At 36.9% G+C, this 57,671-nt stretch carries 50 protein-coding genes, 1 tRNA gene and 1 pseudogene (1 of these 52 running past the window's edge); 24 read left to right on the forward strand and 28 right to left on the reverse strand.

Going from position 1 to position 57,671, the window contains the following annotated elements:
• From A0F92_RS08035 to A0F92_RS08045, 3 genes are all read left to right on the forward strand, one after another.
• On the forward strand, positions 1-554 hold a 554-nt coding region (locus A0F92_RS08035; RefSeq protein ID WP_167516929.1), incomplete at its 5' end, for an SPL family radical SAM protein.
• 132 nt (positions 555-686) lie between these two features.
• Complete coding sequence (locus A0F92_RS08040; protein WP_068244030.1) at positions 687-1,685, forward strand: 2-hydroxyacid dehydrogenase; 999 nt, start codon at positions 687-689, stop codon at positions 1,683-1,685.
• A gap of 40 nt (positions 1,686-1,725) precedes the next feature.
• The gene (locus A0F92_RS08045; RefSeq protein ID WP_068244033.1) at positions 1,726-2,718 is read left to right on the forward strand and encodes a hypothetical protein; all 993 of its coding nucleotides are present in this window, start codon (positions 1,726-1,728) and stop codon (positions 2,716-2,718) included.
• Between the two features lie 146 nt (positions 2,719-2,864).
• On the opposite strand, the gene A0F92_RS08050 is transcribed toward A0F92_RS08045, so the two are convergent.
• From A0F92_RS08050 to arfB, 5 genes and pseudogenes are all read right to left on the reverse strand, one after another.
• Entirely contained in the window at positions 2,865-3,524 is a 660-nt protein-coding gene (locus tag A0F92_RS08050) for a lipoprotein signal peptidase (RefSeq protein ID WP_253810280.1), read from the reverse strand.
• Between the two features lie 64 nt (positions 3,525-3,588).
• Complete coding sequence (locus A0F92_RS08055; RefSeq protein ID WP_068244037.1) at positions 3,589-5,091, reverse strand: lipopolysaccharide biosynthesis protein; 1,503 nt, start codon at positions 5,089-5,091, stop codon at positions 3,589-3,591.
• An 85-nt stretch (positions 5,092-5,176) separates the two neighbouring features.
• Entirely contained in the window at positions 5,177-6,214 is a 1,038-nt protein-coding gene (locus A0F92_RS08060; RefSeq protein WP_167516931.1) for a cytochrome-c peroxidase, read from the reverse strand.
• A gap of 49 nt (positions 6,215-6,263) precedes the next feature.
• The gene (locus A0F92_RS08065) at positions 6,264-6,971 is read right to left on the reverse strand and encodes an MbnP family protein (RefSeq protein WP_167516932.1); all 708 of its coding nucleotides are present in this window, start codon (positions 6,969-6,971) and stop codon (positions 6,264-6,266) included.
• Between the two features lie 7 nt (positions 6,972-6,978).
• Positions 6,979-7,368 (reverse strand): annotated as a pseudogene (gene arfB / locus A0F92_RS08070) (alternative ribosome rescue aminoacyl-tRNA hydrolase ArfB); the annotation flags it as partial.
• 59 nt (positions 7,369-7,427) lie between these two features.
• Here arfB and dtd point away from each other — a divergent pair.
• The 4 genes from dtd to A0F92_RS08090 all read left to right on the forward strand — a co-directional run bounded on the left by dtd (position 7,428) and on the right by A0F92_RS08090 (position 10,154).
• Positions 7,428-7,880, forward strand: coding sequence for a D-aminoacyl-tRNA deacylase (dtd, locus tag A0F92_RS08075; RefSeq protein ID WP_068244048.1), 453 nt, complete (start codon positions 7,428-7,430; stop codon positions 7,878-7,880).
• Complete coding sequence (locus A0F92_RS08080) at positions 7,858-8,277, forward strand: group III truncated hemoglobin (RefSeq protein WP_253810282.1); 420 nt, start codon at positions 7,858-7,860, stop codon at positions 8,275-8,277. The genes dtd and A0F92_RS08080 overlap by 23 nt, the downstream gene beginning before the upstream one ends.
• A 7-nt stretch (positions 8,278-8,284) precedes the next feature.
• A complete protein-coding gene (locus A0F92_RS08085) occupies positions 8,285-8,611 on the forward strand; it encodes a nucleotide pyrophosphohydrolase (protein WP_068244052.1) in 327 nt (108 codons plus the stop codon).
• Positions 8,612-8,687: 76 nt separating this feature from the next.
• Positions 8,688-10,154, forward strand: a complete 1,467-nt coding sequence (locus A0F92_RS08090; protein ID WP_068244055.1) for a glycine--tRNA ligase — start codon at positions 8,688-8,690, stop codon at positions 10,152-10,154.
• A gap of 76 nt (positions 10,155-10,230) precedes the next feature.
• Here A0F92_RS08090 and A0F92_RS08095 read toward each other — a convergent pair whose 3' ends face one another.
• The 3 genes from A0F92_RS08095 to A0F92_RS08105 all read right to left on the reverse strand — a co-directional run bounded on the left by A0F92_RS08095 (position 10,231) and on the right by A0F92_RS08105 (position 12,414).
• Positions 10,231-11,058 (reverse strand): segregation and condensation protein A, encoded by an 828-nt coding sequence (locus A0F92_RS08095; RefSeq protein WP_253810284.1) that lies wholly within the window; start codon positions 11,056-11,058, stop codon positions 10,231-10,233.
• A gap of 126 nt (positions 11,059-11,184) precedes the next feature.
• Positions 11,185-11,604: a large conductance mechanosensitive channel protein MscL gene (gene mscL, locus A0F92_RS08100; protein ID WP_068244061.1), complete on the reverse strand. Its 420-nt coding sequence runs from the start codon at positions 11,602-11,604 to the stop codon at positions 11,185-11,187.
• Positions 11,605-11,667: 63 nt separating this feature from the next.
• On the reverse strand, positions 11,668-12,414 hold the full coding sequence (locus A0F92_RS08105; protein ID WP_068244187.1) for a PPK2 family polyphosphate kinase: 747 nt from the start codon (positions 12,412-12,414) through the stop codon (positions 11,668-11,670).
• 65 nt (positions 12,415-12,479) lie between these two features.
• On the opposite strand from A0F92_RS08105, the gene A0F92_RS08110 reads away from it, so the two are divergent.
• Positions 12,480-13,349: a DMT family transporter gene (locus tag A0F92_RS08110; RefSeq protein ID WP_068244063.1), complete on the forward strand. Its 870-nt coding sequence runs from the start codon at positions 12,480-12,482 to the stop codon at positions 13,347-13,349.
• A gap of 57 nt (positions 13,350-13,406) precedes the next feature.
• Here A0F92_RS08110 and frr read toward each other — a convergent pair whose 3' ends face one another.
• Positions 13,407-13,970 carry a ribosome recycling factor gene (gene frr / locus A0F92_RS08115; protein WP_068244190.1) on the reverse strand — a complete coding sequence of 188 codons (564 nt, stop codon included), beginning with the start codon at positions 13,968-13,970 and terminating at the stop codon, positions 13,407-13,409.
• 120 nt (positions 13,971-14,090) lie between these two features.
• A complete protein-coding gene (locus tag A0F92_RS08120) occupies positions 14,091-15,224 on the reverse strand; it encodes a glycosyltransferase family 4 protein (protein WP_068244064.1) in 1,134 nt (377 codons plus the stop codon).
• Positions 15,225-15,408: 184 nt separating this feature from the next.
• Here A0F92_RS08120 and A0F92_RS08125 point away from each other — a divergent pair, with 184 nt between their 5' ends.
• Positions 15,409-16,251 carry a transketolase gene (locus A0F92_RS08125; protein ID WP_068244193.1) on the forward strand — a complete coding sequence of 281 codons (843 nt, stop codon included), beginning with the start codon at positions 15,409-15,411 and terminating at the stop codon, positions 16,249-16,251.
• Positions 16,252-16,327: 76 nt separating this feature from the next.
• Here A0F92_RS08125 and A0F92_RS08130 read toward each other — a convergent pair whose 3' ends face one another.
• Both A0F92_RS08130 and A0F92_RS08135 read right to left on the reverse strand, forming a co-directional pair.
• Positions 16,328-17,545 carry an FtsX-like permease family protein gene (locus A0F92_RS08130; RefSeq protein ID WP_068244065.1) on the reverse strand — a complete coding sequence of 406 codons (1,218 nt, stop codon included), beginning with the start codon at positions 17,543-17,545 and terminating at the stop codon, positions 16,328-16,330.
• A 37-nt stretch (positions 17,546-17,582) separates the two neighbouring features.
• The gene (locus A0F92_RS08135; protein WP_068244068.1) at positions 17,583-17,957 is read right to left on the reverse strand and encodes a ribosome-binding factor A; all 375 of its coding nucleotides are present in this window, start codon (positions 17,955-17,957) and stop codon (positions 17,583-17,585) included.
• Positions 17,958-18,021: 64 nt separating this feature from the next.
• Between A0F92_RS08135 and A0F92_RS08140 the strand changes: the two genes are divergently transcribed.
• On the forward strand, positions 18,022-19,842 hold the full coding sequence (locus A0F92_RS08140; RefSeq protein WP_068244071.1) for an ABC transporter ATP-binding protein: 1,821 nt from the start codon (positions 18,022-18,024) through the stop codon (positions 19,840-19,842).
• Between the two features lie 117 nt (positions 19,843-19,959).
• On the opposite strand, the gene A0F92_RS15795 is transcribed toward A0F92_RS08140, so the two are convergent.
• The 3 genes from A0F92_RS15795 to A0F92_RS08155 all read right to left on the reverse strand — a co-directional run bounded on the left by A0F92_RS15795 (position 19,960) and on the right by A0F92_RS08155 (position 26,026).
• Positions 19,960-20,865 (reverse strand): TraR/DksA family transcriptional regulator, encoded by a 906-nt coding sequence (locus A0F92_RS15795; protein ID WP_253810286.1) that lies wholly within the window; start codon positions 20,863-20,865, stop codon positions 19,960-19,962.
• A 5-nt stretch (positions 20,866-20,870) separates the two neighbouring features.
• Positions 20,871-24,263 carry an isoleucine--tRNA ligase gene (gene ileS / locus A0F92_RS08150; RefSeq protein ID WP_068244075.1) on the reverse strand — a complete coding sequence of 1,131 codons (3,393 nt, stop codon included), beginning with the start codon at positions 24,261-24,263 and terminating at the stop codon, positions 20,871-20,873.
• 128 nt (positions 24,264-24,391) lie between these two features.
• Positions 24,392-26,026: an amidohydrolase gene (locus A0F92_RS08155; protein WP_068244077.1), complete on the reverse strand. Its 1,635-nt coding sequence runs from the start codon at positions 26,024-26,026 to the stop codon at positions 24,392-24,394.
• Positions 26,027-26,175: 149 nt separating this feature from the next.
• Here A0F92_RS08155 and hemN point away from each other — a divergent pair, with 149 nt between their 5' ends.
• Positions 26,176-27,543: an oxygen-independent coproporphyrinogen III oxidase gene (gene hemN, locus A0F92_RS08160; RefSeq protein WP_068244078.1), complete on the forward strand. Its 1,368-nt coding sequence runs from the start codon at positions 26,176-26,178 to the stop codon at positions 27,541-27,543.
• Here the strand turns inward: hemN and A0F92_RS08165 are convergent, their stop codons facing one another.
• The 3 genes from A0F92_RS08165 to hemH are packed head-to-tail and all read right to left on the reverse strand — an operon-like array spanning position 27,544 to position 30,043.
• Positions 27,544-28,425, reverse strand: coding sequence for a ChaN family lipoprotein (locus tag A0F92_RS08165; protein WP_068244080.1), 882 nt, complete (start codon positions 28,423-28,425; stop codon positions 27,544-27,546).
• Positions 28,426-28,431: 6 nt separating this feature from the next.
• A complete protein-coding gene (locus A0F92_RS08170) occupies positions 28,432-28,980 on the reverse strand; it encodes a CopD family protein (protein ID WP_068244082.1) in 549 nt (182 codons plus the stop codon).
• 13 nt (positions 28,981-28,993) lie between these two features.
• The gene (hemH, locus tag A0F92_RS08175; protein WP_068244084.1) at positions 28,994-30,043 is read right to left on the reverse strand and encodes a ferrochelatase; all 1,050 of its coding nucleotides are present in this window, start codon (positions 30,041-30,043) and stop codon (positions 28,994-28,996) included.
• 254 nt (positions 30,044-30,297) lie between these two features.
• On the opposite strand from hemH, the gene hemA reads away from it, so the two are divergent.
• The 8 genes from hemA to hemL are packed head-to-tail and all read left to right on the forward strand — an operon-like array spanning position 30,298 to position 37,877.
• Positions 30,298-31,518: a glutamyl-tRNA reductase gene (gene hemA, locus A0F92_RS08180; RefSeq protein ID WP_068244088.1), complete on the forward strand. Its 1,221-nt coding sequence runs from the start codon at positions 30,298-30,300 to the stop codon at positions 31,516-31,518.
• Between the two features lie 13 nt (positions 31,519-31,531).
• Complete coding sequence (gene hemC, locus A0F92_RS08185) at positions 31,532-32,452, forward strand: hydroxymethylbilane synthase (protein WP_068244091.1); 921 nt, start codon at positions 31,532-31,534, stop codon at positions 32,450-32,452.
• Positions 32,439-33,158 (forward strand): uroporphyrinogen-III synthase, encoded by a 720-nt coding sequence (locus tag A0F92_RS08190; protein ID WP_068244093.1) that lies wholly within the window; start codon positions 32,439-32,441, stop codon positions 33,156-33,158. Before hemC ends, A0F92_RS08190 begins: the two co-directional genes overlap by 14 nt.
• The gene (gene hemE / locus A0F92_RS08195) at positions 33,155-34,192 is read left to right on the forward strand and encodes a uroporphyrinogen decarboxylase (RefSeq protein ID WP_068244094.1); all 1,038 of its coding nucleotides are present in this window, start codon (positions 33,155-33,157) and stop codon (positions 34,190-34,192) included. Before A0F92_RS08190 ends, hemE begins: the two co-directional genes overlap by 4 nt.
• Before the next feature lie 15 nt (positions 34,193-34,207).
• On the forward strand, positions 34,208-35,212 hold the full coding sequence (hemF, locus tag A0F92_RS08200; protein WP_068244097.1) for an oxygen-dependent coproporphyrinogen oxidase: 1,005 nt from the start codon (positions 34,208-34,210) through the stop codon (positions 35,210-35,212).
• An 18-nt stretch (positions 35,213-35,230) separates the two neighbouring features.
• The gene (hemB, locus tag A0F92_RS08205; RefSeq protein ID WP_068244099.1) at positions 35,231-36,205 is read left to right on the forward strand and encodes a porphobilinogen synthase; all 975 of its coding nucleotides are present in this window, start codon (positions 35,231-35,233) and stop codon (positions 36,203-36,205) included.
• A gap of 44 nt (positions 36,206-36,249) precedes the next feature.
• Entirely contained in the window at positions 36,250-36,546 is a 297-nt protein-coding gene (locus A0F92_RS08210; protein ID WP_068244100.1) for a YciI family protein, read from the forward strand.
• 38 nt (positions 36,547-36,584) lie between these two features.
• Complete coding sequence (gene hemL, locus A0F92_RS08215; protein ID WP_068244103.1) at positions 36,585-37,877, forward strand: glutamate-1-semialdehyde 2,1-aminomutase; 1,293 nt, start codon at positions 36,585-36,587, stop codon at positions 37,875-37,877.
• 54 nt (positions 37,878-37,931) lie between these two features.
• On the opposite strand, the gene A0F92_RS08220 is transcribed toward hemL, so the two are convergent.
• A complete protein-coding gene (locus tag A0F92_RS08220; protein WP_068244105.1) occupies positions 37,932-38,855 on the reverse strand; it encodes a helix-turn-helix domain-containing protein in 924 nt (307 codons plus the stop codon).
• 241 nt (positions 38,856-39,096) lie between these two features.
• On the opposite strand from A0F92_RS08220, the gene gyrB reads away from it, so the two are divergent.
• Together gyrB and A0F92_RS08230 are read left to right on the forward strand one after the other, a co-directional pair.
• Positions 39,097-41,076: a DNA topoisomerase (ATP-hydrolyzing) subunit B gene (gene gyrB / locus A0F92_RS08225; protein WP_068244107.1), complete on the forward strand. Its 1,980-nt coding sequence runs from the start codon at positions 39,097-39,099 to the stop codon at positions 41,074-41,076.
• Between the two features lie 143 nt (positions 41,077-41,219).
• Positions 41,220-41,426 (forward strand): hypothetical protein, encoded by a 207-nt coding sequence (locus A0F92_RS08230; RefSeq protein ID WP_081298659.1) that lies wholly within the window; start codon positions 41,220-41,222, stop codon positions 41,424-41,426.
• A gap of 76 nt (positions 41,427-41,502) precedes the next feature.
• Here the strand turns inward: A0F92_RS08230 and A0F92_RS08235 are convergent, their stop codons facing one another.
• From A0F92_RS08235 to A0F92_RS08250, 4 genes are all read right to left on the reverse strand, one after another.
• Positions 41,503-41,754 carry a hypothetical protein gene (locus A0F92_RS08235; RefSeq protein WP_167516933.1) on the reverse strand — a complete coding sequence of 84 codons (252 nt, stop codon included), beginning with the start codon at positions 41,752-41,754 and terminating at the stop codon, positions 41,503-41,505.
• The gene (locus A0F92_RS08240) at positions 41,751-42,050 is read right to left on the reverse strand and encodes a hypothetical protein (protein ID WP_068244113.1); all 300 of its coding nucleotides are present in this window, start codon (positions 42,048-42,050) and stop codon (positions 41,751-41,753) included. The genes A0F92_RS08235 and A0F92_RS08240 overlap by 4 nt, the downstream gene beginning before the upstream one ends.
• Positions 42,051-42,289: 239 nt before the next feature.
• Positions 42,290-45,697 carry a transcription-repair coupling factor gene (gene mfd, locus A0F92_RS08245; protein WP_068244116.1) on the reverse strand — a complete coding sequence of 1,136 codons (3,408 nt, stop codon included), beginning with the start codon at positions 45,695-45,697 and terminating at the stop codon, positions 42,290-42,292.
• Positions 45,698-45,774: 77 nt separating this feature from the next.
• On the reverse strand, positions 45,775-46,242 hold the full coding sequence (locus tag A0F92_RS08250; RefSeq protein ID WP_167516934.1) for a hypothetical protein: 468 nt from the start codon (positions 46,240-46,242) through the stop codon (positions 45,775-45,777).
• A gap of 67 nt (positions 46,243-46,309) precedes the next feature.
• Between A0F92_RS08250 and A0F92_RS08255 the strand changes: the two genes are divergently transcribed.
• Together A0F92_RS08255 and A0F92_RS08260 are read left to right on the forward strand one after the other, a co-directional pair.
• On the forward strand, positions 46,310-50,062 hold the full coding sequence (locus tag A0F92_RS08255) for a S8 family serine peptidase (protein ID WP_068244122.1): 3,753 nt from the start codon (positions 46,310-46,312) through the stop codon (positions 50,060-50,062).
• A 105-nt stretch (positions 50,063-50,167) separates the two neighbouring features.
• Positions 50,168-50,896 (forward strand): ferredoxin--NADP reductase, encoded by a 729-nt coding sequence (locus A0F92_RS08260; RefSeq protein WP_068244125.1) that lies wholly within the window; start codon positions 50,168-50,170, stop codon positions 50,894-50,896.
• A 52-nt stretch (positions 50,897-50,948) separates the two neighbouring features.
• Here the strand turns inward: A0F92_RS08260 and tig are convergent, their stop codons facing one another.
• Positions 50,949-52,316, reverse strand: a complete 1,368-nt coding sequence (gene tig, locus A0F92_RS08265; protein ID WP_068244128.1) for a trigger factor — start codon at positions 52,314-52,316, stop codon at positions 50,949-50,951.
• A 67-nt stretch (positions 52,317-52,383) separates the two neighbouring features.
• Positions 52,384-52,468 (reverse strand) — tRNA-Leu (locus A0F92_RS08270).
• A 214-nt stretch (positions 52,469-52,682) separates the two neighbouring features.
• On the opposite strand from A0F92_RS08270, the gene A0F92_RS08275 reads away from it, so the two are divergent.
• Positions 52,683-53,180, forward strand: coding sequence for a hypothetical protein (locus A0F92_RS08275; RefSeq protein WP_068244131.1), 498 nt, complete (start codon positions 52,683-52,685; stop codon positions 53,178-53,180).
• A gap of 119 nt (positions 53,181-53,299) precedes the next feature.
• Here A0F92_RS08275 and A0F92_RS08280 read toward each other — a convergent pair whose 3' ends face one another.
• The 3 genes in view from A0F92_RS08280 to gldG are tightly spaced (at most 4 nt apart) and all read right to left on the reverse strand, a layout consistent with a single transcriptional unit that may run on beyond the window.
• Positions 53,300-55,762 carry a bifunctional UDP-N-acetylmuramoyl-tripeptide:D-alanyl-D-alanine ligase/alanine racemase gene (locus tag A0F92_RS08280; protein ID WP_068244133.1) on the reverse strand — a complete coding sequence of 821 codons (2,463 nt, stop codon included), beginning with the start codon at positions 55,760-55,762 and terminating at the stop codon, positions 53,300-53,302.
• A complete protein-coding gene (locus tag A0F92_RS08285) occupies positions 55,759-56,715 on the reverse strand; it encodes a TerC/Alx family metal homeostasis membrane protein (protein WP_068244136.1) in 957 nt (318 codons plus the stop codon). Before A0F92_RS08285 ends, A0F92_RS08280 begins: the two co-directional genes overlap by 4 nt.
• 4 nt (positions 56,716-56,719) lie before the next feature.
• Positions 56,720-57,671, reverse strand: the 3' portion of a protein-coding gene (gldG, locus tag A0F92_RS08290) for a gliding motility-associated ABC transporter substrate-binding protein GldG (protein WP_068244139.1). Its footprint extends 758 nt past the window's final position; the window shows 952 of its 1,710 coding nt (coding positions 759-1,710); its start codon lies off the right edge, out of view; the stop codon is at positions 56,720-56,722.

Here is a 57,671-nt window from a genome sequence, read left to right on the forward strand (position 1 = left end):
TGCGCGATGTAGATATTATACAGGCCATGGCGGCTAAAAATTTAGTGAGTGTTTTGGTAAGCATTACATCGCTCAACGAACAGCTGAGAAGTGTAATGGAACCCCGCACCACTACTGCTGCCCGCCGGCTGCAAATTATTGAAACATTAAGTAAAGCCGGCATTCGTGCCGGTGTAATGCTGGGGCCCATGATACCCGGATTAAATGAACACGAAATACAACCCATTATGGAGCGTGCGGCCCATGCCGGGGCCAGTTTTTCGGCCTATACTTTTATACGCCTCAATGGTGCTATATCCACCATGTTTCATGACTGGTTGTTTAAAAACTTCCCCGACAGGGTCAATAAAGTATGGCATTTAATAGAGCAGGCACATGGCGGCCAGGTAAACGATAGCCGATGGGGCATCAGAATGCAGGGCGAAGGCCCTATTGCCGCTTTGGTGCAACAACAATTTAAAACCTACAATAAAAAATATGGATTGAATGCAGAAAAATGGCATTTATCCACCCAACATTTCAACAGGCCCGGTACACAGGGTACTTTGTTTTAAGATTGGGCAGGAAATTATCAAAAAGATATATCCGTTTTTCCACATTGGGCCATTGCCTGAATAGCTACCGTTATCTTTATACTGAAAATAAATAGCATCATTTTTGCATCCATTCTATAAAAACAAAGCCGAATGAAAATTACTTTTTTCTCTACACAACCTTACGATAAAGAATTTTTCATAAAAGGAAATACCCATTATGGTTTTGAATATACTTTTTTTGAAACGCATTTAGGTCCACACATTGTGCAGGCTTTAGAACCTACCGATGCCATTTGTGTGTTTGTAAATGATAAGGTAAATGCAGCAGTAATAGCAGTGCTGGCACAAAAAGGCGTAAAAGTAATTGCACTGCGCTGTGCCGGATTTAATAACGTTGATTTAGAAGCAGCAAAAGCACACCAAATACGCGTATGCAGGGTACCGGCCTATTCGCCCGAAGCAGTGGCAGAACATGCATTGGCCATGATTCTTACCTTAAACAGAAAAACACATAAAGCCTATAACAGGGTACGTGAACAAAATTTTTCGATTAACGGATTGCTTGGCTTTACCATGAAAGAAAAAACAGTAGGGGTAATTGGAACAGGACATATTGGAGCTGCTTTTTGCACCATTATGACGGGCATGGGTTGCCGGGTACTGGCTTATGATATACAAACCAACCCATCACTCGCCACAACGGGCATAGTGTACCTGCCATTGGCTCAGGTGTTTGAACAGTCAGATATTATTTCACTACACTGCCCGCTTACGCCACAAACACATCACCTCATTAACACGACAACTTTGCAAAACATGAAAAAAGGTGCCATGCTGATTAATACCAGTCGTGGCGGATTAATTGATACAGATGCTGTAATTGAAGCCCTAAAACAACAACACCTGGGTTATTTAGGCATTGATGTATATGAACAGGAAGAAAATATATTTTTTCGTGATCTCTCAGAAAACATCATTACCGATGATACATTGCAACGTTTAATGGCATTTCCGAATGTATTGGTTACGGCGCATCAGGCATTTTTTACCAAGGAAGCACTGGAAGAAATAACGCATGCAACTTTAAATAATGTGTATGAACTGTTACATCATAAAAATTTTACCCATCAAACAGCATTATTAGTGTAAAACCTATCATAACATTAACATTTACCATTAATTTTACCACATGAAGGCAATGTTTAAATATGGTTTCGTTTTTCTTACGGTTCTATTCCTTTTTCAGGCATGTACAAAAGAGTATAGTTTTGAAACAGGAAAAGGTTATAGTGGAACCGCCATTGGTTCTTTACAAGATACTGCCGGCAATTGCCAAAATGTATATGTAAATGGCACTTATTTGGTAGATAGTGTGTTAACAGATAGCAATTATATTTTAGTAAACGTCAACATTATTTCGCCAGGAAAATATTATATTTTTACTGATACCGTAAATGGTTTCTGGTTTGATGATTCCTCTATTGTTTTATCAACCGGTGTACAAACTATTAAGCTAAAAGGTAATGGCAAGCCTATTTTACCTGTTGATGCTAATTTCACCGTTACTTTCGGTAATTCAGTTTGCCAATTTACCATACCCTACAATACCTCAGTTATTGGCAACTATTTTCCTACCACTGCAGGTAGCTACTGGACGTATAATGACAGTCAGTTAAATGATACCATTACTACACATGTACTCCCTATTGTGGCTACTGTTACCAATACAGGGCAGTCATATGCCGTTTTTACCGACCGTTTAGGCGATACTTCTTTGTATAGAAAAAGTGGCAATACTTATTATACTTACGGATTATTATATCCCGACAGCTCATCGGGACCTGTAGAATACCCCTTTTTAAAAGCCGGAGTTGCAGCAGGAACCAGTTGGGATTCACCCATTGTTACAGCAAAAGTAGGCAACCAATATATAAAAATAAAATACCATTTTACACTCTTAGGCAGTGGTTTAACAGCCAGCTATAATGGCAATAATTTTACCAATGTTATTAAAATTCAATTAGATATACAGGCACTGGTACCACCTACCATTAACTATGCTACAGCACAAACCTCATATTTTTATTATGCCGAAGGGGTTGGGCTCATTGCCATAGAAGTACCCGGCAGCACAACTGTAATGCCCTATAAATCCACTATTACACAATGGAAAGTAAATTAAAATATGATATTACCTCTTTTCAATGAATGATATACGGGTACTAAAACGGTTGTTGCAAGATTTAATTGATACCTTCAAACCCTTCCTGAGCAGAAAACTGGTAATATAAACGATTTGTTTTTTCAGTAACCATTTTAAATTTAATTTCAGGATGGTTTTACTTCTTCGGTTGCAGCAGCATTTTGCCGGGCATCCTGTTTCTTGTTGAAAAATTTATTTTGAAAAAGCAGTAGAATAATAACACCCACCGAAATAGAAGCATCGGCAATATTAAATACCGGTTCAAAAAATTCAAACCGTTCTCCCCCCCATACCGGGAACCATTTGGGATAATAGGTATCTACCAATGGGAAGTACAACATATCTACTACTCTGCCATGTAAAAAATGAGCATAGCCTGAACCGAAAGGCACTAATTTTGATACATTTTGTGAAAACACATCGCTGTTATCAAATATCAGCCCATAAAACATACTATCAATCAAATTACCCAATGCACCGGCATAAATTAATGCTGCACAAATTATAAAACCAGTATGGTATTGTTTTTTGATAAAATCTCTTAATAAAAAAGTACCCCACACTACTGCAACCAATCTAAATAAAGTTAAAATAATTTTTCCAAACCCTCCACCAAATTTCCATCCCCAAGCCATTCCCTCATTTTCAACAAAATGCAAGCGAAACCAACTACCAATTACATTGTGTTCCTCACCCGCATAATAATGTAGTTTTATATAAAATTTCAAAGCCTGATCGGCCAGAATAATGGCGGCTATCAGAATAATGACTTGTTTAGCTTTCACTGATTTTATTTTAAAGCGACAAAGATATAAGAATTGACTCTGTGATGGTAAATGATACATTTACTTAAGCTATCCATTTGCCAATAACCGGCAGCTTTTGCATTTCGCGGCGTTCTATTCTTAACACAAAAACAACAAAAACAAGTAACAATGCAGTGGCAAAAGTATAGCTGAATAAAGTTTTGGTAATATATGCCGTTATGCTGTTGTGCAGAAAAAACAATAAAACGGCAATCACCATATATGCCATTAATTTCTTCCAGGCATAAGGTACCCGATATTCTTTTTGTCCCCACACATAACTAATAACCATCATACTGCCATAACAGGTAAAAGTTGCCCAGGCACAGGCCATAAAACTAAAATGTGGAATAAAAATGTAATTAATTAGAATAGTGATGGTTGCGCCGGCTAAGGTTATCCAGGCACCGGCCATGGTTTTATTGGTAACCTTATACCAAATACTGAGGTTATAATAAATGCCCAAAAACATATTGGCAAACAATAAAATGGGTACTACTTTTAACCCTGACCAATACTTAGGACCAATAAAATGTTTCCATACGGGCAAATACAGTGCTACCACTAAAAACATTACAGAAATAATGATTACAAAAAATTTCATTACCCGGGCATACACCTTTTGCGGATTTTCGCTTTCAGCCTGCTTAAAAAAGAATGGTTCTGCACCCATTCTAAAAGCCTGAATAAACAAGGTGATTAAAATCGATAATTTATAGCAGGCATTGTAAATACCCACCTGTTCTTCTCTAAATGTTTCACTACCAGGTAACCACCAACGCAACATTAGCCGGTCGAAGGTTTCGTTAATCATGCCCCCCATACCTGCAATCACTAACGGCATGGCATATATCATCATCTGTTTCCACAACCGAACATTAAACTTAAATTGTATTTTGGTAAGTTCCTTAAATAATAACAATAATGTTACAGCCGATTGTACCACATTGGCAAATACAACATATACTATAGGATTGGTTTCAGGATTAAATACCAACACTACCCAACTTCCTTTAGGATGCTGCATTTGTTGCGGACAATACACTATAAAAAACCAGGTAATTAAAATATTCAATACAATACCACTGATTTTTACGAATGCAAATTTCAATGGCCTTTCTTCCTGCCTTAATTTAGCAAAGGGAATGGTGGATAAAGCATCTAAACTAATTACGATAATACTCAACTGAACAATGGCAGGAAAAGCTGTTAAACCGGTTACAACTCCCAAAACCGATTGATTCACCCATAATAATACTGAAAACAGAATGGTTGTAAAAAGAAGCGATAATGAGGCGGTATCGTAAATAATATCTTTGTTTTCTGCTTTGGAAGAAAAACGAAAATAAGCCGTTTCAAAGCCATAAGTAAACACCACATTTAATATGGGAATAGCCGCATAAATTAATCCCATTTTTCCATAATCGCTGGTTTTGGCCAGTCCATAGGTTAATAGCGGGGTTAAAAGATAGTTGATAAACCTTGCGGCTATGGAACTTAACCCATACCACATGGTTTGTCCGGCTAATTTTTTGATACTGCTCAATATGTATATGTATTTATAGGGTGCTAAAATAACGAATCGCCTACACTATGCAGGCAGGTTTAGCAAATAGTTTAAAAAATGTAATTTAATGCACATGCATAAATGGGGGGGTAATGGTATATCCGGGCGGAGCAAATCGTGGATCTTTTAAAAAAGAGCTATCGGTTAATGTATACAAAAAAGCAGTTAATTGTCCTATTTCGTAATTAGACAAAGGCAACCTGTTCCTTAACAAACTATCAGTAGTGGGACCAACTACCATTGATTTCCTGTAATGATCAAACACATTGATTAAAAAGAAGAAACGACCATCATGCCCATACGGTTCTGTAACTGCAACATTGCGCAAACTGGGTACTTTAAATTTCAGTGAATCGGCAGAGTTACCGGTTATCTTCATTCTGCCCATATCCTGCAGCACATCATCTACCGGCAATCCGGTATTACGATAAGAAAAATCTGTAAAAAATGGTTCTTTGTGGCAACTGGCACATTTTTCTTTAAAAATGGCATATCCCAAGCGTTCCGGCAGATTAAAACTCGCTTCACCGCGCATTACTTTATCATATTTACTGTTGCTGCTCACCAGCATTAACTCAAACTGACTCAACGCCTGCATAATACGCTTAGTATTAATTTCTTTACTGCCAAATGCTTGTTTAAACAGAACCGGATATTCAGGACTATCATTTAATTTTTTAATAATATTTTCTATACTTTCTGCCATTTCATTCGGTGCAGTAATAGGCGCCAGTGGCTGTGCATCTAAATGATTAATACCCCCATCCCACATAAATGCTTTTTGCCAGGCCAGATTTTGTAGGGCAGGCGCATTACGAGTAGTCAATGAATTATCGTACCCGTGGCTCAAATTATGATCGTAAGTAGCAAATGCTGCAAACTGCTGATGACAACTGGAACAAGGAAAATTGCCATCCTTACTCAATTTTCCATCATAAAATAATTTTCTACCTAATTCAAAACCCTGTACCGTTAGTGGATTTTCTTTAAAATTGTAAGTAGGCTGCGGCCATCCGGGTGGTATTTTAAATACCAACGGTGTAGGCTTACTGCTATGAATGGTAAAACCGGTTGCCATTATAACCAATAGTACAATTATCATTATGGTAATTTGCCACTTCATACATTTTACAAAACTTCCGTTTTAAAAATTATTCAACATTTATGATATGAAACATTTGAGCATAATTATCGGCAATTTGCATCGCCAATGCCCCGGGAGCATGGCAAATGGGATGTGCTTGAATAGACAAAGGATGCGGCTTATTAAACCACGCCAAAACATCCGCTCCTATTATAATTTTATGCACGGTTTGTTTTTGGGGAATAGTAAGTTGAACTACACGCAGTGCATTTTCATAATATTTATACCCGCCAATATGATAAGTTACATAATGCACCGGCGCTTTTGATTCAGGTGAATTACCTTCTAATTTTGCAAAAATGTAACCGGTATTCCAAGTCCAGAACATACCCCGCATAGGATCTAACGAACCAGTTTGTATACCACTTACATTTTTAATACTATCTACCCCAACCGTAAATGTAATAGAAGCAATATGTTGTGGCTTAACCGGTAGGTCAATTGTTTTAGAGGCCGCATCTGTAGCATTAATTAAATAATATTCATTTTTCAATGGAATTTCATGGCCATTATCATCTTTCAGCTGAATATGGCTTATGTAAAAAAGAAAGTTCCGAAATGTAACCGGCTCATTCAAAGCAGTGTGGTAGGTACTATCTAATAACACCAAAGGTTGTTGGCCGGCCAAAGCTACAAACTTCAACTGCAGGCTTTGTGCATACAATACCCATACACACATGGTACAAAAAACAAACAGTAAAAATTTTTTACACACAACTTCTTTATTCAGTATCGTTATTGAAATATTTTTTGCGCATCAATTTTAGGTTAGCCCTTTTTTGTTTGGCCATTGCTTTTCTTTGCTTAGAAACTGCAGTAGGTGTAGATGCAATACGTGCTTTTTTCTTCACCAATGCTGCATTTACCCAGTCATTCATTTTTTGAATTACTAATGCTTTATTCTCTAACTGACTTCTTGCCTGCTGCGATTTTACTAATAAAAATCCTTCCTTGGTTATTTTGTGTTGTAAATGCCTGTTAATTTGCTGTTTCTGTTCTTCGGTAAACAATGCAGATTGCATTACCGGCCATCTGCCCTCTACCATTGTTTCTACTTTATTTACATTTTGGCCACCTTTGCCGCCACTGCGGGCAGTAGAAAAAATTATTTCATCCTGAATATTTATCTTCATATTCCAGTAAAGTTAAAACTTAAGTATCAACCACCATTATGCGTATCATTATTCAAAGAGTAAGTCAGGCATCTGTAACTGTTCATAACAACATCGTAGGTACTATTCAACAGGGTTTATTGGTTTTTGCAGGAATAGTAAATGAGGATAATCTGGAAGACATTGAATGGCTGAGTCATAAAATTGTACAATTACGTATTTTTAATGATGCAGCCGGATTGATGAATTTAAGTGTGAAAGAAATTGATGGCGATATTTTACTCATTAGTCAGTTTACACTCCATGCCGCCACCAAAAAAGGCAATCGTCCTTCGTTTATCAAAGCAGCCAAACCGGAAATAGCCAATCCCATTTTTGAGCAGCTAATACTTCACTTAGAACAAGCATTGGGCAAAAAAATTGAAAAGGGTATTTTTGGAGCAGATATGAAAGTAGCTTTGCTGAACGATGGACCGGTAACTATTTTTATTGATTCTAAAAACAGAGAATAATGAACCCATTCATTGTTGTGCCATGTTAAAAGATATCAGCAACCGTGCAGATTTAATGTTATTGATGAAAACATTTTATGCAAAAGCCCTGAAGGATGATGTAATACAACATTATTTTAATGAAGTAGTGCATTTAAACATGGAAAAACATTTGCCAGTGATTGTAGATTTTTGGGAATCAGTTTTATTTGAAACACCGGTATACAAAGGAAATGCCGTTGCTGTTCACCAACACCTGCATCAATTAGCACCCTTTACCAAAGCGCATTTTAACCAATGGTTGCTTTTATTTAACCAAACTACCGATCAATTATTTTCAGGAAATATGGCCGAAAAAATAAAACAAAGAGCACAATCTATTGCTACCATCATTTCATTAAAAACAATTTATAAATAATTTAATCATGACAATTGCTGCCGCACAACAACAAGTTGATGAATGGATAAAAACTGTAGGTGTTCGCTATTTCAATGAACTAACCAATCTGGGTATTTTAATGGAAGAAGTAGGCGAACTCAGCAGAATTATGGTGCGTAAATATGGCGAACAATCGTTTAAAGCCGGCGAAACTGAAGATGCATTAGGAGATGAAATGGCCGATGTATTGTGGGTACTCATATGCCTTGCCAACCAAACCGGCGTAAACCTTACCGAAGCCCTGCAGAAAAATATAGAAAAGAAGACAAAGCGCGACAGCAGCAGACATCTGAATAATTCTAAACTACAATAGCATAACAAACATTTGTTTGTTGAAAAAAATTTCACTTCTATCACAGAACATTTGCATACAGTTATATTTGCACATTATGAGTACGCAACAAGACAATAGCTTTCAGGCAATTATTGCCCATGCCAAAGAATATGGCTTTGTGTTTCCCAGCAGCGAAATTTATGATGGATTAAGTGCCGTTTACGATTATGGCCCTTATGGCAGTGAACTGAAAAAAAATATTAGAGACTACTGGTGGAAAAGCATGACGCAACTACACGAAAATATTGTAGGTATTGATGCGGCCATATTTATGCATCCAACCACTTGGAAAGCGAGTGGGCACGTAGATAATTTCAACGATCCCATGATTGATAATAAAGACAGTAACAAACGTTACAGAGTGGACCATTTGATTGAAGCACATGCAGCTAAATTAGAAGAAAACGGACAGACAAAAGAAGCGGAAACTTTATTGCAGGAAATGGATGCATTATTGGCGAAAGATGATTTTGCTGGTTTAAAAAATTTAATAGAATCACATAAAATTGTTTGCGCCATTAGTGGCACTTGTAACTGGACCGATGTCAGGCAGTTTAATTTAATGTTCGATACGAAATTAGGCTCTGTTACCGATGAAGCCGATACCATTTATTTAAGGCCCGAAACTGCACAGGGTATTTTTGTAAACTTTTTAAATGTACAAAAAACGGCTCGCATGAAAATACCCTTTGGTATTGCACAAACCGGTAAAGCATTTAGAAATGAAATTGTAGCCCGTCAGTTTATTTTTAGAATGCGGGAATTTGAACAAATGGAAATGCAATTCTTTGTTCGCCCCGGTACTGAAGGAGAATGGTATAAATACTGGAAACAGGCACGTTTACAATGGCACCTTAGCCTGGGTATACCTGCAGAAAAATACCGGTATCACGACCATGTTAAACTGGCGCATTATGCCAAAGAAGCCTGCGATATTGAATTTGAATTTCCGTTTGGATTTAAGGAAGTGGAGGGTATTCATTCTCGCAGCGACTTTGATTTAACGCAACACCAATTGTACAGCAAAAAAAAGATGCAGTATTTTGATGCGGATATAAATGTTGCTACCGGTAAACCCTACGGCAATTATATACCGTATGTTATTGAAACATCTATTGGTTTAGACCGAATGTTTTTATTAATTATGGCGCATGCTTACGAAGAAGAAACCATTACCAAAGAAGATGGTAGTACCGACAGCAGAGTTATAATGCATATTCCTGAAAAAATTGCACCCATTAAATTAGCTATTTTACCCCTCACCAAAAAAGATGGTTTACCTGAAATTGCACGTGATTTAATGGATGAATGCAAAAATTATTTTAGGTGTTTTTATGAGGAAAAAGATGCGATTGGTAAACGCTACCGCAGGCAAGATGCCATTGGAACACCATTTTGTGTAACAATAGACCATCAAACTAAAGAAGATAATACCGTAACCATTCGATACCGCGACTCGATGCAACAGGAAAGAATTTTATTGAGTCAGGTAAAAGATATTGTAACGAATGCAATATTTTAACTTGAATAAACACTAAAAGAAAAAGCCTGTTTTACAACATTGTAAAACAGGCTTTTTAGTGAAACACAAAATCAATTTATTCTTCAAAATCTTCCGGTGCCGGTGTCTCTTCAGTGGCACGTTCTACTTCATAGCCGGCCAATTTTAAATCATCTTCCCGGTTCTCATTCCATTCTAAAATAAAATTATTACGCCCTTCGCCTACCATCATTTTCATAAATTTTTGCTGTACCAACTCAAGAATTGAGAGAAACAGAAATATAGCATGTATACGGTTTTCGCATATCTCAAAAATATTTTCAAATGAAACTGTTTTTTCTTTTGCCATAAATTCCAACATATAATCACGGCTACCTTCGATGGTATAATTATAGCGTACAACAGTATGGGTAGGTTTATTCTGTTTTTCTTGCAAACGCAACATTACCTTTTCAAATGTTTTCATCAATTTAAAAAGTGTAATGGTTTGTATTTCGGTTCCCTCACCTGCTTCTTCTGTTATAATTGCCATTTCTTTTGGCAGATTACCGCGTTTTGCCATCAACAAACGATTGGCTTCCATTTCCGCCATTTGGGCTGCAGCTTCTTTAAAACGTTTGTATTCCAGAATTTTATCTACCAATTCCTGCCGTGGATCTATTTCGTTGCCCTGTGCATCTATTTCTTTGCGTGGTAATAATAATCTGGCTTTAATGCGCATTAATGTAGATACAAATAGTATAAATTCACTACTCAATTCTATATTCAATTTTTCCTGCGCATGTATAAAAACCAGAAAATCGTTGATGATTTTGGTAATAGGTATATTGTAAATATCTAATTCATCGCGTTCAATAAAAAACAACAACAGATCAAAGGGACCTTCAAAATGCTCAATTTTAATTTGGTAAGTTTCCTGATTCACAATTTTCAGCTTTTAGTACCCGCAAATAAAAGAAAAGGAATGGTATAAATACGCCGACAACCCTTTAAGTTATCCACCAAAAAAATCCCACAAACCTTCATTTGCGGGATTTTGAAGTAAAACTGGTTATTTTTTTAGCGCATCGCGTATTTCCATGAGTAATTGCTCGGTAGGGGTTGGTCCCGCCGGCGGCGGAGCGGCGGCTTCATTTTTACGTTTTAACCTGTTCATGCCCTTGACCAGAAGGAAAATAACAAAAGCCAGAATTAAAAAGTTAATTACTGCTGTTACAAAACTTCCCCAGGCAAAAACAGGCCCCAACTTTTTTGCTTCTACCAAAGTAAGCCCTTGTGTTACTTTTGAGGATAACGGAAGATAAAGGTTAGTAAAATCAGCCTTGAACAAAATGCCCACAACCGGCATAATTAAATCGTTTACAACAGAATCTACTATTTTGCCGAAAGCACCGCCAATAATTACACCCACGGCTAAATCCATTACATTGCCCTTCGTGGCAAATTCGCGAAATTCTTTTACAAAAGACATACTTCAGATGTTGGTTGGCTTATAAAAATATGTAAAATTTGTTGCACACACAAATTAGTTGGCTCATTTTTTTAAACCGGGGTATTGCATTTTTAAATCTTTTAAAAGTTGATGTAAAGTTGAAGCAATCATGTATTCTTTGTACCAGTGTGCATCAGAAGGAGTAATTATCCAGGGTATTTTATTACAATGATTCATACAATCTTCATACACTTCCATATATTCTGCCCACAATTTAGATTCTTCAAAATCTTTTTCGTTATACTTCCATTGTTTTTTAGGGTCTTTTATTCTTTCGTCCAATCTTTTCAGTTGTTCCCCATGTGAAATATGTAAGTAAAATTTTAGAATATGGGTATTGTTGTGTTCCTCCAGTAAATGTTCAAAATCATTAATGGCATCCATCCTTTTATAAGCCAGTTTATTATTAATCATTTTATGGACACGGGTAACCAATACATCTTCATAATGACTGCGATTAAAAATATGTATCATCCCTTTTGCTGGGGTATACTGATGAATACGCCACAAAAAATCGTGCGATAATTCTAATGCGGTGGGTTCTTTGAATGAAGTAACCTGTACACCCTGCGGATTTAGTTTACCGAATACGTGCCGAATGGCACCATCTTTTCCGGCAGCATCCATACCTTGTATTACCACTAAAACAGCATGTTTAGATTGAGCATATAACTGGTTCTGTAATTCATCTAATTCCTCAATTATTTTTTCAGTTTCGGCTATAATTTTCTTTTTCTGTGTTTTTTTGGGAGGAAGGGTATCCAAATGGGCCAAACGGATTTTTGCCATAATTGAAATTTTATTAAATATAACACTATTCATTTTTAAAAATTTAGGTTTGCAAAAATTTAGCAGTGAATAAACCCTTTTTAAGTTGGTTTTTATTTGTGATACTCTCCATTATATGGGGCAGTTCCTTTATTTTAATGAAGGAAGGCATGCAGGCACTAACCCCTTACCAGGTGGCAACCATCAGAATTTTAAGTGCGGGTATTATCTTAGCGCCATTTGGGCTGAAAGCTTTTAAAAGTATTACTGCTGATAAACGATGGCCGGTATTGGTTTCGGGGCTTTTGGGCAGTTTTTTTCCGGCCTATTTGTTTTGTTTGGCCGAAACAAAATTAAACAGCAGTTTGGCAGGTATATTGAATGCACTTACCCCCTTATTTACCATTGCTACCGGTATTTTATTTTTTCAACAGAAAATTAAACCCATGCAATTGTTGGGTGTATTGCTCGGTTTTGGAGGTTTGTTGTTGCTGTTTTTTAACAAAGGGCACTTTAGTTTTACAAATGTGGGCTATGCACTGTTTATTTTATTGGCTACTTTTTTATATGGCTTAAATGTAAATTATGTGCGAAAACACCTGCAGGGTATTGGCTCACTACATATAGCCAGCATGGCATTTGTGTTATTAATGATACCTTGTTTGGTAATTTTAAGTTTTACGGGCTATTTTACACAAACATTTATTACTGCGGTAATACATGCCACTTTATTTAGTGCTTTATTGGGTATTATGGGTACAGCAGTTGCCACTGTACTGTTTTATATTTTATTAAAACAATCGGGGGCACTGTTTGCATCAATGGTAACTTACGGAATACCCTTTGTGGCTGTAGGCTGGGGTGTTTTAACAGGAGAAGTTTTTGGAATGAATCAGTTAATTAGTATGCTGTTAATTTTAACCGGTGTGTCTATTACCAACCGCTATAAAAAATAATGGGCAAATACATTCATTTACAATGTTTTGCCCACAAACCATTCAAAACCCAACCCATTATACCGTCATTATTTCTTTTTCTTTAACAGCTAAATGTTTTTCAACCAGACCCGTGTATTTATCTGTAATTTCCTGAATATCTTTTTCTGCATCTTTTACCACATCTTCACTTAAACCATCTTTTTGTAATTTCTTTACCTGTTCAATACCTTCTCTTCTAATATTGCGAATAGCTACTTTGGTTTGTTCCCCTTCAGCAGCAGCTTTTTTCACCATTTCTTTCCTGCGTTCTTCGGTTAAGGGCGGCATAAATAAACGAATTTGAGTACCATCATTTTGCGGAGTTATTCCAATGTTGGCCTGCATAATGGCTTTCTCAATAGCCGCCAGCATTTTCTTTTCCCAAGGTTGAATGCTAATGGTTCTGGCATCTAAAACACTTACATTAGCCACTTGCTGAATGGGGGTAGGATTACCGTAATAATCTACAGCAATACCTTCTAACATACCAGGATTGGCTTTACCCGCTCTGATTTTAGTCAATTCTACCTCTAAATGCAAAATGGCCTTTTTCATGCCTGATTCAATATCCTCAATAATTAGATTTAATGCTTCGGTCATAATAAAATGATGATTAAGTGGCGCAAATCTAATAAAGAATACAACATCTTGCAGCCCCGTATTTACAAATTCAACAGAATAAGGGAGTGAGGTGCCGGCCAGATGCAATGAAAAACTAAATTATTTATCTGTTACCGCAGCAATAGGATTTGTTTTATTAGCAGTTAAAGCAATAAAAATTTCCTGCTCATCTGCCTCCATTAATACAGCGTTTTTCTTTTGTTGCTGTATGTTGGCAAAATATAAGAATAATATTGCAGAGAAAAACAATACAATTTGCAACAAAATAACTTTTGTTGTACCTAAGGGAAGTGCCAAATAACTGAGTGCTATAAAGAGAATGGATACACAAGACAAACAAAGGGTAATTTTTTTGTGAGAATATCCCCTGTCTAATAACATATGGTGTAAATGATTTCGATCAGCCGAAAAAGGTGACCTTTTATTAAAAATACGAATACCGAATACACGAAGTGTGTCTAATAAAGGCAATAACAAAATACCAAATCCCATAGCAGGTGCAGCGTAAACCGGTAAAATATGAGAGCCTTCAGCAGTTTTAATAAAATGAATGACCAAAATTGCATTGACTAAGCCTAATAGCATAGCACCCGTATCGCCCATAAAAATTTTGGCAGGTGAAAAATTGAAGCGAAGAAAAGCCAGCAATGCCCCTGACATAGAGATGCCCATTAAGGCAAAGAGCCAATCATTGTTTAAATAGAAAAATACAGAAAACAAAGTGCAGGTAATGAAACCTATAGAGGCAGCCAAGCCATCTACACCATCAATTAAATTGAAAGAATTCATTACAACAATAATTGTAAACATGGTAAGTGGGTAACTATATACAGAAGGAATAATACCAATATTTAAAAACCCATGCATATCATCAATCAGCAACTGGCTTTTGTACATTAAAATGATAGCAACAGCCAACTGACCTAAAAACTTTTTTAAAGGCGTTATTACCAAAATATCATCCTTAACACCAAAAAAGAAAACCACCACAAAAGCTGCTATATAAAAAGGAAAGCCGTACATCCGGGGTGCCAAATCACTCAACAACAAAAGTGCAATTAGGAACCCGGCAAAAATACCAACACCCCCCAATGATGGAACAAGGGTATGATGTATCTTCCGGTCGTCTGGTATATCATACAATTTTTTCATTTTAGCAATTTGAATAATTGCAGGAATTGCAAGTAGTGTTATAATAAAAGAGAGTAGGCCCCCAAAAATAATTTTCTCCATTGCAGGATTTTTACAAGTTGTGTAATAAGTAAGTGGAGTATAATTATAATAGCAATATAAACGTTTTTTTTAAATTTCTAACAATTCTTTACAAAATTGTAAAAAATCATATAAGATTAACATTGTGCTTCCTATGCGGATGGTATTCAATTATCAATTATCTTGCCAAACCAAATTAGTATTTATGGCAGACATAGCAACATTAGAAAAAACAGCATCTCAGGTTAGAAGAGATATTTTAAGGATGGTTCATGATGTGCAGAGCGGACATCCGGGCGGTTCATTAGGCTGTGCCGATTATATGACTGCACTTTATTTTGATATGATGGATACCAAGCTTCCCTTTCATATGGATGGCATTGGAGAAGATATTTTCTTCTTATCCAATGGACATATATCACCCTTATTTTATAGTGTTTTAGCCAGAAAAGGGTATTTTGATATAAAAGAACTCGGCACATTCAGAAGATTAAATTCCAGATTACAAGGTCACCCTACCACTCATGAACATTTACCAGGTATACGCGTAGCCAGCGGTTCTTTAGGCCAAGGTATGAGTGTGGCAATTGGAGCAGCACTTTCAAAAAAATTAAATGGTGATAAACACCTTGTTTTTTCATTACACGGTGATGGAGAGTTGGAAGAAGGTCAAAACTGGGAAGCCATTATGTTTGCAGCACACCATAAAGTAGATAATTTAATTGCTACTATCGATTATAATGGCCAGCAAATTGACGGGCCAACCAGTGTTGTAATGAATTTAGAAAGCCTTAAGGCCAAATTTGAAGCGTTTAACTGGCATGTTTTAGAAATGAATGGCAATGATATGGAAGAGGTAATTACCGGTTTAAATAAAGCAAAAAAGTTAACCGGTCAGGGCAAACCCATTTGCATTTTAATGAAAACAGTAATGGGGAAAGGTGTAAATTTTATGGAAGGACACCATGAATGGCATGGTATTGCACCCAGCGATGCTCAATTAGCCGATGCTTTAAACCAATTACCTGAAACTTTAGGTGATTATTAAAATAAGATAGAAAGATGAAAGCCGGCAGTTCAATAAAATAGCCGGCTTTTTTATACAATTTTATTGCACATTAATTTCAACTTTTAAGCGATAATTTTTCTTTGCCTGCTTTGTATGCCGGAAACCAGGCAGCTAATAATGCAATAGCCAGTACCGTTATCATTACCAATACAAAATCGCCGGGCACTAATTTTACAGGATAATAATCAATAATAAACGTTCCACCACCTAACCCAATTAAATGAAATTTAATTTGGATGAAACATATCAGGAGCGCCAACACCATTCCTACCCCACCACCTGTAATGGCCAATAAAAAACCCTCAGTTAAAAATATTTTTTGAATCAGCCCGTCTGATGCGCCCAATGCTTTTAAAACAGCAATATCTTTCTGCTTCTCCAATACCAGCATGGTTAATGCGCCAATCATATTAAAAGCAGCGATAATTAATATAATTGACAATATTCCATATATCACCCATTTTTCCACCTCCATAACAGTATACAAACTTTCGTTTTGCTGATATCTGGTTTGCACCTTAAATGCATTACCCAACAAGTTTTCAATTTGCAACTGTACATTGTTGGTATTGGCATCTTTTGTTAATTTAATTTCAATAGCACTGTATTCATTGGGCTGCATATTAAGCATATATTTCACAAAAGCAAGATTGGTAAAAACATATTTGTTATCGAAATCTTCCTGAATCATGAAAGTACCGGCGGGTAAAATATTATAGGCGTAAAGCCCTTCTGATGATAACATATTATCCGATTGTGTATTGGGCATATACAATGTTAGCGGATACAAACTTCGCTCTACATCTAATCCCAAAGCATTTTCTATACCAGCTCCTACAATTAGTTGTGGTTTTTGAGCATTGCCCAATACAAAAGACCCACGAACCATATGCAATTGAATGCTGTTAATACGTGTATAGTTACTATCTACCCCTTTTACAAGAACAATTGTTTGGTTATCGCCGTTTACTAGCAGTGCTTTTTCTTCGGCAGTTAAACTATAAGATCCGATTCCGGAAATATTTTTAAGTTGACCCAACTGCGTAGGAAGTAATAAAAAAGTTTTTCCTTTTTGTGGTGTTACGCTTATATCGGCATAAAAATCGGCATACAGGCCTTTCACCAAATCTTCAAAACCATTGAACACACTTAAAACAATAATCAAAGCAGCTGTTCCAACCATAATGGCAGTAATACTAATCCATGCAATCAGGGTAATAGCATTGGTTGATTTTTTAGAGGTAAAATATCGCCTGGCAAATAAAAAATTCAAGGTTGTAATTTTCAGGGTTAGGTTTCAATAAAAAATTTTATGAAGTAGTATCATCACTTTTTGGAGTATTGATTTGCTTAAACAATTCTTCCATTTTAAAAACATGTTCGAGTGTATCATCTAAATAAAATTGTAAAACGGGTATACGCCTTAGCTGATGTTTTACCTGTTCGGCTAAATGCTTTTTTATTTCCCAAGCACGATCATCAATCCGTTTCATGGTAACAGCGGGTTGTTCTATTTTAAAAAGGCTGATATAAATTCTGGCTTCCAATAAATCGGGCGTTATCTTTACATTAGAAATTGATACCATTCCACCATCTATCATATTTAAACCAAGCCGCATAAAAATTTCATTCAAGGCCTCTTGCAACACCGCAGCTACTTGTTTTTGACGTTTTCCTTCCAACATAATCTTTAAGGTTTATTTGGTGGTAAATTTAGTTACTTTGCGGCTTTCTTATTATATTTTATCTATGAAGCGTTTTTCAAGAATTTTGTTTTACCTAAGCAGTCAAAAAAAGAACATTGTTTTATACGTAATATTTAACCTGTTATCCATTGTTTTTTCGCTGGTTTCACTGGCTATGCTGGCTCCTTTTTTACAATTATTATTCGGGAAGGAAAAATTGATGGAAGCAAAACCCGATTTTTCATACAGTGCCAATGGCGTGTTAAATTATCTGAAATATATTTTAAGTCAGTTAATTAGAACACACAGTGAAATGTATGCACTGGCTTTTATTTGCATTATCATTATCCTCTCAATTTTTCTGAAAAACACTTTTATTTATTTGTCATACCGGGTATTAACACCCATGCGCAACTATGTAATGACAAAATTGCGGAGCGATTTATTTGCAAAAATTCTGGCATTGCCAGTTGGATATTTTACAGAACAACGCAAAGGCGATATTATTAGCCGTATGAGTAATGATGCCAATGAAATTGAATGGAGCATTATTGGTACATTGGAGGGATTGGTAAAAGATCCTTTAAACATCATTATTATTTTATTTACGCTGGTTTTTCTCAGTCCGGCACTGTCGCTTTTTTTATTGGTTTTGTTACCCTTAACCGGTTTTATTATAGGCAGGGTAAGCCGTTCATTAAAAAAACAATCTACCCATGCCCAGGAGTTTCAGGGTACACTCATGTCTATTTTAGATGAAACCCTGGGTGGGCTTAGAATCATCAAGGCCTTTAATGCTGAAAAATTGATTGGCAGTAAATTTTATTATACCAATAATAAACTGAATGAGATACGGAATAAAATGAATTTCAGAAGAGATCTGGCATCTCCACTTTCCGAATTTTTAGGTGTAATTGTAATGTGCTGTATTTTGTGGTTTGGCGGAAGGTTGGTACTTGGCAGCAAAAACTTTTTACAGCCTGATGCTTTTATCACTTACATTTTATTTTTCACGCAAATTATTAATCCAGCCAAATCTTTGTCTACAGCTTTTTACAACGCACAACGCGGCAGTTCTGCCATTCAAAGAATAGAAGAAATTTTAAAAGCACCCATTTCAATTACTGAAATAGAAAATCCAATTCAGTTTACAGAATTCAAACATCAAATTGAATTTAAAAATGTAAGCTTCAGTTATGATGAATTTTCAACACTTAAAAACATCCATCTCACCATACGTAAAGGAAGTACCGTTGCTATTGTAGGCAGCAGTGGTGCAGGGAAAAGTACCTTTGCAGATTTAATTCCACGCTTTCAGGATATAAGTGAAGGCGAATTACTAATTGATGGTATTAATATTAAAGATTACAACTTGCATAGCTTACGCAAGCACATGGGTATTGTTACACAGGAACCCATTTTGTTTAACGATACCATTGCAAACAACATTGCCCTTGGCACCGAAAATGCCACAATGGAGCAAATTATAGAAGCAGCTAAAATTGCCAATGCCCATCAGTTTATATTGCAAAAAGAAGAAGGATATAAAACCAATATTGGCGACAGGGGCAATAAACTAAGTGGTGGCGAAAAACAGCGAATTACCATTGCCAGAGCTATTTTACGCAACCCACCGATTCTTATTTTAGACGAAGCCACTTCATCTCTTGATACTGAAAGTGAGCGCCTGGTGCAGGATGCCATTAATAATATGATGCTTAACAGAACCAGCATTGTAATTGCGCACCGCTTATCTACTATTAAACATGCCGATGAAATTATTGTATTAGATAAAGGTGAAATTATTGAAAGGGGCACCCACCAACAATTAATTGAATTAGAAGGCACTTACAAAAAACTGGTAACCATGCAGGAAGTTCATTAATAAATGAATATTACAATTTAACCCATAATAAAAATTTCACTTATTAAAGTGACATGAAAATATAAAGAGGCTGCGCTTTTGACACAGCCTCTTTATATATTTTTAAAAATGAATTTTTTATTCGTTGCCGGTTTCAGGCCCTTTCACCAACCCTAATTTGGCTTCCAGGCTTAAAGTAGCATGTGGTACAGCACGTAACCTGGCTTTATCTATCAATTTTCCGGTAACTCGGCAAATACCATAGGTTTTATTTTCAATACGCATTAAAGCTTTCTCCAAATGGTCAATATAGGTAATTTGGCGGCTGGCCATTTGACTTAATTGTTCTCTTTCCATACTCATGCCTCCGTCTTCCATAGTCATGTACCTTCCTTCACTTTCATCTCCGCCCAATTCATCTTTACGGGTTATTAAACCTTGCAAATAGGCTAATTCACGTTTAGCACTGTCTAACTTTTTATTAATCAGTTCTCTAAATTCATTTAATTCAGCATCAGAATAACGGACAATTGATTCAGTGGGTTTACCCATATCCACTCTTTTTTCCAATGGAGTATAACCCGGACTGTAGGGAACACTGTTTTTGGTACTGGTTTTAGGAACTTTCACTTCTTTAAATGGCTCAGGTTGCTTTTTCTTTGGCATAACGGGAACTATAGCAGCTTTTTCTGCTTTACTGGGTTTAATGGGTTCAGAATGAATATTTTCGTGCTTGGTTTTATGAATAGCTTCCACTGATTTTGTTGCAGGCATCGTTTTTTTACCTGCAGTAACTGTTTTTTTTGCAGGTTGCACCACAGCAGCAGATTTTTTTACGGTAACAACCGTTTCTTTTTTGGCCGGTGCTGCTTTTTTTGCAGATATAGCTTTTTTAGCCGGTGTTCCTGCTTTTTTTACGGGAGCCGCTTTTTTGGCCGGTGCTGCTTTTTTGGTTGCAGCAACTTTTTTGGCTGGTGCTGCCTTTTTAGCTGCCTTAGCGGCAGGTTTTGTTGTTTTTTTAGGCGCAGTTTTTTTGGTAGCCATACATTTTATCCTTTTTTTGTTACTGCCAGTTTTAACAAAACACCATTCACTTCAATTGCTGTACCCTGCTGCAAATCTGGTACCCAGTGAATAGCGTCTGCCAAAATTTCGCGGCAAATATAATCGTTAAATTGAATTATGGAAGGCTTTAATACGGCATTTTCCATAATGTGTACGAATATACGGTCTGTTAGCTCAAATCCGCTCTCTTTTCTGATATTTTGGATACGATTCACTAATTCTCTGGCATTTCCTTCATTTTGAAGCTCGGGTGTTATTGTAACATCTAATGCAACGGTTAGAGCACCTTTTGAGGCTACACTCCAGCCGGGTATATCTTCTGCCAAAATTTCTACCTCTTGCAGCAAAACAGGTATTTGTTCCCCTTCCAACTCCAACATTAAACTGCCTTCACGTTCCAGAATGCCGATTTGGTGCTGATTTAATTGCCCAATTAATGCTGCTGCCATTTTCATTTTACTGCCCATTTTGGCCCCCATCAGTTTAAAATTGGGTTTTACTTTTTTCTGAATAACACCTTCCGCATCCGTTAAAAATTCAATTTCTTTTACATTTACTTCGGCCTTAATTAAATCGGCTATTTTTTCTAATTGCTGCTGCATATTGGCATTTAAAACCGGTATCATTACTTTTTGCAGCGGCTGCCGAACTTTTATGTTTACTTTTTTACGAAGCGATAGAACCAGGGAACACACATCCTGCGCCAGTTGCATTCTTTCTTCTAAATCAGCATCTATCATGGCTGCATTGGCTTTAGGATAGTTTGTATGATGAACAGATGCAGCCTGATAACGCCGGCTAACTTCATTCAAATTACAAAAAATGGCCTCACTAAAAAAGGGTGAAACAGGTGCCATTAATTGTACTATCGTTTCCAAACATTCATAAAGGGTTTGGTACGCGCTGATTTTATCGGCTTCATATTCTCCTTTCCAGAATCTTCTTCTGCACAGGCGAACATACCAATTGCTCAGTTGTTCGTTTACAAAATCTTCAATAGCACGTCCGGCAATAGTGGGTTCATAATCATTCAAGGCATCGGTTACTATTTGGATGAGTGAATGCAGTGAAGAAAGAATCCAACGGTCTATTTCAGGCCTTTGCTGAATGGGGATGTAAGATTCTTTAAATGCAAAACCATCTACATTGGCATACAACACAAAAAATTGATAAGTATTGTATAAGGTGCCAAAAAATTTACGCTGTACTTCTTTAATACCTTCTAAATCAAATTTTAAATTATCCCAAGGTGAGGCATTGGTAATTAAATACCAGCGGGTGGCATCGGCGCCAAATTGTTCAATCGTATCGAACGGATTTACCACATTACCAAGACGCTTGCTCATTTTATTACCGTTCTTATCTAATACCAAACCATTTGATACTACATTTTTGAAGGCTACACTGTCAAACAACATCACTGCCAGCGCATGGAGCGTATAAAACCAGCCACGGGTTTGGTCAACACCTTCTGCAATAAAATCGGCAGGGAAAGCAGCTCCTTTATCAATCAAATCTTTATTTTCAAATGGGTAATGCCATTGTGCATAAGGCATGGCCCCACTATCGAACCATACATCTACTAAATCGGGTACACGTTGCATGGGCTTACCGGAGGGGCTTACCAAAACAATATCATCAACATAGGGTTTATGCAGGTCTAAAATACCTTCATGCAAGTAGTGTTTGTTAATATCACTGCCTAAAACTTCATTTGCTTTTTTAATGGCTGTATTCAATTCTTCTATAGAACCGATGCAAATTTCTTCTGTTCCATCTGCTGTACGCCAAATAGGCAAAGGCGTGCCCCAATAACGACTTCTGCTTAAATTCCAATCTACCATATTTTCTAACCAGTTACCAAAGCGGCCTTCGCCAGTACTTTTGGGTTTCCAGTTAATGGTTTTGTTTAAGGCAACCATTCTGTCTTTTACGGCTGTGGTTTTAATAAACCAGGCATCTAAAGGATAATACAAAATGGGTTTATCAGTACGCCAGCAATGGGGGTAGCTGTGTTCATATTTTTCTACTTTAAATGCCCTGTTTTCTTTTTTGAGTTTTACGCAGATATCTACATTTACATCCTGATACTGCGGATCATCGGTGTAATTTTTTACATACCGGTTACTAAATTCGCCCAAGCCATCTACAAACTTACCCTGTTTATCTACCAGCGTTAAAATACCGATGCCGTATTTCTTTCCTACTTTAAAATCATCTGCTCCAAATGCAGGCGCAATGTGTACAATACCGGTACCATCTTCTGTAGTAACAAAATCCCCCAGCATTACCCTAAATGGCTCACCACCGGCTAATACAGGCTGATTGGCTTCATAAGGCATTAATTGCTCGTAACGGCAATTTTCTAATTCGCTGCCTTTAAAAATGGCCAATTGCTGCCAGGGAATGATTTTTGATTCAGAAGAATAGCCGTTAAAATCAGCATTTTCGGCTTCCGGCTTAAAATATTTTGGAATAAGATCTTTAGCCAATACCACATTTACCGGCAAATGCGTGTACAGGTTAAAGGTTTTAATGAGTACATAATCTACAGCTGCCCCTACTGCTAATCCCAAATTTGAGGGCAATGTCCAGGGGGTAGTAGTCCAGGCTAAAAGGAAAACGTCTGAACTTTTTACTTTATTAGTTTTCCAGGAATTAGAGGCAGTTTCAATGAGGTAGTTGCTAAATGTTGCTCTCCATTTTCCCTCAATTATTGAAACAGGCAGTAAGCGGAACATCGCCACACAACTTGTATCTTTTACGTCTTTATAAGTGCCGGGCTGGTTTAATTCGTGACTGCTTAAACCGGTTCCCGCCGCAGGAGAGTATGGTTGAATGCTTACACTTTCATATAGTAAACCTTTATTATACAGTTCACTTAAAATCCACCATAAGGTTTCAATATATTTATTATCGAATGTAATGTAAGGGTCATTCAAATCTACCCAATAGCCCATTTTAGTGGTAATCTCATCCCATTTATCCTTGTAGCGCAAAACTGCTTCCCTACATTTTTGATTGTATGCTTCAACTGAAATCTTTTTACCAATATCTTCTTTGGTTATGCCCAGTTCTTTTTCTACCCCTAATTCAACCGGAAGGCCATGGGTATCCCAGCCTCCTTTTCTTTTCACCTGAAAACCCTGCATGGTTTTGTAGCGGCAAACCAAATCTTTCAATGTTCTGGAAATAACATGGTGTATACCCGGCATACCGTTGGCACTGGGCGGCCCTTCATAAAACACAAAGGGCTGTGCGCCTTCGCGTAAAGAAATACTTTTTTCAAAAGCCTGCTCCTGCTGCCAGCGTTGCAATATTTCTTTTTCAATAGAAGGTAAATGTAAGGCCTGAAATTCGCGGTATGTATTGCTCATAAATACTGTACTATCAATGCGGTTTTAAAAGTTGCGAAGGTAAGGAATCTGTTCATGCAATAAGAAGATACAGCAGCCATTCACCACAAAGCATGCAACCACTTCATAAAAAAACCTGTCTTTTATTTTTATTTTTGGTATACTTTTTTGCCTGAAATATAAGTAGCCAGCACGTTTGTTTGCAGCACCCTATTCCAGGGAATTTGCATTAAATCGGTATCAAGCACAACAAAATCGGCCTTTTTACCAGGCTCAAGGCTGCCGGTTTCTTTGTCTAAAAAATCGGCCCGGGCAGCCCAAATGGTCATACCCCGAATGGCTTCTTCGCGGCTCAGGGCATTTTCGGGCAAAAACCCTCCGGGTGGAAATCCAGTACTATCTACCCTAAAAACAGCAGCCAAAAAGGTTTTAAAGGGCGAAATATCTTCTACCGGAAAATCGGTGCCCAGTGGCAGCCATCCATTTTGAGCTAACAGATTTTTATATGCATAGGCATTGTTGAGCCTGGTTTTACCCAATCGGCTTTCAGCCCAATACATATCGCTGGTGGCATGGGTAGGCTGTACAGAAGGAATAATGGAAGCTGCACCAAATAAAGCAATATCTTCCGGAGCAACAATTTGTGCATGTTCTATGCGCCAACGCCTGTCGTTTTTGCCTTTTAAATATTTGTTGTATACCTGTAAAATTACACGGTTACCGGAATCGCCAATGGCATGGGTACACATTTGAAAATTTGTTTTCGATAAAATATTAGCCATTGAATCGAAGTGTGAAGCATTACTCAATAAAAACCCATACCAGCCGGGCTTATCGGTATAGGGTTGCAGCAAACAAGCACCACGGCTACCCAAAGCGCCATCGGCATAAAATTTAAAGCCATTCACAAACAATTTATCGGTTTTATAGGGGCCTTTGGGCAAAAAATAATCATAGTTTTCTTTGGCATCACTTAGCATAATGTACAGCTGCATGTTTAAAGCGCCTGTTTTTTGAAGGCTGTCAATTTGTAATACATCTTTGTAATTCAAACCACAATCTGTAATGGTTGTTAAACCCATGGCAAAGCAATTTTGCTGAGCAGCCATCAATCTTTCCGCATAAGCATTGGCAGATAACAGTGGCATTACTGCCAATACTGGCTTTTGCGCATTATCAATTAAAACACCGGTAAGTCTGCCTTGAAAAGTTTCAAAACTACCCCCCACAATTTTTTGGCCTGCTTTAATTCCGGCCAAATCCATTGCTTTGGCATTAACAATAGCTGCATGACCATCAACTCTGGTTAAAAAAACAGGCGTAAATGGAAAAAGCTGGTTTAATTTTTCAACTGCGTTTGGAAAAGCTTTACCGGGCCATTTATTTTGATCCCATCCCCTGCCCAATAACCAGGGTTGATTGGGATGTTGGGCAGCAAAAGCTTTTAACCGTTCCAGTACTTCATCAAAACTTTTGGTATTATGCAAATCGGCCGTAAACAGTTCTTGGCCATAACCAACAAAATGAGCATGCGCATCAATAAAACCGGGAAATATGGTTTTTCCATTTTCATTCAGCATTTCTTTAGCAGAAAAATGTTGCAGAATACTATCTGTTTTACCAATGGCTACTATCTTCCCCTGTTGAATGGCCATGGCGCTTGCCGTATCAAACTGCGCATTAACGGTATAAATATGTGCATTGTAAACAATGGTATCTACCTGTTTTTTTTGAACACAGGCGCTAAAAAGAAGGATACATCCCCCCAAATAAATTTTTCTCATATAGCAATGATAGAAATGAAACATGAAGATAGTTAAATACTGAATGTATGATAACTTACATACCAAAATGCCGGAATTTTTGACACGGTATGACAACAATCATAGTACAGCCTAAACACAGCATTTAGCTTTGTTGAAAAATGAGGAGTATGCAGGTAAGTCATCATTTATTAGAAAAATACAATGTTCCTGTACCCAGGTATACCAGTTATCCAACCGTTCCATTTTGGAATGAAACCATATCGTTACCGGCATGGGAACAATTGGTACAAACAGCATTCAGTAAAGATGCATCAGGATTAAGCCTATATATTCATTTGCCTTTTTGCGAATCGCTCTGCACCTATTGCGGCTGCAATAAAAAAATTACCACCAATCATCAGGTTGAAACCGAATATATAGCAGCCGTTTTAAAAGAGTGGCAATTGTATTTACAATTAATGCCCGGCACACCCTTGTTGCGTGAGCTGCATTTAGGCGGTGGCACACCCACTTTTTTTTCTCCGGAAAATTTACACTATTTAATCAGTTCAATTTTAGCAACCGTTAAAGTGCATCCCCAGCATGAATTTGGTTTTGAAGGACACCCCAATAATACAACCCTGCAACATTTGGAAACACTGCATAACTTAGGTTTCAACAGGGTTAGCTTTGGTATTCAGGACCACAATCCATTGGTACAAAAACTGATTAACCGCATACAACCTATTGAAAAAGTGCAGCAGGCAGTCAATATGTCGCGACAAACGGGATATACCTCTGTAAATTTTGATTTGATTTACGGATTACCCCGCCAAACAGTTGAAAGCATGCGCACTACCATTGAACAAACCATTGCTTTGCAACCTGACCGTATTGCATTTTACAGTTATGCCCATGTGCCATGGACCAGCAAAGGTCAACGCTTATTTGATGAACACGACCTGCCGGATGCGGATACAAAAATGAAGTTGTATCAATTAGGCAAAGAAATGTTTACTGCAGCCGGTTATATTGATATTGGCATGGATCATTTTGCATTGCCAAACGATGCCCTGTATATTGCACAACAGGAAAAAAGATTACACCGAAACTTTATGGGTTATACTACCCAGCAAACCAAAAATATGATAGGCTTGGGTGTTTCGGCCATAAGCGATATGGGGACAGCTTTTGCTCAGAACGAAAAAACCCTGCACAATTATTATGAGGCAGTATGCAACAATACACTGGCTGTAACCAAGGGCATTACTTTAACGGAAGAAGACCTTCACTTTAAACAATATATTTTAGACATTAGCTGTAATGGCGAAACAGTTTTGCATGATGCAGACAAAGCTATGATTACAAAATTTGTAATTCCTGAATTGGAAAAATTAGAATTAGATGGATTGGTTGAATTAGAAGAATACCAACTAACGGTAACGCCTTTAGGCAAAAATTTTATTAGAAATATTTGTAGAGCATTTGATTTGCGTTTATTGCGCAATCACGTACATGAATCAATGCACAACCCACAGTTTAGTAAAGCAATTTAATTAGAATGATTTTGGAACTTCCGGATTGGTAATGATAATAAAATCAGCCTGCTGCTTCAATGCAACCCAGTTGGGATGGGTAAATTGCGCATCATCACTATAACAACTAATACTTTGCATTTTTATTTTACGGAATAATGCCCGCAAACGTGCATAAGTTCCTAATTTATCATCGCTATGAAAACGCCCGTTTACCTGAAAAACAGTATAACTTTTATGATGTTTCCAAAACCGGTAAATACTATTGGCCATGGTAGCATCCCATAAATTTTGTGCATCAAACATATTTTGATTGAATTGCTCGTGCCCACCCATAATACCTTCAAATTTTTGTTGATAGGCTGCCTGAGCTGCACTAAATGGCAATGGCGGAAGATAGCTTTTTGATAATTTATCTAATTTCAGTAGAGTTTCAACACCATTTTGATGAACCAAACTTACATAACGCCTCGGTGCATTAGCTGCTATAACAGGCAATTGATATTGTTTAGCCGTTTCTACCATTGGTTTATAATCACTGTAATTATTCCACGGCCGTGTGTTGGCCAAAAATTGTTTTTCAGTAATAAATCCTTCTACATATTCATTCAATGGTGCCTGACAATCGGTTTCAAACATTTCTAATGACAACGCAACATGTTTCTTTTCCTGCACCAACGCTTTGAATAAGGAATCTTCCAGATAATGTGCTACTGCATCATTGTGGTCTTCCCCAAAAAATACAACCTGTGTGTGTATTAAAGCGGTTGTTAATTCACCCAAATCAATGGTTTTGTGTTGGGCAACATCATAAATTACATAATTATTTTGCATATTTTTTTGAGCAAACAATTCAATAAAAGCAATAGCAAACAAAGCAGTAATACATGTTTTTTTGCGCATGATTGTTTATTTGTTTCGTAGCAGCTTATAAATTTTAATGGCACTTAACAGTACTAAAAGCAACGCCAGTAAAGCAACAAATCCCCACAACAAACCAATGCTTTGTTTAACCGTTGCCAAAAACACAATTGCAAACAAAAACAAAGTAGCTACCTCATTCCAAATGCGCAATTGCTGAGAACTGTATCGGTAAATGCCATGTACCTCCTGATTTACCAATATTTGTAATGAAAAATGATACGTATATAAAAATAACACTAAAACCAATTTTACAAGTAACCATTTACCCTCCGGTTTAAACAATAACAGGTACCAACCACCTTCCATTAAAACAGAAGTACCTAATAATAAAGTAATAATTGCAGAAGGCCAGGTAATGCCATACCATAAACGCTTCATCATAATGGCAAACTGATTTCGCAGAATAGTGCGTTCAGGCTCTGGCTTATCGCCTGCTTCAGTAGCATAAATAAACAAGCGGGGCATATAAAACAAACCCGCAAACCAGGTAACAACAAAAATAATATGTGCAGCCTTCAAGTATAGATACATCATACTAAAGATAAGATTAATTCAACAACATATTGCTTGCACCATTTTCATAAGTATTTATCCAGTTACTGATAGTGGCTACCCAATGTGGCTGTGTATTTAAACAGGGAATGGTAGTATAACTTTCACCACCTGCATGCATAAAACTTTCTTTACCACGTTCTGCAATTTCTTCTAAGGTTTCCAGACAATCACTTACAAAAGCCGGGCAAAGAATCAATAGTTTTTTAATGCCCTGAGCAGGCATTTCTTCCAATCGTTTATCGGTAAAGGGTTGCAACCAGCCTTTACCCAAGCGCGACTGAAAAGAAACACTAAATTTTTCTTTCGGTATATGCAACTTTTCAGTTACCAATTTAGTGGTTTCAAAAACCTGATGTCTATAACAGGCTTGGTGTGCAATGGATGACACATTACAGCAATCTTTTACCTGAAGGCAATGGCATCCCGTTGTATCACTTTTTCGAATATGCCGTTCCGGTATACCATGATAGCTGAATAGAATATGGTCATATTCCTGTTGTAAATAGGGTTGAATACTGTTGGCAAGAGCATGAATATATTCGGGCTGGTTGTAGTAAGGTTTTATGGTTTGCAACTTAAATCTATACCCCATTTTTTGATGCACCTCCTTCATATATTCCACTGCAGTTTCATAACTGCTCATGGCATAATGCGGATATAATGGAAATAATAAAATTTCTTCAATATCAGGGTCTTGTTCTAATAATGATTGATAAGCAGCCTCAGGTGATGGGTTACCATAACGCATAGCAACAGTAACCGGCATTTGAATAAGCTGCTGAACAGCCTCTTTTAACTGTTGGGTTAAAACAATGAGTGGCGAACCGGCATCTGTCCAGATGGTTTTATATGCCTCTGCCGATTTAGGTGCCCTGAATGGAACAATAATGCCTTTAATCAATAAAAGCCTGAAAAAATATGGAACATCTATCACACGTTCATCCATTAAAAACTCTCTCAAATATCGTTGCACATCTTTTACAGATGTTGAATCCGGCGAACCGAGATTCATTAAAATAACCCCTTTTTTCTTTTGGTGCATAAAAATAAATGTTAGCAAATGTATTATTTCAAAAATTGTTTCAAACAGGTTGTTTGCATTTTATTACTCGTAACAACGAAACAAAATATGAATTGGTTTGAAACAGCCATAAAAAAGTACAGTAAACCGGTAAATCGTATTCAAATCTGGTAAAATGACAATTAAATGACAGAGACATGACCTAAGTCATACATTTCTGCCATCCAAGCGGAATACTTTTGCGTTTATAAAAGGAACCATATTAAGACCAGCAGATGATAAACTTATCGAATTTTTTTGCCATTGGTATTAATTACAAAAAAACAGATGCTTCTGTAAGAGGTCAATACGCCATTGGCCCCGAACAATATGCCGCCATTTTACAAAAAGCCTCTACCCTTTCTATAAAAGAGTTGGTAATACTCAGCACCTGTAACCGCACCGAAATTTATGGCATTGCTAACCAGGCTTCTGACCTTATTAACCTGCTTTGCAGTGAAACTGTGGGTTCAAAAGAAATATTTTTAGAACGTTGTTATATAAAAAAAGAAAAAGAAGCGGTAACACATATTTTTTCTGTTGGTGCTGGATTAGATTCGCAAATCTTGGGCGATTATGAAATTGTAGGGCAAATGAAATTGGCAGTTAAGTTTGCAAAAGAACGTGGATTTGTAGGTTCATTTCTGGAAAGATTGTTTAACACCGTACTACAATCTTCTAAAACCATTAAAAACCAAACCGCTTTAAGCGGTGGCACTGTTTCTGTATCATTTGCAGCCATTCAATACCTGAAAGAACATCTTCATTTCATAGCACAAAAAAATATTTTATTAATTGGAACAGGTAAAATTGGCAAAAATACTTGTAAAAATTTAATTGATTATTTAGATACAACTAATATTACACTCATCAATAGAACCAATGAAAAAGCAGCTGAACTGGCTGCAGAACTTGGTATTGGTTCAGCCACTTACCAAACTTTACCCACTTTAGCAGCAAAAGCAGATGTAATTATTGTAGCCACCAATGCAGAAACTCCTATTTTATTTAAAGAGAATTTTATTAATTCGGGTAAAAAAATTCTGATTGATTTGTCAATTCCCAATAATATTCATCCCGATACCGCCCAATTAGCCCATATTTCATTAGTAAATGTAGATGATTTAGCAAAAATTAATGATGCTACTTTACAAAAACGCCAGGCAGAAATTCCAAAAGCATTAGCCATTATTCACGAATTTGAAGCCGAATTTTTTGAGTGGTTAGACAGCAGAAAATTTGTACCGGTTATTAAGGCTGTAAAAAAGAAATTAGAAGACATGAACCACTGTGAAATGTTTAATGCTGTTTATACAGCCAATAACCACAGTACCAGTTCAAATGAGGCTGTTCAAAAAGCAGTAAAAAACATGGCTGTTAAATTACGCAGCAATTACAAACCCGGTTGTAATTTTATTGAAGCTATTAACGATTTTATCACCATCAGCAGTAACTGATTTTATTTAAATCATGGGTATAATTAAAATTGGAACCAGAGAAAGCCAATTAGCCGTTTGGCAGGCAACACTGGTACAAACGCTATTAAGTAAACACCATATTCAAAGTGAATTAAAACATATAAAAAGCGATGGTGATATTGATTTGGTTACCCCACTATATGCCATTGGCGTACAAGGGGTGTTTACAAAAACATTAGATGCAGCATTACTAAGTAAAACCATTGATATTGCTGTACACTCAATGAAAGATGTACCTACACAGTTAGCTAAAGGCATTGTGCAGGCTGCTGTTCTTCCCAGAGCATCATACAAGGATATATTGGTATTCAAAAACAATACAGATTTTTTATCAGACGCTCAATCTAATGCCATTATTGCCACCAGTAGCATTCGCCGAAAAGCACAATGGCTGTACCGTTATCCCAATCATACCATTGAAAATTTGCGGGGCAACGTAAATACCCGTTTACAAAAAGTAGCCAACAGCAATTGGGATGGAGCCATATTTGCTGCTGCAGGATTAGAACGAATTGCGTTACGCCCCGCACAATCCATACATTTAGACTGGATGCTTCCTGCACCTGCACAAGGTGCCATTGTAATTGTATGCCGGGAAGATGATACTGAAACTTTTAAAAAATTAAATCAACTAAACGATCCCAATACCGATCTTTGTACCAAATTAGAACGCGATTTTTTACAAACTTTAATGGGCGGTTGTTCTACCCCTGTCAGTGCTTTGGCCACAATTGAAAATAATGAGGTTTACTTTAAGGGAAATATTACCAGCCCAGACGGCAAACAACAATTTAAAATAGAAAAAAAAACAACCCTTTCAGATACTGTAAACTTAGGCAGATTAGCTGCTGAAGAACTTTTAACAACCGGCGCAAAAATGATCATTGAATCAATTCACCATGCAAAAAAATAGTACCATACCCATTTTATGCACCCGTACATTAGACCCTATCATTGTAATCAATGCCAATACAAGAGGTATTACCATTGATTGTATTCCATTTATTGAAACCAGTCCCATTATAAATGAATCAATTACACAAACCATTCACGAATTGGCTGAAAAAAAAATTACGGCTCTTTTTACCAGCATGAATGCAGTAGATGCAGTTACAGCCCAATTACCGCAAGTTCCCAAATGGGATATTTATTGTTTAGGCGGTATTACCAAAGAAAAAGTTATTCAGTTTTTTGGCGAAAAACATTTTAAAGGCAGTGCTAAAAGTGCGGGTTTATTGGCTGAAAAAATTATTGAGCACCGGCCCGAAAACGCGTTAGTATTTTTTTGTGGTGATCAACGAATGGATGAACTTCCTGAAACCTTAGCCGCAAACCAATTTCCAACTGAACAGGTTATTGTTTACAATACCTTACAAACACCCGTTGAAGTATCAAAAAATTATCAGGGTATTATTTTTTTTAGCCCAAGTGCTGTTCATAGTTTCTTTTCCGTAAATACCATACCGTTAGCCACTGTTTTATTTGCCATTGGTAAAACAACTGCAGCAACCATACATACCTATGTTCAAAACAAAATAATTACTAGTGAATGGCCCGGAAAAGAACAAATGATTGAATTAGCAATGAACTATTTTAAACCGATTAATATTAAAGCATGAGTGTATTAAAAAACGATTTGATTCTAAGAACTTTAAGAGGTGAACAAACGGAACGTTCGCCTGTTTGGATGATGCGACAAGCCGGTAGGTATTTACCGCAATACATGGAATTAAGAAATAAATATGGTTTTTTTGAGCGTTGCCAAACACCCGAATTAGCCTGCCAAATTACTTTACAGCCTGTTGATATTATTGGTGTTGATGCAGCTATATTGTTCTCTGATATTTTAGTAGTACCTCAGGCTATGGGCATTGAAGTACAGTTAATTGAAAGCAAAGGGCCTATTTTACCCAACCCTATTCAAACAGTAAATGATTTATCGCGGATTCGTGTACCGGATGTACACGAAACATTAGGCTATGTTTTTGAAGCCATTCAGCTCATTAAAAAAGAACTCAATGGCCGAGTTCCATTAATTGGTTTTGCCGGTGCGCCTTGGACGCTGCTTTGTTATATGGTGCAGGGAAAGGGCTCTAAAACTTTTGATGAAGCCAAAGCATTTTGTTACCAACAACCCGCATTGGCACACCAATTATTGCAAATGATTACAGATACAACCATTGCCTATTTAAAGGCTCAGGTGGTTGCCGGTGCCGATACGGTGCAAATATTCGATAGTTGGGGCGGGTTATTGAGCAAAGAAGATTTTGAAACCATTTCACTTCCTTACATCCAACAAATTGTTTCAGCAATCAAACCCAGTGTTCCGGTAATTGTATTTGCCAAAGGTGCATGGTACAGCTTATCTGCGATGGCTCAAACAGGAGCAGCAGCACTAGGAATTGACTGGTGTACGCCGCCTGAATTAGCACGGAATTTTGCAGGCAACAACATTACCTTACAGGGTAATTTTGACCCGGCAAAACTACTGTCGCCCATACCTGTTATAAAAAAAGAAGTAATTACCATGTTACAAGCTTTCGGCCCACAAAAACATATTGCTAATTTAGGGCATGGAATTTTACCCAATGTTCCGGTTGACCATGCTAAAGCATTTGTTGATACAGTTAAAGAATGGCAACCTGCCAGTTAGCATAAAGCATTCATCATGGAAACAAATTTTTTACCGGCCACCCATACAACAGCATTTCGAGAAGAATGGATACAATTTATTCATACCCTTCAGGATACGATTTGCACTGCACTTGAAACGGCAGATGGCAAAGCTGTTTTTGTACAAGATGAATGGCAACGTAAGCCCGATGGTACAGGTGGCGGTGGAAAAACCAGAGTAATTGCCGATGGAAATGTTTTTGAAAAAGGTGGCGTAAATACATCTGTAGTATATGGTACCGTTAGCGGGCCCATGCGCAAACAATTACAAATGAACGGCGATGAATGGTTTGCCTGTGGTTTAAGTTTAGTGATACATCCCAACAATCCCTTTGTACCTACCATACATTGCAATTATCGTTATTTTGAATTATATGAAAATAATGAAGTGATAGACAGATGGTTTGGAGGTGGAACGGATCTTACCCCCTATTATTTATTGAATGAAGATGCCATTCATTTTCACCAAATACACAAAAATGCCTGCGATCAGTTTGATACATCCTTCTATCCTCTTTTTAAAACAACCTGCGATAATTATTTTGTAAACACACACCGGCAAAATGAACGGAGAGGCATTGGCGGTATATTTTATGATCACCAAAAACCCACACCCGAAAGAGATGAACAATTTTGGCTGGGATTAGCAAAGGCTTGTGGAAACGCATTTTTAGATGCCTATTTACCTATTGTTGAAAAAAGAAAAAATACTCCATTTAAAGCACAACATAAATTTTGGCAGGAAATAAGGCGTGGCCGTTATGTAGAATTTAATTTATTACACGACCGAGGTACCATATTTGGCCTAAAAACCAATGGAAGAACAGAAAGTATTTTAATGAGCTTGCCACCAACCGTTCGCTTCAACTATAATTACCAACCGGAAGCAGGAACGCCTGAAGCCATTTTATTAGATGCCTGTCTGCATCCCAAAGATTGGATCAACGAGCATCAATCCATCACCATTGATGAATGGACACAAAAAACCAATCAGTGTTAACCATAAAACTATTGAACAATGTATTTGCAAAAACGAAATAGAATACTAAGAAAATCGGCAGCTATCAGAAGTTTGGTTGCTGAAACCGTTTTAACCCCCAACGATTTTATCGCTCCTTTGTTTATTGATGAAGGGCAAAATCAAAAAACTGAAATCAGCTCTATGCCCGGCTATTATAGAAATAGTTTAGACATAACAGTAAAAGAAATTAAAGAACTATACAGCCTGGGTATAAAAAGTGTATTGCTTTTTGTAAAAACATTAGACGAAACAAAAGATAATGAAGGCAAAGAAGCCTGGAATCCAAACGGTTTAATGCAAAGAAGTATTAAAGCCATTAAAGATGCTGTTCCTGAAATGATTGTAATGACAGATGTTGCATTAGACCCATACTCCATATATGGGCATGATGGCATAGTAAAAGATGGCGAAATTGTAAACGATGAAACTGTTGAAGCATTGATAAAAATGAGTGTTAGCCACGCAGCAGCAGGGGCAGATTTTGTTGCGCCAAGCGATATGATGGATGGAAGAATTGGAGCCATTAGAGAAGCATTGGAAGAAAGCGGATTTATAAAAACCGGTATTATGAGCTATAGTGCCAAATACGCTTCCTGCTTTTACGGACCGTTTAGAGATGCCTTAGACAGTGCACCGGGATTTGGTGATAAGAAAACATATCAAATGAATTATGCAAATCGTCTGGAAGCCATTAATGAAACATTACAGGATGTTGAAGAAGGCGCAGATATTGTGATGGTAAAACCAGCTATGGCTTATTTAGACATTATTCGTGAAGTAAAAAACGCAGTAACCATTCCGGTGAGTGCTTATCATGTTAGCGGAGAGTATGCCATGATAAAAGCTGCAGCAGAACGTGGATGGCTTGACGAAAATAAAGCCATCATTGAAAGCCTTACTTCAATTAAAAGAGCCGGAGCCGACTTAATTGCCACTTATTTTACAAAACAGGCAGTTATGTTGCTTAGCTAATCCAAAACAATAGTAATTCAATTTGTACACTTAAAAACAACTTTATGTTTATTGTAGATATTACTTACAAAGTATCCACTAATTTAATTGATCAGCATATGGAAGCCCATATTGCTTTTCTGGAAAAATATTATCAGTCCGGCAATTTTATTGCCTCCGGCAGAAAAGAACCACGCACCGGTGGAATCATTTTGGCAAATGCAGATAGTAGAAAAACAATAGAACAAATTATGGCTGAAGATCCATTTTATGTTAACAAACTGGCAGAGTGGAATATCATAGAATTTAAGCCAACCAAAGCAATAAAAGCATTTACAGCTATGTTAGAAGAAAATGAGTAGCCGAAGCAAATAGCATTATTGAGAAAAAAGAAAATTTTATGCAAATAGAAACTAGCCAACAATTGTTTGAACGTGCACAGAAAAGTATACCCGGTGGGGTAAACTCGCCGGTTAGGGCTTTTAAAAACGTAGGTGGTACACCCTTGTTTATAAAAAAAGCAAAAGGCGCTTATTTATTTGATGAAGACAATCATCAATACATCGATTATATTGCTTCATGGGGCCCGATGATATTAGGTCACGCTTACAAGCCGGTTATTAAAGCCATACAAGAGAAGGCAGTAGATTCAACATCGTTTGGTGCGCCCACAGCTTTAGAAATTGAAATGGCTGAACTCATTACAAGCATGGCACCTAATGTTGACTTAATTAGAATGGTGAGTAGCGGTACAGAAGCCTGCATGAGTGCACTACGATTGGCTAGGGGTTATACCGGCAAAAATAAATTCATCAAATTTGAAGGAAATTATCATGGACATGCAGATGCATTTTTGGTAAAAGCAGGCAGCGGCGTGGCCACATTTAATATACAAACCGTACCGGGTATTCCTGCAGGTGTTAGCTCCGATACGTTAACCTGCGCCTACAACGATTTAAATGCCGTAAAAAAATTAGTTGAAGCAAATCCAAATGAAATAGCCGCCATTATTGTAGAACCCGTTGCAGGCAATATGGGTTGCATCCTTCCTGAAAAAGGATTTCTGGAAGGATTACGAAAAATTTGTACCGATAATCATATCGTACTCATTTTTGATGAAGTAATGACCGGCTTTCGGTTGGCCCCCGGTGGCGCACAAGAGCGGTTAGGCATTGACGCTGATTTAATTACCTATGGAAAAGTAATTGGTGCAGGTATGCCGGTAGGCGCTTTTGGAGGTAAAAAAGAAATCATGCAACACATTGCGCCGTTGGGAAATGTATACCAGGCCGGAACATTAAGCGGCAATCCTATTGCAATGATTGCGGGTTATACATTATTAAATGAATTAAAAAATAATCCTTCCATATATCAGGAGTTAGATGACAAAACGGCTTATTTGCATCAAGGGCTGCAGGAAGTATTTACTGCTTCTAAAATACCTTTTATCATTAATCGTTTAGGTTCTATGATCAGTGTGCATTTTAGCAAGCAGCCCGTAACAAATTTTGAAACTGCCGCAGCAGCCAACAATGAATTATTTAAGCAATACTTTCACGCAATGCTTAAAAGAGGAATATATTTACCACCATCCCCTTTTGAGAGCTGGTTTTTGAATAATGCACTTACCTACCAGGATTTAGATGCAACCATAAAAGCCAGCAAAGAAAGTTTACAAGAGATAATTCAATAAAAAAAAGCAACCCGTTTCGTCGGGTTGCTTTTTTAAAAATCGGGGGCTTATCAGTTATTTTAATAAATCACAAGGTTTTAATCCGGTATGCTTTTTAAATGCAGCAGAAAAATGTGATATGGAAGAATAGCCCAACAAAGCCGATACATCTGTAACACTCAACCCCTTCTCGTATAAAAGGTATTTTGCATGTTCCATTCTTTGTTGCTGATAAAAATCAAAAATGGTTGTACCAAAAATTTCTTTAAATCCTTTTTTCAGGTAACATTCATTCATGGCAACTTTACGACTCAATTCTTTTATGGTAATAGGATCGCCAATGTGTTGCAATAAAAGATCTCGTGCCTGATAAATTTGTTCCTTGCTCCGTTGATCTGATAAAAATTTACAAGAAAAACCTTCTTCTTTTTCATCCACCAAACAATCTAAACTATATAACAATAATTCATGAATTTTTGCATTCACAAATATGTTCTCTAAAGCGCCGGTATAACTGTGGTTTAACAAACCGTCTAAAATATTACGTTTTTTATTGCAAACTGTAAAAATTTTGGTGAAAGCATGGGGATGTTTAAAAGCCAAAACTTCATCCTTCCGATTATTTAATTTTACATTATGCGTAAACTGATATAAAAAAGTTGCTGTAAAATGAAAAGTAAAAACATCTACCGTTTGTATTTTCCCATCACAACTTTCGGTAGGTAGCTGGCTGCATAAAGAACAACTTCTTTCTTCGCAATACCGATTACCGGTGGTACAAAAACGAAGTTCCAAATAGTTCTTATCAGGTCGGGCTTCATCATAATGATATACCATCATACCGGTATCTTCTGCCACCCAAGGATGTTGTGCATAATATCTTCTAATATCATACTGAATAGATCCCGGAATATGCTGGGCTTTCTGGTACAACAAATCCATGCTTGGCTCAATCCCATTTTTATGGGCTACTTTTAGAATATCTAAAACCTGCATCATATCATTGCAAAAGTATGTATATACATTTAAAATTCAGTCACAAAACTGTAAAACAATACTTTCATAAAAAACATACATAAATGCCAGTTATTTTGGGCAAAAAAACTGTTTTGGACCAATTCAATTCAACATCGGGTAAATAGTGGATAAATACCTGCATTTTATGCCATTCTAGCCCTTAAAATCATTATCTTCGCCCACCCCGAAATATTCGTTTAAACACAATAGTTATTAGATATTTATGAGTGAAGCACAACAATTGATTACAGATGCCCAAAATAAAAACTACGGCGCAGATAGCATACAGGTTTTAGAAGGATTAGAAGCAGTTAGAAAAAGACCCGCCATGTACATTGGCGATATTGGCGTTAAAGGTCTGCATCATCTGGTTTACGAAGTGGTAGATAACTCAATAGATGAAGCCCTGGCTGGTTACTGCAAAAACATTGAAGTTACCATTCATGAAGACAATTCCATCAGTGTAAAAGATGATGGCCGTGGTATTCCTACTGCTATGCATACCAAAGAAAAAAGAAGTGCTTTAGAAGTGGTAATGACTGTTTTACATGCCGGTGGAAAATTTGATAAAAACACCTACAAAGTTTCCGGCGGATTGCATGGCGTTGGGGTTAGTTGCGTAAATGCATTAAGCTCAAAACTCATAGTTACCGTTCAAAGAGAAGGCAAAATATTTGAACAAGAATATAAAATTGGTGTGCCACAATACCCCGTTAGAGAAGTCGGCCTTAGTGATAAAACCGGCACCAATGTGCATTTTTGGCCCGATTTAACCATTTTTCAGGAATCAGTTTTTAAACGGGAAATATTAGAAAGCCGTTTACGTGAATTGGCTTTTCTAAACAGAAAAATCAGCATTACCCTGAACGATTTAAGAGAAAATAATGAAGACGGCTCCTATTACAGCAAAAATTTTTACAGTGAGGGTGGTATTGTAGAATTTGTGGAAATGCTGGATGAAATAGGAAAAAGAACACCCCTCATTTCTAAAACTTTGTTTTTTGAAGGACACGACGAAGCAACGAATGTAGCGGTTGAAGTAGCCATGACTTATAACAATGATTTTAAAGAACATATTTTTTCATACGTTAATAACATTAATACCATTGAGGGTGGTACACATGTAACAGGCTTCAGACAAGCTTTAACACGTGTGTTTAAAAGTTATGGCGATAAAGAAGGTTTGTTTGAAAAAGCCAAAGTAGAAGTAGAAGGAGATGATTTTAGAGAAGGTCTGAGTGCAATTATATCCGTAAAAGTACCTGAACCACAATTTGAGGGACAAACCAAAACAAAATTAGGCAATAGTGAAGTTTCAGGTATTGTTCAAACTACTGTAGCAAAAGCATTACAAGCCTATTTGGAGGAAAATCCCAGAGAAGCAAAAAATGTAGTTTCAAAAATTATTCTGGCTGCCCAAGCCAGAGTGGCAGCAAAAAAAGCACGTGATTTGGTACAACGCAAAACCGTTTTAAGCGGGGGTGGCCTACCGGGCAAATTAGCAGATTGTTCTGAACGCGATCCTGAAAAATGTGAATTATACTTAGTAGAGGGAGATTCAGCCGGCGGTACTGCCAAACAAGGCCGCGACAGAAGCTATCAGGCCATTTTACCTTTACGTGGTAAAATTTTGAACGTTGAAAAAGCAATGGAACATAAAATTTACGAGAACGAAGAAATTAGAAATATGTACACGGCTTTAGGCGTAACCGTAGGAACACCCGATGATCCCAAACAATTGAACCTTACCAAACTACGTTACCATAAATTAATTATTATGACTGATGCGGACGTAGATGGTTCGCATATTGCCACATTAATTTTAACTTTTGTATACCGTTATATGAAAGAATTGGTAGAACATGGGTATGTTTACATTGCACAACCCCCATTATACCTGATTAAAAAAGGCAAAGAACAAGCCTATGCCTATAGCGAAGAACAACGAAAAGCATGGATTGAAAAATTAGGTGGGGGCAAAGAAGACAGTGTTACCATTCAACGTTACAAAGGTTTGGGTGAAATGAATGCAGAACAATTATGGGAAACCACCATGGACCCCAGCCGCCGAACACTGAAAAAGGTAACCATTGAAAGTGCCGCTGAAGCAGACAGAATATTCAGTATGCTAATGGGTGATGAAGTGGCGCCCCGTAGAGAATTTATTGAAACACATGCCCGTTATGCCCGTATTGATGCATAAAATGCTATGTTTTATAAAATAATGCGTGTTTTACACGAGAACAAGTTTCACAAACCAAAAAATAATTGTAGTTTGTGTTAGCAGAATCAAAACTTATTTACTAATCCATTCTCATTTTTTGAGAATATTAAAACAAAAAAACAATGGATACATCTAAAATGATTAAAGCATACTGCTTAAAAACAAAAGAAAAAAATGTTCCCATGCACGATGCCGTAATTACTAAAACTGCAAGAGGTGGTTATATGGCCAGTGGCAATGATGGAAAAGGCAATAAAATGGCTGCCATTTTGAGTGAAGCAAAAGCTTTACAAGCTATTGCAGATGGTGTTGCCAAAAAAGGATTTTAATACTTATACCTAATTACATGAAAAGGGCAGCTTTCCTTAAAGAAAGTTACCCTTTTTTTGACCTTTTAAAACCAAACTAAAACGGAAATCGTTTCCCCATTTTTCGGGTAATTTTATTCATTACATCTGTGCCTGAAATATGCCAATTGGTAGGCTTTTGATATTCGGCTGACCAAAGTGTTTCTCCATTTTTTACTAAAACACAGTTGGCAAATACATCGGCGGTTTTATTGCTAATACTGCCACCAACCACCGGATCCATTTGAGTACTCCAAAAAATTATATTACGTACGGCACCAATACCCATCGATGCTAAATCGCTCATCATTTACTAATAACATTCATTTTTATCACAGCATCTACTCCTAACATTTTTGCTAAAACATCGGGGTCGGTGTTAAAAGCATCATTTGCACTTATACCCGCCGAACGTAAAAGTCCATTGGTTTTATCCGGACTTTGAATTTGTGCCATATTGAATTTTTTCCGGGGTTTGGCATAGCGCTGAAAATGAGCTAACTCAGTTTGCTGGTAGGTGTAACCCGTTTTTAAAGCAGCACTATCTACTTGTGCCTGAGCAACATTGTGGGGAAGTTGACCTGTAAATTGTACCTGAACAGGCAATATAGCAATTGATTTGAACTGAATATTAGCTGCATTTTTGCTAACAAAAGGTTTGTTTGTACTACAAACTTGCCAGCAATACCATTAGTCCAATAATGACAATAGTAAATTTAAATTTCATACAGGATAATTTTGGCAAAAATGAAAAGTTGCTACAAAACAATACTGAAGTAAGTGGATGAATGGATGATTGCCTACATAAATGGAGTTAAGAAAAATATAATTTGAGATAGGTAATTTTAAGAAAGTGAAACAGGCACAGTTGCCGCTTGCATTTTTTGTAAAAACCGCAACATCGCTTGCATGGAGTTAACATCTTCTACAACTAATAAAAAGTTTTTACCGGCTTGCTTTAACCTTGCTTTATTGGTGCCTGTTTGCAAATAGCTCAATATATTTTTAAATAAATCTGATTCAAAATATGGAGAGTCTGGCTTATTGATAAAATAACAACGCAAAGTATTCTCCTTTAAAGTCATTTTTTCAAATCCCAATGCAACACCTGCCCATCTGGCTCTAACGGTATCAAATAAATCAGATACCTGTGGTGGTAAATTTCCAAAGCGGTCTTCCATTTCAGTTTTAAAGGCAATTAAATCAGCTTCATTTTCACAGTTGTCCAATCGGGTATATAAGGAAAGGCGTTCGGTAATGTTTGAAACATAGTCATCCGGAATTAATATTTCCAAATCTGTATCAATAGTGCAATCACTTACATAATCATCCTGCTGTGCAATTTCATCCTTAAATAATTCTTTAAAACTGCTACGCTTCAATTCGCGGATTGCTTCATCTAAAATTTTCTGATACATTTCAAATCCAATTTCAGCTATAAAGCCACTTTGTTCACCACCCAGCATATTACCTGCTCCACGAATATCCAAATCTCGCATGGCAATTTGAAAACCACTGCCCAAATCGCTAAACTGTTCTAAAGTTTGCAGTCGTTTTCTTGAATCGGTTGGCAATGTAGCCATGGGTGGTGCCAACAGGTAACAGAATGCTTTTTTATTACTTCGTCCTACCCTGCCGCGTAACTGGTGCAAATCACTTAATCCAAAATGATGTGCATTGTTTACAATGATGGTATTCACGTTAGGTATATCTACGCCACTTTCCACAATATTGGTACAAACTAATACATCATATTTTTTATCAATAAAATCCAGAATACGTTTTTCTAATTCATGTCCTTCTAATTGCCCATGAGCAAATCCAATACTTAAATCAGGGCATGATGTTTGAATGAGTGCAGCCATTTCAGAAAGGCCTTGCACCCGGTTGTGAATAAAGAAAACCTGGCCGCCACGTTCTGTTTCAAAATATATGGCATCACGAATAAAATCTTCATTAAACACGTGTACTTCTGTTTGAATGGGCTGGCGGTTAGGCGGGGGGGTATTAATTACACTTAAATCTCTGGCGCCCATTAGTGAAAACTGAAGCGTTCGTGGAATGGGTGTTGCCGTTAGTGTTAAGCAATCTACATTTGTTTTGAGGGTTTTTAATTTTTCTTTATGTCCAACACCAAACTTTTGCTCCTCATCAATTACCAATAATCCAAGATCTTTAAATATTACATCTTTACTTAGAATGGCATGTGTGCCAATTAATATATCTACTTTACCTTCAGCTACACGTTGAAGGGTTTCTTTTTTTTCTTTGGAAGATTTAAAGCGGTTTACAAAATCAACCGTAACCGGAAAATCTTTCAAACGCTCTTTAAATGTTTTATAATGTTGAAACGCAAGTATAGTAGTAGGTACCAGAATAGCTGCCTGTTTACCATCTACACAACTTTTAAATGCAGCTCTGATGGCTACTTCTGTTTTACCAAATCCAACATCACCACAAACCAACCTATCCATTGGGCTGGCACTTTCCATATCTTTTTTTACATCGGCTGTTACCTTACTTTGGTCGGGTGTATCTTCATAAATAAAGGATGCTTCTAATTCTGTATTCAGATAGTTATCCGGCGAATGTTGGAAACCTTGTCTGGCTTTTCGTTCTGCATATAAACCAATTAAATCAAATGCCAGTTCCTTTACTTTGGTTTTTGTTTTTTCTTTTAGTTTATTCCAAACATCACTTCCCAGTTTATTAATTTTTGGAATGGTACCTTCTTTTCCGGTAAACTTAGAAATTTTATGCAGTGAATTGATATTCACATATAAAATATCATTATCCTTATATATAATTCGTACTGCTTCCTGCCATTTACCATTTACTTCAATTTTTTGTAAGCCACTAAAAATTCCTACGCCATGATCGATATGTGTTACATAATCGCCGGGTTGCAACTCACGTAAAGTTTTTAAGGTAAGCGCTTTACTTTTACTATAAGCTTGTTTAATTTTATATTTATGGTAACGTTGAAATATTTGGTGGTCAGTATAACAAACCACTTTTAAATCATGATCAATAAAACCCTCATGTATACTAATGGGAACAGGAACGAATTTGATTATTGATGATAAGTCAGAAAAAATACTATGTAACCGCTCTAATTGTTTTGACTGATCAGAAAAAATATAAATAGTATATCCTGCAGTTTCAAATGCAGAGAGATTCTTCATCAACAAATCAAATTGCCTATTAAAAGAAGGCTGTTCTTCTGTTTGAAAATGAATGGTTGTTTGTGCAAAATGTGGTGCATAGCCAAACTCAATCATGTGTTTGTATTGAATTTGGCGGGTAATGGTAGCAGCGGGTGTAAAATCGTTTAAACCAATTCCTTTTAAAATTTTAGTGTCCTCTTCATCAAATTCCTGCACAAAGCCTACATCGTTATTTTTCTGAAGGAAAATACCCAGCTCTTCTTCCTGAACCTCCAGTTTATTTAGAATAACATCCCAGTCTTTTAACCAAATAATGGTATTTTCACTTAGAAATTCAAGTAAAGAAATTTTTTCTCCTTCATCAAATTGCGTTTCAATATTGGGAATAATACTTACCTGCAATAGTTTTCGCTCACTAAGCTGCGTTTCAGGATCAAAAATCCGGATACTGTCTACCTCATTACCAAACAACTCAATTCTATAAGGTTTTTCATTACCATAAGAATAAATATCGAGAATGCCGCCTCTTAAAGCAAACTGTCCGGGTTCATATACAAAATCGTTGCGTACAAAACCATACATCACCAACAATTCCATTAAACTTTCCGGCTGAATGGTATCATTTGTTTTGATGGAAATGGTATTGTTGTTTAAGGTATTTGGTTTTACAACCTTTTCTGCCAAAGCTTCAGAATAGGTTACCATTATTTTTTTGTTGCCTCCGTCAGATAGTTTGGTCAACATCTCAGTTCGCAACATTACATGCGAAGCATTGAGCAATCTAAAATTCTTTCTTACTTTAAATGAAGCGGGAAAATAAAAAACATCTAATGCATTGGTTAAGCTTTCTATTGCATTGAAAAAATAAGCAGCATCTTCTGCATCACTTAATACAATCAGGTGGTTATAATTTTCGAGATTGGAATGTTGGTATAAAGCGCTGATGATACATTCCGGACTGCTGCCATGTAAACCGGAAAGATAAATTTTTTGTGCTTCTATAGTTGGGGCAACAACTAGTTTTTCCAACAGGTTTTTTACCTGGGGGGTATTTCTAAATTGATCCAAAAGCACTCCTATATTCATAAAAACAGAGTGCAAAGGTACGATTTTAACACACCGAATTTTCTAAAAAAAGTTGAACAATGGTTTGCTTTACGCTTTTAATAGACAGCATTATTGCTAATTTGTAGGGTAATTGTTGCAACAGAATCGGGCTGCACGTACACGGATTGTATATTGTTTTTTTCATCATAACTGTTGGCATAAAAATGACCATCTACCTTGGCAAATAAAGAATAACTGCCTGCGGGTAATGACACAGCAAAAGCACCTTTTGAATCAGATAAGGTAGAATCAATCAACCGGGTATGAATAACCGTATACATGGGCGACTCGTTGATGCGCTCAACATCTTTTATATTGGTTAGCTCGTAAATATAAATGGTGGTTGATAAAGGTTGTGGTTGCGGAGCAGGTGCATTCGGGGCAGGCATTTGATTGCCTGCAACACGAAAAACATATCCCGAAATTCCCTGTTTAATTTTTTTGTTGGATGTTGCCTTCTTTTCAAACAAACAACCCATTAACAACATAGTTATACCGATTAGGAGAAAAAGATTTTTATACATAAAGCATTTTGAGTGTTTAAAGTATCTAATTTAGTAAAATTAAGCTGTTCACTTAACACACTGTACTATGTTCAAAAAATTACACCTTGCTATTATTTTAATGCTCAGTGTCAGCAATATTTTGGCACAAAATACCCGTTCGCCGCAAGAATATCAAAAATTGTCTGATGCCATCCGGATTTCAGAAAACAATAATTTACAGCGCGCCCTGCAACTGGCAAAGCAGGAAGGCTGGTTTATCAGACGCGTAACGCCAACCGGAAAAGTAATTGCATTAGCGGGTGTAGATGAAAAAGGTAATCCATTATATCTAAGCACTTTTAATAATACTACTGCAGCTGCCACTACCAATGCCAACCAGCTTTGGCCGGGGGGAAGTTCTAATTTAAACTTATCCGGCTCATCCAATGGTGTTGCGGGTAAATTAGCTATGTGGGATGGTGGCACTCCTTTAACCAACCATGTAGAGTTAATTGGACGCATAGTAAATCCCGATTCGGCTGCATTGAGCGACCATGCTACGCACGTAGCCGGAACTTTAATCGCAACTGGTATTAACCCAATTGCCAAAGGAATGGCATTTAATGCGCAGAAATTAATTGCGTATGATTTTAGTAATGACCAGTCTGAAATGATGGCAGCCTCACCCAATTTATTGGTTTCAAACCACTCGTATGGTTTTTTAGCCGGATGGAATTATGATGGTACCAATTGGAGTTGGTATGGCGATACAACCATTAGTACCAGCAAATCATACGGTTTTGGATATTATGATCAAAGTGCGCAAATGTTCGATTCTATTGCGTACAATGCACCCTATTATTTAATCAGCATGTCGGCAGGTAACTCCAGAAATTCAAACGGGCCGGCAGTAGGATCAAAATATTTATATAACGGAAATAGCAACAAATCTATTTACAGAACAGCATCAATTCCCAATAATCCCGATTATGGCTCTATTGCCTATACACAGGATGCCAAAAATATTTTAGCCGTAGGTGCGGTAAATGGTATTCCGCTTGGTTATAACTATCCCAGTGATGTGGTAATGAGCAGTTTCAGTGCATGGGGCCCCACCAGCGATGGCAGAATTAAACCTGATGTAGTTGCCGATGGCGTGAATGTTACCTCAAGCTGGAGTACTTCTACTACTGCCTATCAAACAGAAAGCGGTACTTCAATGGCAGCACCCAATGCCACTGGCTCTCTTTATCTATTGCAAGAATATTACAACAAATTACATCCGGGTAGTTTTATGCGGTCAGCTACATTAAGAGGTTTAGCCGTTCATACTGCGAATGAAGCCGGCACTGCTCCCGGACCTGATTATCAGTTTGGATGGGGTTTATTAAATGTTTTAAAAGCTTCTTCGGTCATCACCTCTTCATATAATCATGTTTCTGATACTATTATTGAAAAAACATTGAGTAATGCGGTACCTTATACCATGAATGTGGTAGCTTCCGGTAATGGGCCTTTAGTGGCTACATTAAGCTGGTTAGACCCTCCTATTACGCCATTATCTCCCTCAAACTCAGTTAACAATACCACCCCACGTTTGGTAAATGATTTAGACATGCGTATTAGCAATGGTAGTAATGTATACAAACCATGGGTTTTAAATCCGGCTATTCCAAGTGCTCCAGCAACTAAGGGAGACAACTACTTGGATAATGTTGAAAAAATTAATGTAGATAGTGCCGTACCCGGTCAACTTTATACCATTACCATTACCAATAAGGGTAATTTACAAAGAGGTACTCAGGCATTCTCGTTACTGGTAAGTGGCATTGGCGGAACCGCCTATTGCAGTTCATCTGCTACCAACAATACTGGCACCAGAATTGACAGTGTGGCTTTTGCAGGCATCAACAATAAAAATACCACCACCAATACAACATATAGCAACTTTACCAATATTACAGGTAAAATTCAATCCAATCAAACACTTCCTTTTAGCATTGTTTTAAACAGTTCAGATGCTACCAATAATCCCAAAGTGGTGAAAGTGTATATTGATTACAATAGTAACGGGAGTTTTTCTGATCCCGGTGAACAAGTAGCAGCCATTGTAGCTAGCGGAAATGGAACCTATACCGCTAACATTACTACACCTGGAAATTTACCTGTCAATAATTTAACCCTGATGCGCATTGTAGCAGTAGAAACGACAGACTCTACAACTATACAACCTTGTGGTAATTATGGATATGGAGAAACACAGGACTACCGTATTCAGTTTATTGCACCTGCCAATAATTTATCCTTAGCCGGGATTGTTACACCTTCAGCAGGCGCTTGCGCAGCCAATAACCAGTATTTAACAGTTCAAATTTTAAATAAAGGCACTGTAAGCGCCAGCAATTTTACACTGAATGCTACCGTTAGCAACGGTGCTACCGTTATTGCCAACTTATCTGGCCTATATCCTTTAACATTAGCAGCCGGTGGTACAGATACTTATGTATTTCAAACACCATTTAGTACAATTGCCGGCACCAGTTATACAATTCATGCAACAATTGTTTATGCAGCTGATCAGGATACAACAGATAATACTAAAACAGTAACCATTGCAATAGCCAATGCACCAGCTGCCCCTGTTGGTACAGCTACTATTTGCGGCACTAATACAGCTTATTTAAAAGCAAGCAATGCCAATAGTAACAGTACTTATTTATGGTATAGCTCCAATACCGCTACAAGCCCTATTGCAGTGGGAGCCAATACTTCAACCAGTACCATACCTTCTAATAACACTTATTATTTACAAACCGGAAGCAAAGTTACAGTTGGTCCGGCCAATAAAACAGTATATGGCACCGGAGGATATAATGCCTTTGTCGGAAATTATGTTACATTTCATGCATATGCACCCCTTGCTATAGAAACTGCCAGAATGTATATTGGTAATGCAGGTACTATACAAATTACATTAGCCAGTAATCTTACTGTAAGTGCAGATGGTTCAAGCTATACTTACATTCCTGTTCAGGTTATCAACTTCAATGTTGCGGCTACAAATCCAACACCACCTGCTACTTTACCGGGTAGTGATAATCCGGCCGACAGCGGTGCTATTTTTAATTTAAACCTACAGGTACCTGCTGCCGGAGATTATGCATTAATTATGCAATGCAGCAATGGTGCCAGCATTTTTAGAAACAGCGGTATCAGTGGCACCATCTACCCAATGGGTATAAATGGTTTGTTTATGATTACAGGCAACAGTGTACCTGCAGCATCAAACCCACAATCTTACTACTACTTCTTTTATAATGTAAGGGTTAGCACATCAGATTGTACCAGCCCACGCACGGCCATTGTTGCAAGCAGCGTTGCTGCACCAACCGTTACACAAGTGGGTGATAGTTTAATGAGCAGTAGCAACAACGGTAACCAATGGTATTTCAACAACAACCCAATAACAGGTGCAACTACTCGTTCCATTAAGCCATCACAATCGGGCGGCTATGCTGTAATTGTAACAGATTCATCAGGATGTCAGAGAGGTTCCAATACCTTCAACTATGTATTTACAGCTATTCAAAATGCGAATCCTTCAGCCATTGGTTTACAGGTTACACCTAATCCGGCCAACAGCAATTTCTCGATTCGATTTACCATGAATACGCTCGGTCCTGTAAATATTGCCTTGTTTAATGAAGCAGGACAATTAATGATGAATGAACAATACAGCAACTATATTGGAATCTTTAATAAACAATACAGCTCAGCGAGCTTTGCTCCGGGTACTTATATTCTGCAAATAAAGCAGAAAGACAAAGTGTATAATCAAAAAATATTGGTAGTTCATTAATTAACCGATACAATTTAAAAAATATCCTGATTTTTTTTCGGGGTATTTTTTTGTAAAAAAACTATCTGTTTGATACTTACTACTATATTAGCAAAAACGAAAAATATGCAAGCCTGGCAAAAGGGTATTATTGTTGCAATTGAACCCGAAACTAAATTTACCAAAAAATTTTTTATTCAAATTCCGGAAGTAGAAAAATTTGATTTTATACCCGGCCAGTTTGTAACATTAGATTTGCCCATACATGAACAGAAAAATAAAAGATGGCGCAGTTACTCTATTGCTTCAGCACCTAACGATACCAATATTATTGAATTAATTATTGTTTTTTTAGAAGGTGGCGCTGGTACCAATTATTTGTTTAATGAAGCTACAGTAGGCACTGAATTTATGTTGAGAGGCCCACAGGGTAAATTTACTTTGCCGGGAAAAATTGAAAAAGATATATTTTTAATATGCACAGGTACCGGTATTGCTCCATTCCGTTCAATGATTCAATACCTGCATCAACATAAAATACCACACCAAAACATTCATTTAATATTTGGTTGCAGAAAAAAAACCGATGGTTTGTATTTGAATGAATTAAGAAAGCTTAGCATGCATGAGCCGGGCTTTCAGTTTCATGCATGTTTTTCAAGAGAAGATGATTTAACAGAAGAAGGATGCTATACAGGATATGTACACAGTGTGTACGAACAATTATTAACCAATGAAAAGCCGCCTGCTGCTTTTTATTTATGCGGATGGAAAAATATGATTGATGAAGCTAAAGAAAGAATTATAGCATTAGGATACGATCGTAAAGATATTCATCTGGAATTGTATGGGTAAAAAAAGGCTGCTTCAAATAATGAAACAGCCTTATACAAAATTTAAAATACAATTAATGATGATGGTGGTGCAATTTGGCAGCAAAATCTTCTGCACTGATTGCTTCTTCCGTTTTATTCACTTTTTCTGCAACCGCAGTAAACATTTTTTCTGTTGCAATTCTGTGATAGCTGTCTTCCATAAATTTTCTATCCTGCATCATTCTGTTGGCGTAATCTTCTACCCATTGCTGATTTTCATCCATATTAATTTGTCTGCCCAGATATTGCAATAATTGTTGCTTAGCCAATGTACGAATATCATCCGGCAACACTTCAATTTTATTATCTAATGTAAGTTGGTTACTAATTAAAGTCCATTTTAATTGTTCTTTAAATGTTGGAAATTCTGCCTCAACTTCATCAGTTGTTTTTGGCCTTTCGCCGCTTACCTGTAACCAACGCTTTAAGAAATTATCGGGAAATTGAAAATTGGCATGCTCTAATAGTTGATGATAAATTTGATCGTGTACCTGATTTAATGCCTGAGCTTGATAATAATTTTCTATTTCATTTCGAACAGCTTTTTTAAATTCTTCAATAGTAACAATGCCCTTTCCAGGATAAACTGTTTCAAAAAAAGCCTCATTTAACTCAGGTCTTTCTACCAACCCTACTTTTGTAATATGTAGTTTAAAATATTTGCTTTCATCTTCTTTCTTACCTTTTTCTAAACCAAGATCAGACAAAATAAAGTCCAACTCTTTATCGTCAAATGCTTTTTTCAATTGCAGGTCAACAGAATCACCTGCTTTTTTACCCATTAAATTCTTTCTGAATTTTTCAGTAAAATATTTTACCAGCAACGAGTTTTCTTTACTAATACCCCCTTCCAGTTCGTTTCCTTCTTTGTCAGTTTCAACAAATTTTACATTCAGTACATTGTCTTCTCCGGTAACAGTTTCCGGTTCTGTCATTTTTCCATTGCGTACCTGTAAACGGTCTATTTCCTGCTCTACCATTTCATCGGTAACGGTTACTTTGTATTGTGTAACTTTTAATTTTGCAACGTCAATAGCTACTTCGGGTTTTAAACCAATTTCGAATGAAAAAGAATAATCAACCAGATTATTCATATCTAAAGCCGGACTGCCATTTTCTAAGGGGAGAGGTTGTGCAAAAATTTCCAGCTTCTCATTTTCTAAAAAATCGAGTAAAGATTTTTCAACTTTTCGCAGTACTTCCTCACTAAAAACACTTTGCCCATACATTTTTTTGATTAAACCTGCCGGAATCATTCCTTTACGAAAGCCGGGAATATTGGCAGTTTTCGCATATTTTTTCAGGCTCTTTTCAAACCCTTCAAAATAATCCTCTTTTGAAAGGGTAACGGTGATTTTATCATTTAAAACACTCAGATTCTCTCTGGTAACATTTGCCATAATTGCGCTGTTTATTGTTAAACCAATTTAAAAAAAATCCCCCTTAAAAAAGAGGAATGAGTACTATTGGTGCGGATGGAGGGGGTCGAACCCACATGCCTTGCGGCGCTAGATCCTAAGTCTAGTGCGTCTGCCAATTTCGCCACATCCGCAATTGGGGACGCAAAAGTAAGGTTTTTAACGAATAACCGAAAGTTTGATTTTTAAGACTGTAAAAGCCAATCAAAGGCTTTAAAAAGTAGTGTTATGGGCGCCATTTAACGGCGAATATTTAAATAAATGTTATAACCTGCATTTTTAACCATCAAGCATGTTATTTGAGGCATCTTTTACAGTCATATATCTGAACAACAAAAAATGAAGATCATGAAAAAATTATCAATAGCTGTATTTGCAATACTGTTAGTAACAGGAGCTACAGCAGCAACAGTTAGGCCACATTTTGGCGGAATGAGAGACAGGGATGATTTTGGAGGTGGAAAAGGCCGTACCACTGTTATAGTAGGCGGTGGCTATGCCCCACTTTATAATCCTTATTTTGGTCTGGGTTTTGGTTATGGTTTCGGAATGCCTTGGTATGGTTATGGATATCCATACTATGATTACGGATATGGTTATCAGGCAAGGCCATCTAAATTAGACCGGGAAATTATGGATATTCAGCACGATTATGCGCAAAAAATAAATTCTGCCCGTGCAGATGACAGTATGACTGGAAGAGAAAGAAGGGCTACTATAAGAGAATTAAAATTAGAAAGAGATCAGGCCATTAACAATGCCAAAAAGAATTATTATAAAGAAGGCTCAACCAGTTATAACAATCAACCCACCTATTACAATGGTTATAATGGTGGCACCAACTAAAATAAATTAACCGGCCGTAGATGCAGGAATAAGAAGTTGAGAAAGATTGGGCCGGTTTTTTAAGAGATGAATTCTATGATTACCTTACGGGCATTGTTTCAATAGAAGCAATGCCTTTTTTATTCGTTGAGGTAAACTCTTTTTACACGCTGACTAATACCGGTTAAAATTTCATATGGAATGGTGACGCACCATTTTGCTACTTCTTCTACTTTAATATGTAACCCAAAAATTTCAACACTATCACCTTCTTCAACGTTTGGAATATTGGTAATATTCACCATAGTCATATCCATACAAACGCTACCAATAACAGGGGCACGATAGCCATTAATATACACAAATCCAACCCCATTACTTAACCTTTTACTAAAACCATCTGCATAGCCAATACGAATGGTGGCAATAACAGTTGGTACAGTTACAATAGCAGTGCGGTTATACCCTACACTATCACCCGGTTGTAAATGTTTAATTTGTGCTATGGTGGTTTTCAACACTGCAACGGTTTGTAAAGAAACGACCTGCTCATTTGAACTGTTAACCCCATATAAGCCTATACCCAAACGAACCATTTCATGATGCATGCCGGGATGCCGGATAATGGCAGCAGAATTGGCAATATGGCGAATAAATTTATAATGTAATATATTTTGAAACGTATTACTGAAATTTAAAAATTGCCGATGTTGCTCTGCAGTAAAGGCATCATGATCAGGATTTTCAGCAGAAGCTAAATGGGAAAAAACTGACTTAACCCACATGGTATTGTTGGTTACAAGGAGGTGTGCTAATTTTTCTGCATCCGATACTTCAAACCCCAACCTATGCATACCCGTATCAACCTTAATATGAACAGGAAATTTTTCAATACCCTGTTCTAATAAAAAACGATGGAAGCTATTGTACAATTGAAAAGAAAAAATTTCCGGTTCCAGGCTATGTTCAATCATAGCATTGAATCCATTCTCCTCAACATTCATCACCATAATGGGTAAAGCAATACCGGCTTTGCGTAATGTAACGCCTTCATCTATGTATGCCACCGCCAGATAATCGGTACCATAAAACTGCAAAACTTTTGCAACCTCTACACTTCCACTTCCATAACCAAAGGCTTTTACCATGGCCATGGTTTTGGTATCGGGTGCCAGCAATTGCTGATATGCTCTTAAATTATGCGCAAGTGCTGTAAGATTCACTTCTAATATGGTTTGATGTACCTGCTGTTCTAATAATACTGCAATTTGTTCAAAAGCATATTTACGAGCTCCCTTTAATAAAATAAATTCAGCATGAAATGAAAATCGAAACCATTCATTCAGGAATTGGTAAGTATCGAAAAAGAAAAAAGTTTCCGGCGCTGCCTGTTCTAAAATTTTTCTGTTTGCCATACCATTTTCACCAATGGCAATGCATCTATTTATTTTCTTTTGTTGTAGTAAATGAACAACCTTTTGATACAAAGTTTCAGTTGGCAGACCAGTCTGCAAAAAATCAGACAATATTACCGTTGTTTTACTGCCTGCTGCCTGTTGTTGCAAATAGTCTAATGCTATGGCTAAAGAATCTATATCATTGCTATAACTATCATTAATAATGGTACAATCCTGTATCCCCTTTTTTAATTGCATCCGCATTTCAATAGGCTGTAACTGCAAAATGCGTTCCTGGATAATGGCAACATTCAATTTAATGTATAACATGCAGCAAAAACAGGTAATCACATTATAAACAGAAGCCTTATCAGAAAAAGGAACAACTAACTTACCCTCGCTGCCGTTGTATACATAATCAACAAGTGTTTGTTTTGTTTGGAAAGAAAGATGAACAATTTTAAGGGTTGCATTACTATCATTTCCCCATGAAAAAAGCGGAACCTTTGGTATAATTGTACCCTCAGGTAAATCATCCACACAATAAATGAAACATTCAACCTGCTGAAATAAAATTAATTTTTCCTTTACTTTTTCTTGTATGGATGCAAAGCCTTCATTATGTGCATCGCCAATTGATGTAAGTATCCCAATTGTGGGCGCAATAATGGGCTGTAAATGTTGCATTTCGCCCGGCAATGATATACCCGCCTCGAATATGCCTAACTGATGTTGCGGCGCCATGTGCCACACACTTAATGGAACGCCAATTTGTGAGTTATAGCTTCTTGGGCTGCGAACAATATTGAAATCATTTTGCAATAATTGATGCAGCCATTCTTTTACAATTGTTTTACCATTGCTGCCGGTAATACCAATAACAGGGTAATGAAATTGATTTCGATGAAAAGCCGCCAGTTGCTGTAAAGCCAATAAGGTATTACTTACTTTTAAAAAATTGGCATCAGCATAAGACGATGCATCGAATTGTTGAGACACTACAAAATTTCTTATTCCCGATTTATAAGCTGCTGCAATAAATTGGTGCCCATTTCTTTTGGGGTTATTGCCCAAAGCAAAAAACAATGAAGCTTCTGCATCAATCATTAGCCGGGTATCAGTTAACAAATAACGAATAGTAGCCGTAGTATGAATAGAAGCTGCAGCGTTAATTATTTTTGCAATTTGATCAATCGGGTAACTCACAAGGTTTTATTTTTTTTCAGTTGTTTGTTTGAATAGAAGATAGAATACAACACAGAACCGCCAATACAAACTATAATTAACAACAAAGAAATAAACACCTGCTCGTTTTTGGTTAAAAAGGTATCAATCCACTTTTCGCCAATCATTTTGCTGCCAATCAATATAAGCACAATGGATATGCCTTGCTGTAGATAAGCAAATTTGTTTACAGCACCACGTAACAGAAAAAATAAACTACGTAAACCAAGTATGGCAAAAATATTAGAAGTATAAATAATAATACGATCTTGAGAGATGCCCATTACGGCAGGAATAGAATCGAGTGCAAATACCAGATCTACAGAAGCAAGCATTACAACTGTAACAAATAAAATGGTATATTGTGGTTTATTGTTTATGCGAATAATAAAACGGCCATTCCCATCAGAAGGTGTGAGGGGCAAAAATTTCTGTAGAAAGTGATATATTTTATTTTCTTTCGGATTGAATTCCTTTTCATCATCTTCAGTGAACATTTTAATGCCGGTATATACTAAAAACGCACCAAAAACATATAAAATCCAATGAAAGCGTTCTACCAGTTCAATCCCAACCGTAATAAAAATAACCCGAAGCACAATGGCCATTAAAATGCCAATTAACAGCACTCTTGAATAAAATACTTCCTTTATTTTAAAAGCATTGAAAATGAGTATAAACACAAAAATATTATCAATACTCAGGCTCCATTCCATAAAATATGCACTGATGTATTCAATTGCTTTTTTGTGGCCTTCTTCCATCCACATAAAAACAAAAAATGCAAATGCCAGCAATACCCAAAACAGGGTTAAATAAATAGCCGACTGTATGGAAACTGCTTTATTTTTTTTACTCATCAAACCCAAATCAACCACCAAAGCAATAACCAATACAATTCCAAAAACCAGATATACAATTTCGTTAGAATACATTGAGTTAAATATTAGTATATGTTTTTTTTCGATACCATTGCATGATTGTACCCAATAACATGATGCTTAAAATGGGCACTATAATATTAATAAGCTGCCAAAATGTTTTATTTGCTTTCACTTTATTTTTATCTAATAAACGTAAAGTAAACTCTTTATTCCTGGTTTCTAAAATACCTCTGTTTCCTACCAAATAATCTAAACAATTTAATAAAAACTCACGATTGGCAAATTGATAATTTTCAAATTGTTGTGTGCCCATTGGAAGTGGGCCATTAGATTGTGTAACTACATTGGTTACAATATCTGCATCACTGGCCACAATTAGCCGGGCTTCTTTTATGCCTTTTGGCATAAATGGTACCCCCGTAAGTTTTTCAACCGAATCTTGCATAGCTTTTGTAAACCGATTGGCATAAAGCGATTTAAATTTACCTTCCAATAAAACCACAACCGGCACCTTACTGTCGGTAAATGTCTGCAAATCTCTTTCAGAACGAATACTTCGTAAACTTACAATTGCCGGTGTTCCTAATTTTCGGCTATTGGTATCACTGGCCAATAAAACAGTTTTTTTAATACCATTCGCTTCAACCGTATCAATGGAAGAAGGAAATACACTTAACACCTGATCTAAATTTCGTGAAATGGGATGATTTTCAGGTGCGCTTAACAATGGATAATAAGGAAAGAGTATGCGTTGTATTTGTGGCTGGCCACCCATATTACCCACTACCAATGGCTGTTTGGCCGAATTTAAATCCTGTAACAAATCAGGATTAATACGCACACCATATTTAAACAACTGATCATCGATATTCAATCCTTTATCATAAGCAACAAAATCGCTTTTAGCCCTTAATAAACTATCAAATTCTGCATACAACTTATCAATAAACCAAAGCACATTACCACCTTGCATGATATATTGATCAATTTTAATTTTTTCATCTTCC

It is taken from the genome of Hydrotalea flava (genome assembly GCF_001623405.1).
Lineage (GTDB): Bacteria > Bacteroidota > Bacteroidia > Chitinophagales > Chitinophagaceae > Hydrotalea > Hydrotalea flava.

Excerpts from the sequence above, each read along its gene's own strand:
- A0F92_RS08125 (WP_068244193.1), top strand. The coding sequence starts at position 15,409 with ATGGCAGACATAGCAACATTAGAAAAAACAGCATCTCAGGTTAGAAGA.
- hemC (WP_068244091.1), top strand. The coding sequence starts at position 31,532 with ATGGGTATAATTAAAATTGGAACCAGAGAAAGCCAATTAGCCGTTTGG.
- A0F92_RS15795 (WP_253810286.1), bottom strand. The coding sequence starts at position 20,865 with ATGGCTACCAAAAAAACTGCGCCTAAAAAAACAACAAAACCTGCCGCT.
- dtd (WP_068244048.1), top strand. The coding sequence starts at position 7,428 with ATGCGTATCATTATTCAAAGAGTAAGTCAGGCATCTGTAACTGTTCAT.
- A0F92_RS08250 (WP_167516934.1), bottom strand. The coding sequence starts at position 46,242 with ATGTATAAAAATCTTTTTCTCCTAATCGGTATAACTATGTTGTTAATG.
- A0F92_RS08120 (WP_068244064.1), bottom strand. The coding sequence starts at position 15,224 with ATGGAGAAAATTATTTTTGGGGGCCTACTCTCTTTTATTATAACACTA.
- A0F92_RS08170 (WP_068244082.1), bottom strand. The coding sequence starts at position 28,980 with ATGATGTATCTATACTTGAAGGCTGCACATATTATTTTTGTTGTTACC.
- hemH (WP_068244084.1), bottom strand. The coding sequence starts at position 30,043 with ATGCACCAAAAGAAAAAAGGGGTTATTTTAATGAATCTCGGTTCGCCG.
- A0F92_RS08260 (WP_068244125.1), top strand. The coding sequence starts at position 50,168 with ATGCAAGCCTGGCAAAAGGGTATTATTGTTGCAATTGAACCCGAAACT.
- A0F92_RS08090 (WP_068244055.1), top strand. The coding sequence starts at position 8,688 with ATGAGTACGCAACAAGACAATAGCTTTCAGGCAATTATTGCCCATGCC.
- hemL (WP_068244103.1), top strand. The coding sequence starts at position 36,585 with ATGCAAATAGAAACTAGCCAACAATTGTTTGAACGTGCACAGAAAAGT.
- A0F92_RS08045 (WP_068244033.1), top strand. The coding sequence starts at position 1,726 with ATGAAGGCAATGTTTAAATATGGTTTCGTTTTTCTTACGGTTCTATTC.
- A0F92_RS08230 (WP_081298659.1), top strand. The coding sequence starts at position 41,220 with ATGGATACATCTAAAATGATTAAAGCATACTGCTTAAAAACAAAAGAA.
- A0F92_RS08285 (WP_068244136.1), bottom strand. The coding sequence starts at position 56,715 with ATGTATTCTAACGAAATTGTATATCTGGTTTTTGGAATTGTATTGGTT.
- mscL (WP_068244061.1), bottom strand. The coding sequence starts at position 11,604 with ATGTCTTTTGTAAAAGAATTTCGCGAATTTGCCACGAAGGGCAATGTA.
- A0F92_RS08255 (WP_068244122.1), top strand. The coding sequence starts at position 46,310 with ATGTTCAAAAAATTACACCTTGCTATTATTTTAATGCTCAGTGTCAGC.
- A0F92_RS08220 (WP_068244105.1), bottom strand. The coding sequence starts at position 38,855 with ATGATGCAGGTTTTAGATATTCTAAAAGTAGCCCATAAAAATGGGATT.
- hemE (WP_068244094.1), top strand. The coding sequence starts at position 33,155 with ATGAGTGTATTAAAAAACGATTTGATTCTAAGAACTTTAAGAGGTGAA.
- A0F92_RS08190 (WP_068244093.1), top strand. The coding sequence starts at position 32,439 with ATGCAAAAAAATAGTACCATACCCATTTTATGCACCCGTACATTAGAC.
- A0F92_RS08275 (WP_068244131.1), top strand. The coding sequence starts at position 52,683 with ATGAAAAAATTATCAATAGCTGTATTTGCAATACTGTTAGTAACAGGA.
- mfd (WP_068244116.1), bottom strand. The coding sequence starts at position 45,697 with ATGAATATAGGAGTGCTTTTGGATCAATTTAGAAATACCCCCCAGGTA.
- A0F92_RS08235 (WP_167516933.1), bottom strand. The coding sequence starts at position 41,754 with ATGATGAGCGATTTAGCATCGATGGGTATTGGTGCCGTACGTAATATA.
- hemN (WP_068244078.1), top strand. The coding sequence starts at position 26,176 with ATGCAGGTAAGTCATCATTTATTAGAAAAATACAATGTTCCTGTACCC.
- A0F92_RS08135 (WP_068244068.1), bottom strand. The coding sequence starts at position 17,957 with ATGTTGGAAGGAAAACGTCAAAAACAAGTAGCTGCGGTGTTGCAAGAG.
- A0F92_RS08165 (WP_068244080.1), bottom strand. The coding sequence starts at position 28,425 with ATGCGCAAAAAAACATGTATTACTGCTTTGTTTGCTATTGCTTTTATT.
- hemA (WP_068244088.1), top strand. The coding sequence starts at position 30,298 with ATGATAAACTTATCGAATTTTTTTGCCATTGGTATTAATTACAAAAAA.
- A0F92_RS08060 (WP_167516931.1), bottom strand. The coding sequence starts at position 6,214 with ATGATAATTGTACTATTGGTTATAATGGCAACCGGTTTTACCATTCAT.
- A0F92_RS08155 (WP_068244077.1), bottom strand. The coding sequence starts at position 26,026 with ATGAGAAAAATTTATTTGGGGGGATGTATCCTTCTTTTTAGCGCCTGT.
- hemF (WP_068244097.1), top strand. The coding sequence starts at position 34,208 with ATGGAAACAAATTTTTTACCGGCCACCCATACAACAGCATTTCGAGAA.
- A0F92_RS08210 (WP_068244100.1), top strand. The coding sequence starts at position 36,250 with ATGTTTATTGTAGATATTACTTACAAAGTATCCACTAATTTAATTGAT.
- hemB (WP_068244099.1), top strand. The coding sequence starts at position 35,231 with ATGTATTTGCAAAAACGAAATAGAATACTAAGAAAATCGGCAGCTATC.
- tig (WP_068244128.1), bottom strand. The coding sequence starts at position 52,316 with ATGGCAAATGTTACCAGAGAGAATCTGAGTGTTTTAAATGATAAAATC.
- frr (WP_068244190.1), bottom strand. The coding sequence starts at position 13,970 with ATGACCGAAGCATTAAATCTAATTATTGAGGATATTGAATCAGGCATG.
- ileS (WP_068244075.1), bottom strand. The coding sequence starts at position 24,263 with ATGAGCAATACATACCGCGAATTTCAGGCCTTACATTTACCTTCTATT.
- A0F92_RS08105 (WP_068244187.1), bottom strand. The coding sequence starts at position 12,414 with ATGGCAAAAATCCGTTTGGCCCATTTGGATACCCTTCCTCCCAAAAAA.
- A0F92_RS08140 (WP_068244071.1), top strand. The coding sequence starts at position 18,022 with ATGAAGCGTTTTTCAAGAATTTTGTTTTACCTAAGCAGTCAAAAAAAG.
- A0F92_RS08085 (WP_068244052.1), top strand. The coding sequence starts at position 8,285 with ATGACAATTGCTGCCGCACAACAACAAGTTGATGAATGGATAAAAACT.
- A0F92_RS08040 (WP_068244030.1), top strand. The coding sequence starts at position 687 with ATGAAAATTACTTTTTTCTCTACACAACCTTACGATAAAGAATTTTTC.
- gyrB (WP_068244107.1), top strand. The coding sequence starts at position 39,097 with ATGAGTGAAGCACAACAATTGATTACAGATGCCCAAAATAAAAACTAC.